The sequence below is a fragment of the Rhodococcus sp. HNM0563 genome, assembly GCF_012726195.1.
GTDB lineage: Bacteria > Actinomycetota > Actinomycetes > Mycobacteriales > Mycobacteriaceae > Rhodococcus.
Map to the genome: position 1 here is coordinate 230,686 of NZ_JAASAF010000006.1, position 57,378 is coordinate 288,063.

At 64.3% G+C, this 57,378-nt stretch carries 53 protein-coding genes, 1 tRNA gene and 1 pseudogene (2 of these 55 cut by a window edge); 30 read left to right on the forward strand and 25 right to left on the reverse strand.

Translation table 11 applies throughout. The annotated features are described in order from the left end of the window. Positions 1-830: the 5' portion of a DUF3662 and FHA domain-containing protein gene (locus HCA61_RS15715; RefSeq protein WP_169689112.1), read on the reverse strand. It extends 523 nt beyond the left edge of the window; the window shows 830 of its 1,353 coding nt (coding positions 1-830); it begins with the start codon at positions 828-830; the stop codon falls past the left edge of the window. Positions 831-1,033: 203 nt separating this feature from the next. Here HCA61_RS15715 and HCA61_RS15720 point away from each other — a divergent pair. Then, positions 1,034-1,116: transfer RNA gene (locus HCA61_RS15720), tRNA-Leu, on the forward strand. A gap of 89 nt (positions 1,117-1,205) precedes the next feature. On the opposite strand, the gene HCA61_RS15725 is transcribed toward HCA61_RS15720, so the two are convergent. From HCA61_RS15725 to HCA61_RS15750, 6 genes are all read right to left on the reverse strand, one after another. Beyond that, entirely contained in the window at positions 1,206-2,090 is an 885-nt protein-coding gene (locus HCA61_RS15725) for a hypothetical protein (protein ID WP_169689113.1), read from the reverse strand. Continuing rightward, entirely contained in the window at positions 2,087-2,836 is a 750-nt protein-coding gene (locus HCA61_RS15730; RefSeq protein WP_169689114.1) for a hypothetical protein, read from the reverse strand. Before HCA61_RS15730 ends, HCA61_RS15725 begins: the two co-directional genes overlap by 4 nt. Beyond that, a complete protein-coding gene (locus HCA61_RS15735) occupies positions 2,833-3,687 on the reverse strand; it encodes a TIGR04255 family protein (RefSeq protein WP_169689115.1) in 855 nt (284 codons plus the stop codon). Before HCA61_RS15735 ends, HCA61_RS15730 begins: the two co-directional genes overlap by 4 nt. A gap of 212 nt (positions 3,688-3,899) precedes the next feature. Beyond that, positions 3,900-5,261 carry a DUF6297 family protein gene (locus tag HCA61_RS15740; protein ID WP_169689116.1) on the reverse strand — a complete coding sequence of 454 codons (1,362 nt, stop codon included), beginning with the start codon at positions 5,259-5,261 and terminating at the stop codon, positions 3,900-3,902. Continuing rightward, the gene (locus HCA61_RS15745) at positions 5,261-5,911 is read right to left on the reverse strand and encodes an ABC transporter ATP-binding protein (protein ID WP_169689117.1); all 651 of its coding nucleotides are present in this window, start codon (positions 5,909-5,911) and stop codon (positions 5,261-5,263) included. Before HCA61_RS15745 ends, HCA61_RS15740 begins: the two co-directional genes overlap by 1 nt. A 1,090-nt stretch (positions 5,912-7,001) precedes the next feature. Next, positions 7,002-7,922, reverse strand: coding sequence for a GntR family transcriptional regulator (locus tag HCA61_RS15750; protein WP_169689118.1), 921 nt, complete (start codon positions 7,920-7,922; stop codon positions 7,002-7,004). Positions 7,923-8,111: 189 nt separating this feature from the next. On the opposite strand from HCA61_RS15750, the gene HCA61_RS15755 reads away from it, so the two are divergent. Then, a complete protein-coding gene (locus tag HCA61_RS15755) occupies positions 8,112-9,344 on the forward strand; it encodes an FAD-dependent monooxygenase (protein ID WP_169689119.1) in 1,233 nt (410 codons plus the stop codon). Between the two features lie 31 nt (positions 9,345-9,375). Here HCA61_RS15755 and HCA61_RS15760 read toward each other — a convergent pair whose 3' ends face one another. After that, positions 9,376-9,747, reverse strand: coding sequence for a hypothetical protein (locus tag HCA61_RS15760; RefSeq protein WP_169689120.1), 372 nt, complete (start codon positions 9,745-9,747; stop codon positions 9,376-9,378). Between the two features lie 113 nt (positions 9,748-9,860). On the opposite strand from HCA61_RS15760, the gene HCA61_RS15765 reads away from it, so the two are divergent. Next, on the forward strand, positions 9,861-10,340 hold the full coding sequence (locus HCA61_RS15765) for a nucleoside deaminase (protein ID WP_247274108.1): 480 nt from the start codon (positions 9,861-9,863) through the stop codon (positions 10,338-10,340). A gap of 14 nt (positions 10,341-10,354) precedes the next feature. Here the strand turns inward: HCA61_RS15765 and HCA61_RS15770 are convergent, their stop codons facing one another. Next, entirely contained in the window at positions 10,355-10,792 is a 438-nt protein-coding gene (locus tag HCA61_RS15770) for a carboxymuconolactone decarboxylase family protein (protein ID WP_169689122.1), read from the reverse strand. Between the two features lie 192 nt (positions 10,793-10,984). Between HCA61_RS15770 and HCA61_RS15775 the strand changes: the two genes are divergently transcribed. Next, on the forward strand, positions 10,985-11,488 hold the full coding sequence (locus tag HCA61_RS15775) for an NAD(P)H-dependent oxidoreductase (RefSeq protein WP_169689342.1): 504 nt from the start codon (positions 10,985-10,987) through the stop codon (positions 11,486-11,488). Between the two features lie 88 nt (positions 11,489-11,576). Here the strand turns inward: HCA61_RS15775 and HCA61_RS15780 are convergent, their stop codons facing one another. Beyond that, positions 11,577-12,107, reverse strand: a complete 531-nt coding sequence (locus HCA61_RS15780) for a putative immunity protein (protein WP_169689123.1) — start codon at positions 12,105-12,107, stop codon at positions 11,577-11,579. Positions 12,108-12,210: 103 nt separating this feature from the next. Between HCA61_RS15780 and HCA61_RS15785 the strand changes: the two genes are divergently transcribed. Together HCA61_RS15785 and HCA61_RS15790 are read left to right on the forward strand one after the other, a co-directional pair. Then, positions 12,211-12,399, forward strand: a complete 189-nt coding sequence (locus HCA61_RS15785) for a ChaB family protein (protein WP_169689124.1) — start codon at positions 12,211-12,213, stop codon at positions 12,397-12,399. Positions 12,400-12,436: 37 nt separating this feature from the next. Then, positions 12,437-12,787, forward strand: coding sequence for a hypothetical protein (locus tag HCA61_RS15790; RefSeq protein ID WP_169689125.1), 351 nt, complete (start codon positions 12,437-12,439; stop codon positions 12,785-12,787). A gap of 11 nt (positions 12,788-12,798) precedes the next feature. Here the strand turns inward: HCA61_RS15790 and HCA61_RS15795 are convergent, their stop codons facing one another. Continuing rightward, positions 12,799-13,902, reverse strand: a complete 1,104-nt coding sequence (locus tag HCA61_RS15795; protein WP_240959604.1) for an alpha/beta hydrolase family protein — start codon at positions 13,900-13,902, stop codon at positions 12,799-12,801. 224 nt (positions 13,903-14,126) lie between these two features. On the opposite strand from HCA61_RS15795, the gene HCA61_RS15800 reads away from it, so the two are divergent. Both HCA61_RS15800 and HCA61_RS15805 read left to right on the forward strand, forming a co-directional pair. Continuing rightward, entirely contained in the window at positions 14,127-14,345 is a 219-nt protein-coding gene (locus tag HCA61_RS15800; protein WP_169689126.1) for a hypothetical protein, read from the forward strand. Between the two features lie 118 nt (positions 14,346-14,463). After that, a complete protein-coding gene (locus tag HCA61_RS15805) occupies positions 14,464-15,105 on the forward strand; it encodes a dihydrofolate reductase family protein (protein ID WP_169689127.1) in 642 nt (213 codons plus the stop codon). Positions 15,106-15,115: 10 nt separating this feature from the next. On the opposite strand, the gene HCA61_RS15810 is transcribed toward HCA61_RS15805, so the two are convergent. After that, entirely contained in the window at positions 15,116-15,763 is a 648-nt protein-coding gene (locus HCA61_RS15810) for a PaaI family thioesterase (protein WP_169689128.1), read from the reverse strand. A gap of 185 nt (positions 15,764-15,948) precedes the next feature. On the opposite strand from HCA61_RS15810, the gene HCA61_RS15815 reads away from it, so the two are divergent. Then, on the forward strand, positions 15,949-17,520 hold the full coding sequence (locus HCA61_RS15815) for an MFS transporter (RefSeq protein WP_169689129.1): 1,572 nt from the start codon (positions 15,949-15,951) through the stop codon (positions 17,518-17,520). 48 nt (positions 17,521-17,568) lie between these two features. Further along, positions 17,569-18,837, forward strand: a complete 1,269-nt coding sequence (locus HCA61_RS15820; RefSeq protein ID WP_169689130.1) for a hypothetical protein — start codon at positions 17,569-17,571, stop codon at positions 18,835-18,837. Positions 18,838-18,871: 34 nt separating this feature from the next. Here the strand turns inward: HCA61_RS15820 and HCA61_RS15825 are convergent, their stop codons facing one another. Beyond that, a complete protein-coding gene (locus HCA61_RS15825) occupies positions 18,872-19,264 on the reverse strand; it encodes a hypothetical protein (protein WP_169689131.1) in 393 nt (130 codons plus the stop codon). A 299-nt stretch (positions 19,265-19,563) separates the two neighbouring features. Here HCA61_RS15825 and HCA61_RS15830 point away from each other — a divergent pair, with 299 nt between their 5' ends. From HCA61_RS15830 to HCA61_RS15840, 3 genes are all read left to right on the forward strand, one after another. Beyond that, positions 19,564-20,136, forward strand: coding sequence for a carboxymuconolactone decarboxylase family protein (locus HCA61_RS15830; RefSeq protein WP_169689132.1), 573 nt, complete (start codon positions 19,564-19,566; stop codon positions 20,134-20,136). After that, entirely contained in the window at positions 20,133-20,996 is an 864-nt protein-coding gene (locus tag HCA61_RS15835; protein ID WP_169689133.1) for an RNA polymerase sigma-70 factor, read from the forward strand. Before HCA61_RS15830 ends, HCA61_RS15835 begins: the two co-directional genes overlap by 4 nt. A gap of 188 nt (positions 20,997-21,184) precedes the next feature. Beyond that, positions 21,185-21,457, forward strand: a complete 273-nt coding sequence (locus HCA61_RS15840) for a GlsB/YeaQ/YmgE family stress response membrane protein (RefSeq protein WP_206040203.1) — start codon at positions 21,185-21,187, stop codon at positions 21,455-21,457. Positions 21,458-21,527: 70 nt separating this feature from the next. Here HCA61_RS15840 and HCA61_RS15845 read toward each other — a convergent pair whose 3' ends face one another. Further along, entirely contained in the window at positions 21,528-22,055 is a 528-nt protein-coding gene (locus tag HCA61_RS15845; protein WP_169689135.1) for a hypothetical protein, read from the reverse strand. 221 nt (positions 22,056-22,276) lie between these two features. Here HCA61_RS15845 and HCA61_RS15850 point away from each other — a divergent pair, with 221 nt between their 5' ends. The 11 genes and pseudogenes from HCA61_RS15850 to HCA61_RS15900 all read left to right on the forward strand — a co-directional run bounded on the left by HCA61_RS15850 (position 22,277) and on the right by HCA61_RS15900 (position 36,842). Further along, positions 22,277-22,759, forward strand: coding sequence for a nuclear transport factor 2 family protein (locus HCA61_RS15850; protein WP_169689136.1), 483 nt, complete (start codon positions 22,277-22,279; stop codon positions 22,757-22,759). Position 22,760: 1 nt separating this feature from the next. Then, positions 22,761-23,597, forward strand: coding sequence for an SDR family NAD(P)-dependent oxidoreductase (locus HCA61_RS15855; RefSeq protein ID WP_169689137.1), 837 nt, complete (start codon positions 22,761-22,763; stop codon positions 23,595-23,597). Positions 23,598-23,664: 67 nt separating this feature from the next. Continuing rightward, the gene (locus HCA61_RS15860) at positions 23,665-24,396 is read left to right on the forward strand and encodes a Clp protease N-terminal domain-containing protein (protein ID WP_169689138.1); all 732 of its coding nucleotides are present in this window, start codon (positions 23,665-23,667) and stop codon (positions 24,394-24,396) included. A gap of 449 nt (positions 24,397-24,845) precedes the next feature. Beyond that, entirely contained in the window at positions 24,846-25,022 is a 177-nt protein-coding gene (locus HCA61_RS15865; protein ID WP_169689139.1) for a putative ATP-grasp target RiPP, read from the forward strand. A 105-nt stretch (positions 25,023-25,127) separates the two neighbouring features. Further along, positions 25,128-26,141: an MvdC/MvdD family ATP grasp protein gene (locus tag HCA61_RS15870; RefSeq protein WP_169689140.1), complete on the forward strand. Its 1,014-nt coding sequence runs from the start codon at positions 25,128-25,130 to the stop codon at positions 26,139-26,141. Next, entirely contained in the window at positions 26,138-27,253 is a 1,116-nt protein-coding gene (locus HCA61_RS15875; RefSeq protein ID WP_169689141.1) for a TIGR04500 family putative peptide maturation system protein, read from the forward strand. Before HCA61_RS15870 ends, HCA61_RS15875 begins: the two co-directional genes overlap by 4 nt. Before the next feature lie 13 nt (positions 27,254-27,266). Continuing rightward, on the forward strand, positions 27,267-29,417 hold the full coding sequence (locus HCA61_RS15880) for a peptidase domain-containing ABC transporter (protein ID WP_169689142.1): 2,151 nt from the start codon (positions 27,267-27,269) through the stop codon (positions 29,415-29,417). 56 nt (positions 29,418-29,473) lie between these two features. Next, positions 29,474-32,332, forward strand: a complete 2,859-nt coding sequence (locus HCA61_RS15885; protein WP_169689143.1) for a BTAD domain-containing putative transcriptional regulator — start codon at positions 29,474-29,476, stop codon at positions 32,330-32,332. A gap of 95 nt (positions 32,333-32,427) precedes the next feature. After that, complete coding sequence (locus HCA61_RS15890; protein ID WP_169689144.1) at positions 32,428-33,909, forward strand: carboxylesterase family protein; 1,482 nt, start codon at positions 32,428-32,430, stop codon at positions 33,907-33,909. A gap of 80 nt (positions 33,910-33,989) precedes the next feature. Continuing rightward, positions 33,990-36,109 (forward strand): annotated as a pseudogene (locus tag HCA61_RS15895) (catalase). A 238-nt stretch (positions 36,110-36,347) separates the two neighbouring features. Next, positions 36,348-36,842: a DUF4383 domain-containing protein gene (locus HCA61_RS15900; protein WP_169689145.1), complete on the forward strand. Its 495-nt coding sequence runs from the start codon at positions 36,348-36,350 to the stop codon at positions 36,840-36,842. Between the two features lie 13 nt (positions 36,843-36,855). Here the strand turns inward: HCA61_RS15900 and HCA61_RS15905 are convergent, their stop codons facing one another. Next, positions 36,856-37,671, reverse strand: a complete 816-nt coding sequence (locus HCA61_RS15905; RefSeq protein WP_169689146.1) for a DUF1206 domain-containing protein — start codon at positions 37,669-37,671, stop codon at positions 36,856-36,858. A 188-nt stretch (positions 37,672-37,859) separates the two neighbouring features. On the opposite strand from HCA61_RS15905, the gene HCA61_RS15910 reads away from it, so the two are divergent. Continuing rightward, positions 37,860-38,126 carry a DUF4235 domain-containing protein gene (locus HCA61_RS15910; RefSeq protein WP_169689147.1) on the forward strand — a complete coding sequence of 89 codons (267 nt, stop codon included), beginning with the start codon at positions 37,860-37,862 and terminating at the stop codon, positions 38,124-38,126. Between the two features lie 43 nt (positions 38,127-38,169). On the opposite strand, the gene HCA61_RS15915 is transcribed toward HCA61_RS15910, so the two are convergent. The 5 genes from HCA61_RS15915 to HCA61_RS15935 all read right to left on the reverse strand — a co-directional run bounded on the left by HCA61_RS15915 (position 38,170) and on the right by HCA61_RS15935 (position 43,077). Next, positions 38,170-38,460, reverse strand: a complete 291-nt coding sequence (locus HCA61_RS15915; protein ID WP_169689148.1) for a YbaB/EbfC family nucleoid-associated protein — start codon at positions 38,458-38,460, stop codon at positions 38,170-38,172. A 16-nt stretch (positions 38,461-38,476) separates the two neighbouring features. Next, entirely contained in the window at positions 38,477-39,241 is a 765-nt protein-coding gene (locus HCA61_RS15920) for a hypothetical protein (protein WP_346777567.1), read from the reverse strand. A gap of 41 nt (positions 39,242-39,282) precedes the next feature. Continuing rightward, a complete protein-coding gene (locus HCA61_RS15925) occupies positions 39,283-41,649 on the reverse strand; it encodes a hypothetical protein (RefSeq protein ID WP_169689149.1) in 2,367 nt (788 codons plus the stop codon). Next, positions 41,650-41,967 carry a type VII secretion target gene (locus HCA61_RS15930; protein ID WP_169689150.1) on the reverse strand — a complete coding sequence of 106 codons (318 nt, stop codon included), beginning with the start codon at positions 41,965-41,967 and terminating at the stop codon, positions 41,650-41,652. Between the two features lie 78 nt (positions 41,968-42,045). Beyond that, the gene (locus HCA61_RS15935) at positions 42,046-43,077 is read right to left on the reverse strand and encodes an FAD-dependent monooxygenase (protein ID WP_169689151.1); all 1,032 of its coding nucleotides are present in this window, start codon (positions 43,075-43,077) and stop codon (positions 42,046-42,048) included. Between the two features lie 67 nt (positions 43,078-43,144). Between HCA61_RS15935 and HCA61_RS15940 the strand changes: the two genes are divergently transcribed. The 5 genes from HCA61_RS15940 to HCA61_RS15960 all read left to right on the forward strand — a co-directional run bounded on the left by HCA61_RS15940 (position 43,145) and on the right by HCA61_RS15960 (position 51,985). Next, positions 43,145-43,726: a TetR/AcrR family transcriptional regulator gene (locus HCA61_RS15940; RefSeq protein ID WP_169689152.1), complete on the forward strand. Its 582-nt coding sequence runs from the start codon at positions 43,145-43,147 to the stop codon at positions 43,724-43,726. Positions 43,727-44,029: 303 nt separating this feature from the next. Continuing rightward, the gene (gene gltB, locus HCA61_RS15945) at positions 44,030-48,625 is read left to right on the forward strand and encodes a glutamate synthase large subunit (RefSeq protein WP_169689153.1); all 4,596 of its coding nucleotides are present in this window, start codon (positions 44,030-44,032) and stop codon (positions 48,623-48,625) included. Continuing rightward, on the forward strand, positions 48,618-50,069 hold the full coding sequence (locus HCA61_RS15950) for a glutamate synthase subunit beta (RefSeq protein ID WP_169689154.1): 1,452 nt from the start codon (positions 48,618-48,620) through the stop codon (positions 50,067-50,069). The genes gltB and HCA61_RS15950 overlap by 8 nt, the downstream gene beginning before the upstream one ends. 113 nt (positions 50,070-50,182) lie before the next feature. Further along, on the forward strand, positions 50,183-50,959 hold the full coding sequence (locus HCA61_RS15955; RefSeq protein WP_169689155.1) for a hypothetical protein: 777 nt from the start codon (positions 50,183-50,185) through the stop codon (positions 50,957-50,959). Between the two features lie 117 nt (positions 50,960-51,076). Further along, positions 51,077-51,985: a cutinase family protein gene (locus HCA61_RS15960; protein WP_240959606.1), complete on the forward strand. Its 909-nt coding sequence runs from the start codon at positions 51,077-51,079 to the stop codon at positions 51,983-51,985. 18 nt (positions 51,986-52,003) lie between these two features. On the opposite strand, the gene HCA61_RS15965 is transcribed toward HCA61_RS15960, so the two are convergent. The 5 genes from HCA61_RS15965 to HCA61_RS15985 all read right to left on the reverse strand — a co-directional run. After that, entirely contained in the window at positions 52,004-52,912 is a 909-nt protein-coding gene (locus tag HCA61_RS15965) for an SDR family NAD(P)-dependent oxidoreductase (protein ID WP_169689156.1), read from the reverse strand. 61 nt (positions 52,913-52,973) lie between these two features. Continuing rightward, positions 52,974-54,569, reverse strand: coding sequence for a molybdopterin-dependent oxidoreductase (locus tag HCA61_RS15970; protein ID WP_169689157.1), 1,596 nt, complete (start codon positions 54,567-54,569; stop codon positions 52,974-52,976). 95 nt (positions 54,570-54,664) lie between these two features. Next, a complete protein-coding gene (locus HCA61_RS15975; RefSeq protein ID WP_054714056.1) occupies positions 54,665-55,039 on the reverse strand; it encodes a hypothetical protein in 375 nt (124 codons plus the stop codon). A gap of 42 nt (positions 55,040-55,081) precedes the next feature. Further along, positions 55,082-55,681, reverse strand: coding sequence for a histidine phosphatase family protein (locus HCA61_RS15980; RefSeq protein ID WP_169689158.1), 600 nt, complete (start codon positions 55,679-55,681; stop codon positions 55,082-55,084). Between the two features lie 86 nt (positions 55,682-55,767). Further along, positions 55,768-57,378, reverse strand: partial view of an ATP-binding protein gene (locus HCA61_RS15985; protein ID WP_169689159.1) — the 3' portion only. Its footprint extends 321 nt past the window's final position; 1,611 of the gene's 1,932 nt are visible here — the last part of the coding sequence; the start codon falls outside the window, past its right edge; it ends in the stop codon at positions 55,768-55,770.

Consider the following 57,378-nt stretch of genomic DNA (forward strand, 5'->3'; position numbering starts at 1 on the left):
TACCCCTGCTGGCCGTAGTCCTGGCTGTAGGCCTGCTGTCCGTATGCCTGCTCGGCCTGCTGCCCGTACGCCTGGTCTTGTGAATAGCCACCCTGGTCCTGCTGGTAGCCCTGGGCGCCGTAGCCCTGCTGGTCGTAGCCCTGCTGGTAGTTCTGCTGGTCGTAGGCCGGCTGCTCGTAGCCTTGAGCGCCGTAGGCGGCCTGCTGGTCGTAACCACCCTGGTCGTCGTACCCGCCGCCCTGAGGGGCGTAACCACCGTTGTAGCCCTGTGCGTAGCGCTGATCCTGGCCGCCGTGCGCGTGACCGTTTCGTGCGTACTGTGCTTCCGCCTCGGCGGGGTCACGGCTTGGTTCGTAGCCGGGGTTCTGCGTCATGGAGCCAACTCCTGGTTCGGGGGTCACTGTTGGACGGTTCTTCGGGGTCCGCTGTGACGGGACGTGCGTCGGTGGACGCCCTGCCTCAGGGTCGACCGAGCCGCGTGTCCGGAACTGCCCGGTGTGCAGTGCCGAAGACGACTCGAATACAACCTGGATTTCACCGTATGTCTGCCATCCCTGTTCGCGAATGAAGTCCTCAAGGTGACGCGCGAACGCCTTCACAGTCAAGTCCCGATCCGCCGCCAAGGCCTCGTGATCGGAGTCGCTGATGGTGATGACGTACTTGTTCGGGGCCAGCGTGTGGCCACGATCAAGCTGCTGGACGCCGTCGGTGGCCTCTTGTTGGAGGGCAGCTTCGACTTCCTGGGGGACGACGCCACCACCGAAGACGCGGGCGAACGCGTCGCCGATTGCTGCTTGCAGCTTTCGCTCGAAGCGTTGGGCGATACCCATGACGACCCCCTTTCCGGTCCAGCGTGTCGTGGGTGCAGATCTCGCTAGTGCATGGTATCCATTTTTGCTCGGATTCGACCGGGCGGATTACTCCGCGTGTTCAACCTGACATGTCGATGGGCGTGGCGGGAGCCCGAAAAGTTGCTCTGACCTCGTGAATCGGTGATTCGGTAGGCGCTGTGTTACTGTTTTCTGCGTTGCTCGGGCGAGTGGCGGAATGGCAGACGCGCTGGCTTCAGGTGCCAGTGTCCTTCGGGACGTGGGGGTTCAAGTCCCCCTTCGCCCACAGTGAGTAGTTCCACGAACTACGACGAATGAGGTCACGAACTCGAAAGAGGTCGTGACCTCATTCTTGTTTGCGGGTTGGTCGTCGACTTACGCGAATCGTCCCCGATCCAGCGTCGGGACGTCGATGGGAACTGTGTTGCGGCGGTACAGCCGCACCGAGCACTTGTCGACGGTGAGGAAATGGATCGGTTCCCAGTTGATTCCAGCGTCCTTCAGTGCCTTCTTGTGGGATTTCCACTCGTCGCGAAGCTGCTTCTTCTCGGTCGGGCTGAACGGGTGGTCGGTCAGTACGAGGAGGCGCACCCGCTTCGGCAACAGCGGCGATCCCTCGACGACCTCTAGACGAAACTGCTCGACGTCATCACACCACGCCTGCGACTTCTTGCACTTCGAGAGGAGCCTCCGTAGCGACTCGAATACCGGCCCTGCCAGTGCGTCGTGAACAGCGGGGCGGGAGAGTTTGCTGACGAGCCGCCGGCCGAGAATCAGCTCCTCCTCGATCGTGGCAAAGCCCTCGACGGGGTCATGTGCAGCGAGTAGGCCTTTGCTGACCGGGACAACCGCGCGCAGGTCCACAGCCCAGGCCGCTCCAACCGCGGGCGGCTGAGTCAGCCAGACGTACTCCGTCACCTGGTGGTCCTTGATTTGCTGGATCTTGTCCGTGGGGAAGGCCGATACGTCTCGCACCGGACACACGCTCACCAATGGGTGCCGCTTCGCGGGGCCACCCGCGATATCGCAAGTCTGCGAGACCACCACCGAGTATCCGGTGTCGCTCAGCAGCGCCGAACGCGCACGCACCCCACCCACTGCTGCGCCGGCGGACCGTTCGCCGGTCACGGGGTCGTCCTGCCACGCGGGAACGATCCAGGTTCCCCGGTCCATTTTGAGGAGATGACCCTGCCGCCACCGCTCGAGTGAGACAAGTGTGTCCGGATCCCACTGCTCCGGCAGGAGACGGTCGATTGTCAACGTGCGAATCCGTCCTCGACGTCTTCGGTAACCAAGGGCCCTCCGGAGCGGATGATCGGAGTGTCGATTTCCTCTGCGATTCCTTCAGCCACCGAAGTGCCGATCTCGCGCTGGGGGAGCGGAGTCCTGTCAACCGCCATGTCTACGAGGTCGTCGAACCTGGCGTCGAGCAGGGCATCGATCCGCTGCGGGTCGCCCCGGAGCCACCGAGCCAGCGGCTGATCGACGGTGTTGTGGAGATCGTCGACCGCATCCGCGAGCTCCCACAGTCGACCCAGGCTGGCGACACGAGGTCGGCTTCCAGCCGGCTTGTCCGCCCACGAATGGAAGGTCCGCTTGCGGATGCCGGTGGCCTTGAACATTTCCTTCTGTGTGAGACCAAGGTCGGTCCGGAGCTGTTCGAACGCATCGACGACGTCCGCGGTTTCGGTGACCTTTCGAGTCTCCGCTCGCACAGTGTCGATGAATGTGTATGGGGTGGTCATCCACAATGCCGAGCCCGGCAGGTCGGTCTTGCCGTCGACGTATTTGATGACGGCGACATGAACTTGTTCCCGGCGTGAGGTATCGAGCGCGCTGGAGAAGTGCGCAGCCACATTTCTCAGCCCAGATGAGGAACTCATCGCCATGAAGGTGCTGGACCAGTAGGTGTCCTCAGCGTGTACCGGGTGCAACCCCAGCCGATCGGACCTCGAGGACGACGACCGGAGTACCCGTGAGCCGGTCGGCTCGTACATGATCGTCATCCTTCGCCTCCCTCTCGAAGCTCCTTCAGGTATGCCTCGGTCACCGATGCCTGGAACAGGGACAGCGCGGTGCGGTTCAGGCGCTCGGCCGACATGACGACCTCCCGTACGTCGAATGTGAAGGAAGAGTGGCGGAACACGTCGGTGTCGAGAAGGTAATGCACGTTCTTGCCGGAATCGTCCTGAATCGGCCCATGGCGCAGCAACGCGCCGTGATGGTCGTCGAGGCGGATCTCCACCTGCTGTTGGGCGCCTCGGACGCTATTGCCGAAGATTGGGTTGAGCACAGGTCCGAGGAGGGTGTCATGGATCCGACCACGCCATGCCTCTGCGGAGTGGATGCCGCGGTCTTGGAAGCGGTCGACGTACCGCAGGCCGATGCGGTGCACCAGCGAAGGTTTGATCAACAGTCGGAGTGACTCGAGCAGAACGGTGAGCGGAGTTTTCAGGCTGGTGCTCCAACGCTCATAGCGGTTGATCTGGAGGATCAGGATGTCGGGCATGAGCGTGATGTGGCCGGAACCGTCCGCTGACACGACCTGCCACCCCTGCGATTCCGACGCCACCTGGGAGGCGCCGTTGGAACCGAAGTCGATCCGCATCTGCTGCTGGCGGGCTTGTTGGATGGTCGGGTAGTCGATCCCGGTGTTGTCGACGAGGTTGTCGCGAAGCGTGGCCGCGGCTTCTGGGGCGATCTCTTCTACGGGAGACGTGAAGCGAATCTCGATCACCGCGGCTTCGAGTGGGGCGTTTCCGAGCAGCGTGGGATCGGCAGGGCGGAGCTCCCCCAAAGGGATGTCCTCGGCAGGCTGAAGTGTGTGCGGATCGATCGTCATATGCGTCCCGTCCATTGAGATGCACCTTAGATGCACCTACCGACGAGTGTAGTCAATATGTCGAGAAGGGCAGCGGGAGCGGTAGGTCAGATGGACGCCTACTGGACCACTGCTCCGGCCGTCGAAGGTGGATCGAACCCAGCCGACCGATTGCACACTCGCATTGCCCCGGGACGGACTGACCGCGCGTACCCGGCAACCGGTCACCTCTCCACATTGATCTGTGTTCAGCTGAGCAGTGCAGTCAGCCAGGCGGCGACGAGCAGTACTTCCGGTCCGCGGAGCCATTGCCGGACCAGATCGACCGGAATCTGGCCGACAGCGGTTTCGAGGATCAGACCGTCGTAGCGGATCGACGGCCGCGTCCGTACCCGGTAGGCCGCACCACAGCCACCTGCCAGACCGATCACCAGCGTCGCCGCGGTACCACCACTCAGGAAAGTGGTCGACACGGCGACCAATGTTGCTGCGACGCTCGGTACTACAGTCAGCGGCAACAGGATCTGCCGGTCAGCGGAACCGAGTAATGCACCGAAGTCACGCTCACGCAAGATATCCCGTAGTCCCGCACTGAAGAGCATCGTGACGACGAACACCGCGGCGAGTTGCAGCACGGCTACCGCTGGTGGGGTCACCGCCATCGGCGCGACGGCCACAATGCCGACGACACTGCACGCCAACAGCAACGATACCGGTCGGCGACGGTGGCGAAGCAGGTCGGATTCGATGAGTGCCCGTGACAGACCACCGCGTATCGGGCGTGTCCGACGCCGTCCGATACGTTGCCAAGCCTTCTGTTCGAGCATCCCGAGTAGCACTGAAGGATCCAATGCGGTGACGGAGGCGGACACGGCCGCCGTGGTGCCTGCTCCGGCCGTCAGGTCCGCTGCTCCGATCCTGCCGCAGCACGCCACCGCGCAGGCCCCGACGGCCACGGCGGTCGCCCCGACTGCTGTGACAAGCCACCAGTTCATCGGCATGGGAACGTTCACCCCGGCGATCGCAGCGACAACGGCGGCGACTGACCCCAGCAGCGCAACCCGGATCAGGTCGGTCACTATGCGCAGCGGGAGTATCCGACACTGAGTAAGAACAGATAGCGCAACCACGCTGCAGCCGACAGCTGCCATGAGAACGGCGAATGGCACCCACGTCGTCAACGCTGCCGCGAAAGCTGCAATACGACCCACAAGCGCGCCGACCACTGCGCCACATCCGAGCGCAAGTGCTACTCGTCGGCGTAGCAGAGCGCCGCGATCGAGGGGCGCCGCTACCAGCCAGAAACCGAACTCGGCACTGGTGCTCACCGGACCGATCGCCCGCACGAAAGCGAGCCCGACCGCCGCAGCGGCCGCGGTAACAGCCCATCCCCACGTCGATGTCCACGGCTGCCCGGTGACCCACACGTTCAGCGGGGTGAGCACGGTCGGTGGCAGCGTGAACAGCCACCACAGCAGGCCGGCACCGACGTACAACCCGAGTGTCCCGAGCACGAACGTCGCGGCACGACCGCCGACCGGCGTGTGCTGTCGTTCGAAGTCACGGATGAGCATGCGGATCGACCGCACCGAAACGGCGCTGCGTGTCATCACCATGAGTCTGCCTCGACGACCTGATCGGCGACTGTATCCACCAGGACGCCGTCGTGCGAGACAATCAATACTGTTCCGCCTGAATGTTTTTCGTCGATGAGGGCAGATGCCAGCCATGTGCGACCGGCCTCGTCGAGATGTTGTTCCGGTTCGTCGAGAACCAACAGTCGTCGGGGCCGGACGAACGCCGACGCCAACGCCAACCGGTGACGCTGACCGCTCGACAAGGTCACCGGGAGTTGGTCTGCTACCGGTAGCAGACCGACGTCTGCAAGGACCTGTGTTGCCGCTTCGAACGGGTCGGGGACCTCGTGACCGGTCGCGACGAGTTGTAGGTGTTCGTGTGCTGTGAGGTGAGCGAAGGTAGGCACCTCGCCGAACACCGCGGCGACATTCCTGCGGAACGCCGGAGAGGTTTCGTCGACTGATGTGCCATCGATTTCGATGGCGCCGTCGTCGAGACGATCGGCTCCGACGACGCACCTGAGCAGAGTCGACTTGCCTGCTCCGTTTGCGCCGACCACGGCACAGCATCGGCCGACGGCAACGTCGAAGCCGACTCCGGCCAGGACCGTCACATCTCCGAACCGACGGTGGGCATTGCGAATGGACACGGCGGGTACGCCGTGCAGATCAGGGGTGTGCATGAAGGGGTCTCCACTCATCCTCGGCAAGGCAAACACAGGGTGAGGAGGGACCGTCGAACAGTGAGATGGATCGTTCTGCGGTCCCCGCTAAGGGGAACCGGGCGCGCGCGGACGGGGCCGACCTGCGGTGTCGGGGTGAGAGTGTCGGCGGAACTCACCGTGTAGACGTTGTTCCTCGCCTGTAGGGCCTCGAATGCTCCTACCGAAGGAAAACAGCGGATCGTCGACACGGACGGCGAGCAACAGTGTGGTGACAGCGACGACCGCAACCAGCAGACTCGCCAGCAACGCCGAGGTGTCTCCGGTGGAGATCGCTGCGACCGGCACGGCCAACGCGACAATCCAGGACAGAACGAAGAAAGCTACCTCCGCCCCGTTCCTCCACCCGTAACACACCCTCGTGAGTCTATTCGGCGCCGAGGCCAGATGCACCTTGCCAGGCCTGATTTCGGTGGCCGTCACCGTCCGGCGCCGTGTCGTCACATGCCTGAACACATGTTCGAGTTGACGCGCGTCACACCACGTGGGACCATCCCTGCACCGACCTGAATACAGGTCGACCCCGGCTGGTGGTGGAACACCGAACCGGGGTCTGGGCACACGACAGATTGGACCTGTCATGCACCGTAGGGTGGAGTCTATCCACACGCCCCCAGGGGGCGCTTCTCATGGTTCGGTCTTCGATACCGACCTTCTTCTTCACACCCCGCCGGGGTCTTCGCTGACGTCCTGACTTCGTGAGCCTCTCGACCTACCCGTCGAGGGGCTCAAGGTGTTTGTGCTACGACGTGTGCGCGGGCCGGTCCGGTAGCCGCGGCACGTCGGGCATTCGTCGCTCGCCTCCCAGAGTCCGACGTCAGCGCTTCGACGCTGCGCGCAGGGGTGTCATTCCCGTGCGTGAAACCGACTGGGCGCCAGTATCTTCGTCTCCGCAGCTGGCGGTGGAGCACCCGCTCGTGAGGGTCGACACGAACGACCGGGTCCAGCGTGAGCCGCACGTCTTCTGCGACGTGGGGCCAGAAGCGTTGGCCGAGATGGTCTATCGGGGTATGGCGACCGGGCAGCTGTGGGGAAGGGGCCGAAGGCAAGCTCAGCGACCCGTAGGGTCTCCGCTACCGCCCTCCACCAGACGGGAGATTCCGTCGAGCATCGTCGCGAGTGCCGTGGTGAACAGGACGTCGAGATCGAAGTCCCCGGTGGCCCCGAGGAACACCTTCGCCGAATACGGGTACGGGCCGGATTCGATGAGCGCAGTGCCGCGGTCGTGATGGCGGCGCATCCAACGGTCCTGGTCCATACCGGTTTCCGCCTGTTCGTACGCCTCCGTCTCGAGGCTGGCGGCCGTGCCGTGTACCAGATTGAACAACGCGATGTGAAGGACGAACACGCGGTCGGGGCTCAGCCCCAGTTCGGAGAGCACCCGCAGGTTCCATTCCGAATAGCGCAGCTGGTTCGGCCCCGCATAGGGCCGTGTCAGGGACGAAGTGCGCGCCAGCCACGGATGTCTCCGGTACACACTCCACAGCGCGGCCATCGACACTTCGAGTTGCTGCCGCCAGGTGCCTTCCGGTACGTCCGGGAGGGTGATGTCCCCGAAGGCTGCGTCCCGCATCAGCAGAAACAGCTCCTCCTTGTTCACGACGTGCCGGTACAGCGACATGGGCGCAAGGTCGAGCTCGGCGGCGATGCGTCGCATCGACACGGCCGCGATGCCCTCGGTATCGGCGATCCGCATGGCGCACCGCACGATCAGTGCTCGCCGCGTGAATTGTAGGACGGCAGGCTCGGTGACGTCGGTGGAGGTCACGGAAACCACGGTGCCGACGCCGGGCACCACTTCGACAAGGCCGCGACTGCGCAGTTCGGCCAATGCCTTGGTAGCGGTGGCCATGGCGACCCCCCACTCGGCGACGATCTTCCTGGTCGACGGAACGAGCTGCCCAGGACGAAGGGAACCCGAGACGATGCGGTCGCGCAGCGCTTCGGCGATCTGTAGGTAGGGCGGGTTCATCGGGCTCCTCCAGCTGTACTAGTGCAGTGCGCACATCTGTCCTGAATGTTCAGGGCCGTACTAGTGCACTGACTCCGAGAATCACTGTTTTCGCTGTTCAGATCACTAGTAGTGCGCATGCGTACATCGTAGATTCACCAGTGGGCCCCAGAACAGTCGAACGGCCCGACAAGACGAGAAGGAGTCGAGATGTCGCACCGCCGTAGCGCCCTCATCAGCGGAGCCGGAATTGCCGGACCCGCCCTCGCCTACTGGCTCAACGAATACGGATGGCAGGTCACGGTGGTCGAAGCCGCGCCCGGCATCCGACCCGGCGGACAGACCGTCGACCTCCGCGGCGCCGGAAGAACCGTCATCGAAAGGATGGGGCTCATGCCGGCAGCCCGCGCGGCATGCGTGGAACAGAAAGGGATCGCCTGGGTCGACGCCTCGGGCAGGCACCGCTCCGAGATGCCCGTCGACGCGTTCGGCGGCGACGGCATCGTGAGCGAGGTCGAAATCCTCCGCGGGGATCTTGCGTCGCTTCTGTACTCGGCCGCAGATGATCACGTCGAGTACCTCTTCGGTACTCGCATCACCGCGCTCGACGACAACGGCGACGAGGTGACGGTCACGCTGTCCGACGGCACCGTTCGCACCGTCGATCTCGTATTCGGCGCCGACGGCCCGCATTCGGCGGTGCGCCGCACAGTATTCGGGCCCGAGAAGGACGTCGTGCATCCCGTCGGTGGCTACACCGCCTGGTTCACTGCGCCGAGCACGTCGATGGACACACAGGGCTGGTACGAGATGTTCCAGGCCCCAGGCGGACTGGTCGCATCGATCCGCCCCGATACCGATCCCACGCGAATGAAGGCATCACTGGCATTCGCATCCGAACCCCTGATGTACGACCGCAACGATATCGACGCTCAACGCAGCCTCATCGCCGAACATTTCGCCGGTACCGGCTGGCACGCACCACAGTTGGCCGAGGCGGCGCGCACCGCCGAGGACTTCTACCTCGACGCGCTCGTCCAGGTGCGGATGGACAGCTGGACGAGCGGACGCGTCGCGCTCGTCGGGGACGCCGGCTACTGCCCCTGCCCGCTCACGGGCATGGGAACCAGCCTGGCACTCGTGGGTGCGTACGTCCTCGCCGGTGAATTGGCAGCAGCCGACGGCGATCACCGCCGCGCCTTCGCGCGTTACGAGCAGGTCCTGCGCCCGTACGTGGAGCAGGGGCAACAGATGCCGGGTGGTGGCATGAAGATGTATGCGCCGAAAAGCGCCTTCGTGATCGGCCTCGGTCAGATGCTCAACCGCGCCATCACCAGTCGCGTCCTCCAGCCGCTGGCGCGGAAGATGTTCTTCTCCCACGCGGAGAACATCGAACTCCCCAACTATTCGACCGCGCGCGAACAGCAGACGTCCGAACAGTAGCGATCCACCCGGTAAGGGGATCGATGACAGGTCACCCGCCCGCGCGCTCGGCGAGGCTCAGCCCGACCAGCAGCACCACCACGATCGTCGTGGCACCGAGGAGCGGCCACACCCACATGCGTGCTCGCCGTCGCGCTGCACGGACGATACCCGCAACAGTGCCGATGCAGGCCACAGCAATTCCTCCCCACGTGACTGCGAATGCGGCGGTGAGATAACCCTCCTGGCAGCCTTCGGGGCCGCACGAATCCATCCCCATCGGAAACAGCATGGAGAAGAAGAACGCAACGGCCGCGAAAACGATGGTCACGATGACGAACAGAACGGTCACGGCGGTATCGATCGTGGCGGGAGCGGAGCTGCGCGGGTCTTCGTCGCCGCGGCTGTGGCTCATCGAAGTCATACGTCCATTGTCGGTGCTGCCGACGCGCTGTCCTGAGTGGTTCTACCCGAGTATCGAAGTGGCGTCTGCCGTGATCCCCGGGCACTATCGAATGCGACGAAGGGATGACCACAGTGGTGAACGACGCGGATCTCGCACACCTGCATCGATGCATCGAACTCGCTGAGGAATCATTGGTCGCAGGCGACGAACCATTCGGCTCCGTACTTGTCGGCGCCGATGGCCGAGTCCTCGCAGAAGATCGCAACCGAATCGCCGACGGTGACCGCACTCGGCATCCCGAATTCGCACTTGCCAGGTGGGCAGTGGAGAACATGACGCCCGACAGTCGCGCGGGCGCAACCGTCTACACCTCGGGAGAACACTGCCCGATGTGCGCAGCTGCGCACGGGTGGGTCGGTCTCGGCAGAATCGTCTACGTCGCATCGTCTCGGCAGCTCACCGAGTGGCTCGAGGAAATGGGCGTTCCACCGGCGCCGGTGCGGCCCCTGGCGATCCACGAGGTCGCGCCCGGCGTCATCGTCGAGGGTCCGGCACCGGAACTGGAGGACGCGATCCGTCGGTTGCATCGCCGATGCCACCTCGGTGAGTGAAAAGTGTGCGGAAATCAGGGCGCCACGGGATAGTGGCTGGTGATCGCCACCCGATTCCACGCGTTCATCACGATCGCGAGCCAGCTCACCGCTGACGCTTGTTCGGCGCTCAACGATCCGTCGTCCCACGCATCCGTCTCCGGAACGGGCAACCGGGTGACCTGCTCGGCGAGGGCGAGCGCGGCCCGCTCCTGAGCTGTGAAGTACTGAGACTCCCACCAGGCCGCGACCACGGCCAGCCGGTCGGTCGTCTCACCCTTGTCCAGTGCGTCGCGCGTGTGCATCCGTAAGCAGAATGCGCAACCGTTGATCTGCGATATTCGGATCTTGACCAGTTCGGCCAAGAGCGGATCCAGACCCGCGTTCTTCACCGCGGTCTCGGCTTGCTCATTGAGACCGACCAGTTGCTGGTACGCAGCCGGATGCAGCTTGCTGAGGTTCACATCGCTCATCTGTCGCCCTCGTGTTCGTGCTGTGCTGAGAATGCGCGGGACTGCGCTGACAAACTAGCCGAATCGCCGGTGTGCCGTGGGCCGAATCGTATTCGAAGCGAATGAAAACGTTCCGGGGAGCACGGTGGAAGTGGAGGATGGCGGGTGCCGTCGTCTCCCGAACAGTGACCTCCGAAGGATTGGAAGGTGAGCATGTCGATCGTCGTCGTTGCGGGTAATCCCAAGCCCGGCTCTCGAACTCTCGATGCCGGAGTTCGGCTTGCGACCGCACTGACCGGCCGGGAACCCGACCATGTGATCGACGTGATCAGCCTCGGTGCAGGTCTTCTCGGGTGGGGTGACGAGGACGTTGCTGCCGCTGTGTCGACTGTTTCCGAGGCCGCTCTGGTCGTGTTCGCCAGTCCGACGTTCAAGGCAACCTACACCGGTGTGCTGAAACTGTTCCTCGATCAATTCGCCACCGGCGACGGATTGCGCGATGTCGTCGCGGTACCGCTCATGCTTGGCGCAGGCCCGGCGCACGCACTCGCGCCAGACCTGCTGCTCAAGCCGGTACTGGTGGAACTGGGTGCGACGACACCGGCGCCAGGGCTGTATCTCCTCGACTCGACCTATACGACGGACAACGCAATCGCCGATTACGCCGAACGTTGGGCGCGGGGGGTGACTGCGGCAGTCCGCACGGAGGCGTCTTGAACGCACTTCGACCACTTGGCCGTGTTTGTCCGTTCTTCCACACCTGGGGATAAGTGTGTGAGCAATGTGCACGACGATCCGCACTCTTTCAGCGCAACGCGGTGTCCAGAACGGCCATGAGTTGTGCAGCACGGCTTCTGCTGGTCGGTGCCGTTGGGTACCGGCACAGAACGTCGATCAACACCGGAGTTGCTCGCATGCGCGCCTTCTCGATCATCTCGTGACCGACGGCCGGGTCGTCGCCGGCCTCGATCTCTGCGATACGTGCCGCATTGGCTGCCGCCCGAAGGATGTGCCCGACCTGGTGGGCTTTCGCGATGGGATGCAGATAGGCCGCGGCGGCGGCGTCGCCTGCGGCTTGTGCGGCCAGTCGCGCGACCTCGGTGGGAGCGTCCGCGGCTGCGCGATGCGCATCCATCGAGGTGATGCGTTGAAGTTTCGTTCGGCGTGCACCGCCGATGAACTCCCAGGCAGCGTCCAAGGCGGCACGAGGTCGAGGATCGTCGGGCCTGACGGCCTCGAACCGGGAGAGCACCTCATGCGCGGACTCGGCGACGTAACGAGCAACCACCCGCAATTCGTCGTGTGTCAGTTCGAAGTCGCCGGTCACCGACGTCATGGCTCGGTCCTCCCTCGTCGAACTCGCCCGATCGGCACCGCGCCGCCGTCAACCGACCCACAATGGGTGACAGCATGTCCGTCGTCGACGAAGGGATGTCCCAGTGGATCGATACGAACTCCCGCAAACGGTTCGCCGATCGTCGAAGGAGGTGCAGGAACTGTACGGTACTGCCTACGAAGCAGCGGTCAAGCGGGTCGGGGAGGGCGAGGACGCCGAGCGTGCAGCCTACGGGGCGGTCAAGGAGAAGTACGACCTCGAGAACGACCATTGGGTGCCGAAGCAGGATTGATATTCGGCAGCTGTAGACGCCGGATACGGTGAGGTGTATGAGCGCTGTTCCGAGCCACTGGATTCCGCACCGTCGCGAGGACGGTGAAGTCATCGGTTGGATCGACCTGGAGTCACAGGAACCGGAGATGATTCCCATCGACCGCCTGGGCCGGCCCCTCGAGCCGGTCTCCGACTGGACGACGGCCGAGGAAGTACTCGAAGACCGTGGCCTTCGATTCCTCATGAATCGGTTCCATTACGACGGACATACAGTGCGGATCAGGCACCTCTACGACGACCGGGTGATCGTCACGACCGCGGTATCCGATGCTGTCGGTGATGTCGGGCAGGAGTTCACGCTGCCATTCCCGGTGGGCACGGACCTCAGTGAGATCCGAACGCGCTGATCGGGCGGTCACTATGCCGGTGGCAGACCCAGCGCATCGGCGAGCAGCGGCCACGACTGATGGAACGCGTCCTGCCAGTACCCCCACGAATGAGTACCTCGAGGCTGCAGGTCGAATGTCGCGGGAATGTCGAGTTCGTTCAAGCGGTTCTTCAGGTTCGTCGTGCACCAGTGCACCGCCGCCTCGATCACACCACCGACCACGACCTGGTTCGCCAGCGCAAGCGCCTGATCCTCGACACTCGCATCCGGTTCTACGACCGTGAACTCATTGCCGAGAGTTTCGTGCGGTCCGGGCAGGCCGGTGGCGTCGGAGATGAACAGCTTGGTTCCGCGCAGGCCCTCGGCGTTGACCACCGGATCGTTCTCCACCCACGCCGGATCGTCGTCCTCGCCCCACATGTTGCGCACATCGCCGCCGCCCCATGTCTCGACGACGAGTTTGACGAACTCCCTGCCGATGGGGTCCGACGTTTGTGCGCACCCGCTGTAACCCGCTGCTGCGGAGTAGAAGCCCGGTTTGGCGATCGCGTATTGCAACACGGCGGTGGCAGTCATCGAGTTCGCCGCGATGGCCTGTATGCCGTTGGTGCCCAGCGCGGCATCGATCAGCGGCGGAAGCTCCTCGAGGAAGAACGTCTGCCACTTGTTGAGACCGAGGTTTGGATCTTCCCGTTTCCAGTCGGTGTAGTACGAGAATGCGCCGCCGATGGGCATGACCACGTTGACATCTTGTGTTTCCAGAAAATCGCCGACGTCGGTGTTGGCCCACCACGTTGCGGCATCGGTACCACCTCCGGCACCGTTGACCAGGTACAGCACGGGCCGGGCCTGGGAGGCGTCCCGTGGTCGCTGGACCCGGACGGGGATGTTCTTGTCCATCGCTGCGGAATAGACCTGCAGTGTCAGATGCTGTCCGTCGATCTCGCTCGAGACGATCCGGGAGTCGTCCGGCGACACCGGGTCTGCGAGCAGTGATTGTGTCGCAACGATGGGGTCGTTCGGCGGTTGCTCCTGTGCGAATGCGATGCCGCTACCGGCAGCGGCCGCCACCATCGTCGCGATTGCTCCGGAGACGACGATGCTCTTGACTCTCCCTTTCGATATCGACCGCATCTCGGTCCTTCCTCTAATGGTTCAGCCGGCGAGAGTTCCGTGCAGCGCGAGTGTGATGAGACCGAGTATCGACATGGTAGCCATGATGCCCCTCCACCCGCACTTCATTCGACATCGTGAAGTGTTGCCCGGCCGTGTCATTGGTTGTAACGCAGTTCTCTCGACCGCGATACGTAGTTGCACTGTCAAGATCAACACAACGTCACAACGTAGAGGGGTACTTCATGCTCAGAAAACTCGCTCTGGTCGGTGCTGTGGCTCTGTCGCTCGGCTTGGGTTCGGTGGGTACTGCTGCTGCGGAACCTGTGTCACCACTTCCGGTCATCGACAACTGGGGGTGTGAAGCGGAACCACTACGGTGCCACGTTCTCAACCCCCTGCTGGCGATTCTCATTGGAATCGCGACCGGCTCGGCCGACGGCGGTGGCCTTACCGGCCCGTAATCGGGTCCAGCGGCGCACCAGGAAGAACCCTGCCTGGTGCGCCGCCGGGGGCGATGACTTTTGCTGACGCGCGCAGTCTCAACTCTGTGCCATCAATGACGAGTGCGTGGAGGATCGAATGAGCCAGCTGCTGAGGGTCCAGAATTTCACCGTGTCGAGCGACGGCATCGCTGCTGGTGAAAACCAGAGTTTCGAGAATCCGTTCGGTCTCGACCACGGCGAGATGTTCGCGTGGGCCGGTGCTACGGCGAGCTGGCCCAATCGCACCGAGCCGGGTGGAAGTCGCGGCCTCGACGACTACTTCGCACGCGACTTCGCGCACAACATCGGCGCCGAGATCATGGGACGTAACAAGTTCGGTCCGCAACGTGGCCCCTGGGCGGATCACGAGTGGCTCGGATGGTGGGGTGACGAACCGCCGTTCCACACGCCGGTGTTCGTGATGACCCACTACGAACGTCCGTCGTTCACGCTCGGAGACACCACGTTCCACTTCGTGAACAGCGACCCGGAAACCGTCCTCGAGCAGGCACGCGAGGCTGCACAAGGCAAAGATGTGCGCCTCGGTGGTGGCGTGACCACGATCAAGGAATTCCTCGATGCCGATCTCGTCGACACCATGCATGTGGTCGTGTCGCCGGTGAAGTACGGACAAGGTCTCCGGCTCTGGGAATCACCCGACGAGTTGCGCGACAGGTTCCACCTGGACGTCGTACCCAGTTCGAGCGGTGTCACTCACCACGTGTTCTGGCGAAAATGATGCGATCGAATCACTCCGCGCGGGGACGCGCGGGATACCCGGCGATGAACAGCCCTTCGGCCGACACACAGACCTCTCCGTCGGCTGTGCTGATCTCTCCGACCGTGTGGATCTTCCGGCCGTCGCGCGACACCTGACGGGCAGCGACCGTCAGCGGCTCGAACAATGGCGCCACGCGGTGGTACCGGACCGTGAGCTGCGCTGTCATGCCACGCTCGCCCGCGTAGTCGTTCGCGTTACCGAGAGCGTGATCGAGAAGGAGCGCAGACATACCGCCGTGCACCTTTGCCGGTGGCCCCTGGTACGGCAGGTCGAGCGTGGTTTCGCCGCGGATCGATCCGTCGTCGTATCCCCGGAACTGCAGCGGCGGTGCGATCGGATTGTCGACGCCGGTGACGGGACTGTGGCGCGTCGGTCCGTTTCCCTCCCACATTTCGACCAATCGCGTGTCGAGGTCGGGGGAGTGCTCGTCGAGCGTGTCCGCGATCTCGTGCAGCGTGTCGCGGATGCGGGCGAGGTGTGGGTTGTCGCGTCCGGTGCGCAACACCGCCGTCATGAGACGTCGCGTTGCATCCGCGACCTCCTCGATCACATGGCCTGTGGGTGGGGCGCAGGTCGCGACACCTTCGTTGATCTCTGCCGAGGCAGTCGATGCCATGGTCACCCCTTCTCCACAATCCCTGCGCTGTACGAGGACCGACGGTAGGTCCTGACCGCAACGGTCGCCGGGCAACTTCCGCTGATCGGGAGCGGAAGCATTCGCGCTGACCGCGACGGTTGTCCGGTGTGCCGAAGTGGCGCGAACCGCACCCTGAAACCGCCCGGTGCGCGCACCATTGTTCTGTGACCACACCCGACCAGGGCCGTCCCACTCGCGCACCATTGGTGCTGGCATCGTTGATCCTCGTCGCGGCGGTCGCGAACCTGAACCTCGCCGTTGCGAATGTCGCACTGCCCGATATCGGGAAAGCCTTCGATGCGACTCAGACCAGTCTCAATCTCATCGCGGTCGGGTACTCGCTCGGATTGGCGGCGTCCGTCCTCTATCTCGGCGCCATCGGCGACCGCTACGGACGCAAGAGCATGCTGCTCCTCGGCATGGCGCTGTCGGTGCCCGCGTCGCTCGTCGCGGGCCTTGCACCGAACGAGGGGATCCTGTTTCTGGCCCGGGTGATCGGGGGAGTGTCGGCTGGGCTCGCCTATCCGACGACGTTGGCGCTGATCACGGCGCTGTGGTCGGGAGCGGGCCGGACCCGAGCAATCGCGTTGTGGTCGTCGATCGGCGGTGGTCTCACCGCGCTCGGGCCGCTCGTCGCCGGGTCGCTGCTGGAAGGCTTCTTCTGGGGATCGGTGTTTCTCGTGACGATCCCGCTGGCACTCGTGGCGCTCGGACTCACGATCGTGTTCGTGCCGAGCCACGTCAACGAGTCGACGGACCCCGTCGACCACCTCGGCGGAATCGTGTCGGTAGTCCTGGTCGGATCACTCGTCGTCGGTATCAACTTTGCTCCGGTGGACGGAATGACCACCGTCGCCGTGTCTGCGCTCGCGATCGCTGCCGCCTCGGGTGTGGGTTTCGTGATCCGTCAACTGCGGGCGCGGAATCCGCTGTTCGATCTGCGGATCGCGCGGCGTCGGACCTTCTGGGTCGCGGCTGTTGCGGGCATCATCGTGTTCGGCACGCTGATGGGGACGATGTACATCAGCCAGCAGTACCTGCAGAACGTCCTCGGGTATTCGACTCTCGCCGCGGGATCGGCTGCGCTTCCCGCGGCGTTGGTGATGGTGCTGGTGGCGCCGCAATCGGCGAAGCTCGTCGAGTCGCACGGGGCTCGGTTCACGCTGCTGCTGGGATACGTCGCAATCGTGCTCGGATTGGTGGTGGCTCTGATGATGTGGGACGCCGATGCCCACTATTGGGTTGTTGCGCTGGGTTTCATGTTCCTCGGCGCAGGCGTCGGCCTGGCAGGCACACCGGCATCCCACTCACTGACGGGCTCGGTGCCGGTGTCGCGCGCGGGCATGGCCTCCGGAACAGCCGATCTCCAGCGCGACCTTGGTGGCGCCATAGTGCAGTCGATACTCGGAGCGCTGCTCACAGCGGGGTATTCGGCATCGTTCGCAGCCACGATTGCCGCGAATCCGCAGGCGTCGTCGGTCAGCGAACCGACGCAGGCCGCACTGGAGAAATCGTTCGCGGGTGCGGCGAACATCGCTGAACGGTATCCGCAGTACGCGCAGCAGATCATCGCCGCAGCCCGAGCAGCATTCCTCGACGGCGACACGCGCGCATATGCGGCAGCAATCGCAATCGTCCTCATCGGTGCGGCACTTGTGTTCTTCGCGTTCCCGAAGCGCGACGCCGAGCGTGTGCTGCTGGCGAGCTACGCCGCCGAGGATGCGCGTGAGGCCTGAGCGGCGTGTCGCCGGTGCCCGAACCGGCAGTTCGGCGAAGGTGGCGGCATGGTCTCTGCCTTGCGATGCGTCCTCATCGTCGTCGGGGGTGTTTCATCAGGTGTCGTACTGGGTGAGCCCAGCGTCGACACCTACATCGACTTCGGCTCGAGCTCGGTGTTCGATTCCGATGTCGCAGCGGCTGCGGCGGGCTCGATCGTGGCGATGCTCGCGGCAACGGTGTGCCGCGGCCGCTCACAGGTGGCAACCACGGTCCTCGCAGGGGCTCTGCTCGTGGCGATCGTCGCGTTGCCCGGAGCATGGAGTTACGACATCTATCCTGCGACGATCGGCGCGGGCCTGATTCTCGGTGGCCTGTCGGCGATGTGCTGGGGACCGCAACTGCTGTGTCGGCAGAGCGTACTTTCTGGCGCTGTGGTCGCCGGTCTGTTGACGGCGTCGCCGATCGCCGAATACCGAATGTTTGCGGCCTCGTCCCCCGGCTGGACGGCGTATGTCGAGGTGAGCGAGCAACCCGCGAATGTCGTGTGGTTGAGCTCGGCGGTCGCCGTCGCTGTCCTCGCGATCGCGACAGTGGTGATCGGTGGTGTCGATACGGGCGACGCACGGGCGTGGGACATGCGTGAGTTGGTGGCCGGTGTCGGAATCCCTTTTATCGCAATCGTCTTGTACTGGTCGTTCGACGGTGCCCTGTACACGCCGACGAGCGATTTCGGGCAGGGGCGATGGGTTCTGGGCGTCCTGATCGTGCCGATCGTGATCATCGCGGCACTGAGCTTGCGGAACCGCTCCGGAAAGCTGCTTCTCGCCGCTACTGCACTGCTCGTCTCGGCTCGTGCAGCAGAGGAATTGACCCCGGGCGCGTGGCCGATCCTGTTGATCCCGTCGATACTGGTGGCTCTCGGTGTGTGGCTCGGCCGCCGGTATCCGGTACCTCTTGTCGGGATCGGAGTGCTGGCGCTCGTCACGGCAACAGCGATCTTCGAGCGGGCACCATGGGACAACATGCATTTCGTGGCGACGATCTTCGCCCTACCGTGTGCTGCCGCATACACGATCGTCGCGTCCCTGCCCTCCACCGCAACTGTGACTGCGACGTCGCTGACACTGCCGGCCGTGATGGCGCTGCCGCTGATGATCCAGTTCGGGTGGACCGCATACACCCCGCTCACCGAAGCGAATCAGGACTTTCCGGAAGATGTGCCGAGCACATGGACGGTGATGACGGTCGCTGCGTCGGTGGCATCGGTGATTGCGTGCGGTGCCGCGATGGCGTGGTTGCAGTACCGGAGGCCGAGCCGGGACAACGCTGCGTAATGGCTCGGCGCCCGGTATTGCAGGTGTCGTGGTGTCAGGGCACGATCACTTCGGTCGACACCGGGATATTCGGACGGTCTGTGCGCAGGGTGAGCTGAACCCGGCCCTGGCCCGGATGCACCTGCACGACCATCGGATAGGTGCTCGAGTGGCGCGCGGGAACGAAATGGCTCACCGAGCCGCTCTGGCCGGTGTCGAGATTTCGCCAATCGATGATGGCAGTGACGTCGCAGGCCAGCAAGGTCGGAGCCCACTCTCCCAAAGGCGAGAACCCTTGCGTGATACGCAGTTCCACGGAATGAGTGGAACCGGGCGCATTCGAGTACTCGTACAACGGCCCGTCGTACGCGGTGCCGGATGCGCTCAATATGCCTGCGCAGATGCCATTTCCCAACGTCAACACCGGCGCTGTCGCAACATTGTTCATAACGCAGGATCGCGGTCCGACATTCGACCATCCGAGCTGACATGGGTCGGCGGCACTGGCCACACCCGGCGCCGCAACGAACATTGCAGTGCCCAGGAGTCCGGCAGCTGCAGCTGAAGTAAATCGGCGTGAGATTCTCATGCCCTCCACATCGGGCACGATACAGAATTCATTACATTGGCGGGCGTATTCGGTGCCCGGCGATGCGCTGGGTCATCGAGCCTCGAATTTCGAACCGGGTGTCACATTCGAGGCGTCGCCGGTGTCTTCATGTTGACACCACTTCGATCGGAGGAACGATGACCACCAGAATCCCACCGGCGGAAATGAACGGACTCTACGGCGGACTCGTCAAGGCCATAGCGCGACGCATGGTCGGCAACGTACCCGACGGTGTGGCCGTGTCGTGGCACAACCGAAAGGTGATGAACTTCAGTCTCAGTGTCGGCCGCAAAGTCAAGAAATGGGACCGGTGCGACGAGAATCTGAAGTCGTTCGCCCAAATGGCGGTGGCGGCGCTCGTCGGATGCGAATTCTGCCTCGATTACGGGTATTTCGAGGCACACAACAAGGGCCTCGACGAGAAGAAGGCGCGTGAGACGCCGAGGTGGCGCGAGTCCGAAGTGTTCACACCACTCGAACGCGACGTGATGGAGTACGCCGAGGCGATGAGCGTTACTCCACCCACCGTCACCGACGAACTGTCGGCCCGCCTTCTCGATGCACTCGGTCCGGCCGCACTGGTCGAGTTGACGGCCCACATCGCGTTCTCGAACTTCGCGACACGCTCCAACATCGCGCTCGGTGTGGGTTCGGAGGAATATGCGGCGAGCTGCGATCTTGCGCCACTCGCCGTAGCGTCGAAGTCATGACCGACGATCCGTTCGTCACCCACCGCAGCCTGCTCTTCACGGTCGCGTACGAGATGCTCGGCTCCGCTGCCGACGCCGAGGACGTCGTCCAGGAAGCGTGGCTGCGGTGGGATGCCGCGGATAGAACGGAGGTACGCGACGCTCGCGCCTATCTGGTCCGGATCGTCACTCGTCTGTCGCTCAACCAGTTACGAACCTCGGCCCGGCGACGCGAGGAGTACATCGGAGAATGGCTGCCCGAGCCGGTACTGACCACCCCCGACATTGCGGAAGATCTCGAACTGGCCGACAGCCTCTCCATCGCGATGCTCACCGTGCTCGAGACACTCGCACCGGCCGAACGCGCGGTCTTCGTATTGCGTGAGGTTTTCGATACTCCGTACGAGGAGATCGCCGCTGCGGTGGAGAAGACTCCGGCATCGGTCCGGCAGATCGCTCACCGTGCCCGCAGACATGTCGCCGCGCGACGGCCCCGGATGGCGGTCGATCCGGGCGCGCAGTCTGTGGTTGTCGAGAAGTTCCTGGCAGCAGTCACGACGGGCGATATCCAGGCGTTGATGGAGGTCCTCGCCCCGGATGTCGTCGCGATTGCGGACGGCGGTGGAGTGGCGCCGGCATCGAAGAAGCCGATCATCGGAGCGCGCCGGCTCGCCTCGCTGCTGGTTCGCTACCCGAAACTTCGGGGTTTCGAGGTGACCGCCACCCGGATCAACGGTATGGCGGGTGCACGCCTGACTGCGAACGGCGCCACAGTCGTGGTGAGTGTGGTGGTTGCCGACGGCAGGATCACCCACATCTACGGGATCGCCAATCCGCACAAACTGGGACGCATGAACGAGACGGTGGAGTTGCGGCGGTGAGACGTCGCCAGGCAACTCACGGACTGTGCGGGCTTCAGCTTCACGAATGCCACGTATCCGAAAATCTGCGCAAACAGGTGTAGTCCGCTCCTCGTTGGGTATACAGGGAGAACGCTGTCGATGTCCGGCACGGAGTGGATCTGTGCCGGACATCGCTTGCCTAGATGCACGAGAAGGGACTTGTAGCGATGCTCGGACTCGGAATTATCGGCTGGATCATCATCGGCGGCCTGGCCGGCTGGATCGGTAGCAAAATCATGGGCACCGACGCCCAACAGGGCATTCTCCTCAACATCGTCGTCGGCATCATCGGTGGCCTGCTCGGCGGCTTCCTGCTGAATCTGCTTGGAGTCGACGTCGAGGGTGGCGGACTGATCTTCAGCTTCCTGACGTGCCTGCTCGGCGCGGTTATTCTGCTGTTCCTTGTCAAGGCAGTTACGGGGCGCGGCGTTCGCCGTTGACCCCTGCTGCCTGAATCTCGCCGTGGCCGACTCGATGTCGGCCACGGCGATGTCGGTCGGTCGCTCGGTCTCAGGGGACGACGTCGATGGTGCCCTGGCATACGGAGTTCTTGGTGTTGATGAACCACCATCCTCCGCCGGTCTGGATGGTCACGGTGAAATCGACAGTGCCCGTCCCCGTAAACGTGTGGTTGATCGGGATACCGGGGTTCGGGCTCCAGGCCGCCTGATCGCTGACGCTGCGCCCGGACTCGCCCGTGTTCCGGTTGGTCCAGTCGACGAGTACCTGTGTCCCGTACCAGTTGGGTCCGATGGCCGAGAGGATGCCACCCGTCGGACGAGGTAGATCGTTGCCGCCGCTGAGCAGAAGTGCAGGCTCCAGTTGGTCACCTCCCGGGGGAAGTGATCCGCCGGACGATGCGCGGACGAACCACGTGAACGACGGCGACCACGGAAGCGGATTCGCGCTCGTGCACGTCATGTCGGTGGACGTCGGTGCAGCGTTCGCAACACCTCCTCCACCGACAACCATGGCTGCACCCATTCCGACCGCGGTGAGCACCGAAGCACCCATACGACGCATATTCTGCTTACTCATGACGACTCCTCCGATATCTCGATCCGCATACGACCTGTCTATCGAGGGCGGGATGTCATTCGTGACCGATACCTCAGCGAATATGTATATGTCACAACTGAAGATGCTCATCACCGAGAGTGGCCTGGTGACGGATCCTGTCCAGCGGGAGCCTTCGTATGCCCGCTCGGCGCACGCGGTTAGTGTCCGGCACATCGGATCCACGCGGAAGGGACAGTGATATGCCGACCGTCGAAGAGCGCCTCGATCGCCTCGAAGCTCTCGAACAGATCAAGATGCTCAAGCATCGGTATTTCCGGGCGTGTGACGCCAAGGATCCCGAAGCCATGCGCGCGTGTTTCATCGCGCGGGGAGCCGACATCTACTACGGTCCCGCGCTCGGTAGCTTCGACGACGCCGACGGGCTGGTCGACATCTACTCCAGAATTGCCCTGCAGCGCGTCGATGACCGGTACGTCATCCTCGACATGCACCACGGCATGCACCCCAGCATCCAGCTCACCGGTCCGACTACCGCCACCGGCGCGTGGACGCTGCGTTTCCGGCAGGTGGATCTGAACGCCCGCACCGAACGGGTCACCGCCCTCGACTACGACGACGACTACGTGGTCGAGAACGGCGAATGGAAAGTCGCCAGATGCCACGTGAAGGTGCTGTGGTCGATCGAACGTCCCCTGACAGACGATGTGAAAGTGGTCCAGTAGCATGCCTGAGCGCAAGATCGCCCTCGTCACCGGAGCGAGCCGCAGTGTCGGTAGAGGGGTCGCGTGTGCGCTCGGTTCGGCCGGGTGGACGGTCTACGTCACGGCCCGCGGACCCGTCGGCGTGGACGGCCCGCTCGACCGGACCGCCGCCATGGTCACCGAACGAGGCGGACGCGGTATCGCTGTACAGTGCGATCACCTGGACGACAAACAGATCCAGGATCTGTTCACGCGAATCGCGGACGAACAAAGCGACCGTCTCGACCTGCTGGTGAACAACGTATGGGCGAGCCCGAAAGGGTTTGCCGGCTTCAGTGAGCCGTTCTGGAAGCGGCCGGTGGACGACTGGGACAGCCTCATCGGTGTGGGTCTGAGAGCTCATTACGTCGCGTCGGTCGAGGCTGCCAAGCTCATGGTGCCTCGTGGAAGTGGCATGATCGTCAACATCTCCTCCTTCGGCACCCGTGGGTACCTGCATTCGGTGCTGTACGGGATGTCGAAGGCGGGTCTGGACAAGATGGTGGCCGACATGGCCGTCGACCTGCGCGGCACCGGCGTGACCGCATTGTCGTTGTGGCCGGGACTGGTGAAGAACGAAGCGATGCTGGCACGCGGCCTCGACAACTTCCAGGGATTCCCACTCGCCAACGCCGAGACCCCGGAGTTCATCGGACGGGTCATCGCTGCGTTGGCTACCGATCCGAAGGTGAACGAACGCAGTGGATCCACTCTGATCACAGCCGAGGCCGCGTTGGATTACGGCGTCGTGGACATCGAAGGAAACCAGCCGGATTCGCATCGGAACATTTTCGGGGGAGGCCCGGTGTTCGGAGGCTGATCGACCGGGTGTACCCAACGTCAATCCATGGTTGACGACCGGGCATGCGTCAACCTATGGTTGACGCATGACGGAACCAGCGCGTAGCAACCATCCGATTCGCCTCGACGACCTCATCGAGGCGATAAAGAAAGTTCATCCCGACGCCCTCGATCAACTCCAGGACGCCATGATCGCCGCCGAACACCTCGGGGAGGTCGCCGACCACCTCATCGGCCATTTCGTCGACCAGGCCCGACGCTCCGGTGCGTCGTGGTCGGAGATCGGCCAGCGCATGGGCGTCTCCAAACAGGCTGCCCAGAAGCGATTCGTGTCCAAGGCCGACAACGATCTCGACCCGAACGAGGGATTCAACCGATTCACACCCCGCGCGAGGAACGTGGTGATGGCCTCGATGAACGAGGCACGCGCCGCAGGCAATGTCGAGATCACGCCCGAACACCTCGTACTCGGGTTGTTCGCGGAACCAGAGGGTCTTGCGGCCCGCGCGATGGCCGCGCAGGGTGTCGCGCAGGGCGAACTACGACGTACCGTTCTTGCTGCGCTTCCGGCGAAGACGACCGGTCAGGTACCCGAGCTCATTCCATACGACGCGCGCGCTCGAAAAGCTCTGGAACTGACGTTCCGGGAGGCGCTTCGACTCGGCCACAACTACGTGGGCACCGAGCACATTCTCCTCGCGCTCCTCGAACTGGAGAACGGAACGGGAGCGTTGTCGTCGGCGGGTGTCGACAAGTCGACGGTCGAAGCGCACGTAGCCGAAGCGCTCGACGCGATTATTGCCGAGCAGGAGAAGTAGCACGAACCCAACCCTGCCCGAAGTTGCTCAGAATCCGCACAGTGCCTTCCGCGAACGTGACCCTGTGCCGGAACGTCCGGCACGCACGCGACGCGAGGAGATCTGACATGCGCACATTCGTCATCGACACAATTCCGGTGGAGGGCGTGGAACTGGACGAATCACGGCTTGCTCGGATTGTCGGCGGCCGGCCCACGAGTCGGGGTGACAGGGAGCGGACCGGCTGCACCCCCGATAGCCCTATCCAAGGGGACGATCCAATCCTGCCTTGAGTCCGGAATACCGGTCACTCGACTCGGCGAGGGACGCACAATTGTGTCCCTCGCCGAGTCGTGTCCAGCAGCAGTGTATCTGCTGCGCTAATTCATTGCTCAGAGTCTGCACAGTGGCCCTCGTGACGATATCCGTGCTGCCGGGAGGTCCGGCACGGAACACACGAGGAGAGCCGAATGAGCAAGTTCGCAATCGACACGATTTCCGCGGCCGGCGCCGAACTGGACGAGTCACACCTGGCCGGTGTCGTGGGCGGCATGCCGAAAATCTGTCAACAACCGACCGTGCTCAAATTGGAATCGGGTAACGCGCCGGATCGGACCCTTCCCGGCGACCCGCGGAGCCGATGCTGAGAACCACGCAGGCGAACTGAACTGTGTCCCCCTTGGGGGATCCGTAGCGGTCTTTGGCCCGGGGCACCACAGTGTGCCCCGGGTTGTCCTGGAGGGTTTCGTCCCATGCCTCATGTTCTCGTCCTTACTCAACCCGGTGATTTGCACGCGGACGCCGTGATCGAACGGCTGATCCAGCGCCAGGCGAGGTACACAATCTTCGATCCGGGTGACTTCCCATCCAACGCAGCAATGTCTGTGTCGTACGACCGGTCCGGACTCATCGGACGCACGCTTCTCGGGTCGGGGCGTCCTCTTGATCTCAATGCTGTCGACAGCATCTGGTGCCGCCGACCCAGCCCGACCACCCCAGCGCCCGAAATCGAGGATCCCATTGCACAAGAATGCGTTCGGGACGAAGGCGGTACGTTCTCCGCGTACATATGGGACAGTCTGGATTGCCTTTCGGTACCTGGAAAAATGCGGTCCATACGACATGCATCATGCAAGCCTGAACAACTGTCTCGTGCGGGTGCGCTCGGTTTGGAGATACCTCCGACACTCGTCACGACGGATCCGGAAGAGTTTCTGGATTTCTGGGATCACCATGACGGACAAATCATCACGAAGCCCTTGGACAATCCCAGTCTTGGCGTGGGCGGACGCAGCTTCGTTCGATTCTCTGAGGTACCTACCACTATGGATCTCGCTTCGGCCGATGCGATCCGTTTCTGCCCGGTGATCACGCAGGCCTACGTACCCAAACTCGTCGAACTGCGGGTGACAGTCGTCGGTGATCGTGCGTTTGCGGTTGAAATCGACAGCCAGCGAAGCAATCATGCTCGCGGCGACTGGCGCAAGTACGACTCCACGCAAGGCCTGTACGCAGTTCACTCGCTGCCGGACGAAATAGCCGAGCGCTGCGTTCGACTCGTGACCGAGTTCGACCTGAACTACGGCGCACTGGATCTGATCTTCACACCCGACGGGCGCTATGTCTTCCTAGAGATCAATCCAGGCGGCCAATGGCTGTGGCTCGAAGAAGCGACAGGTATCCCGATTGCGGACGCGGTAGCAGACCTGCTGGTGTCCTCCGACGAACGGTTTTCACGATCCTCGACGAACGGAGCTTTCCGATGACCCCCACCATGCCGTCGCAAGACCATTGCGTCGACGCGAGTCTACTGTCGGCGCTCCTGGATGTGATCCGCCTGAAGAACAGTCCATTCGGCGACGAGCAAGCGCACTCATCGGAAGCCCTCCGTGTCCTACGTGAGAAGAATCCCGAAGTCCGGATGCGGCTCGTGCGACACGTGGAACCGTTCGACGAATCGTCCCAGAGCGCACTGCTCATCACCGACACGGAGGGAAACGTGACAACGGTGTCGTGGTCGCCGCCCTCGACTGTGCCGTGGCCGCTTCGAGGAGCACGACGAGCCGGTGAATCGACCCTGTTGTCCGTCGACGGGGAGACACTCACGGTCGGCGAAACCATTCTGCATCTCGACGGGATGTGGGATCGTCCGGACCTCCTCACCGGACTCATCGATGCTTGCGTGATACGTATCGAGCTCGAGGAAGCCCCTGTCGAGTTGACCGACGCACAGATGCAGGACGCTCTCGACGCGTTCCGCCGGGCGCGAGGTCTGCTCACTCGTCACGAAACCGAGGCATGGATGGCGCAGAATCATCTGAGCCCAATCATGTTCGAGCGAACAGTCCGGCACGAAGCCGAGCTTGCGAGCCTTCGTCGTCGCGTGGTCGCCGATCGTGCGTCTGCGTGGCTGCGCGAGCATGGAGAGACCCTCGACCGTGCGCGTATCGCGCGCGCTGTCTTCCCGGACCGTGCAGAGGCACGCGAGTTCGCGGCACGGGTTGCCGACGTTCATACCTACGAGGCGGATGACGCGATCCGTTACTTTGCAGGCGAACTGGGGCTTGTCGTAGCCGACGGTCGCGGGAAGGCGGAATTCTGCGACGTCGGGCGCGGCGATCTTGACGGCGAACTCGCAAATCTGATTTTCGCTGCGGAGCCGGGGACGGTGATGGCAGCCGAGGTGAGCTATGGCGAATGGGAGGTTGTGCAGGTCCTCGCCGTGTATCGAACGCGGAACGACGCCGCTGCTCTGCACATCGTCGAGCGTCGACTGTTCGACGAGTGGCTTGCCGAGCGCAGGCGCGCCGCGCGTGTCGAGTGGTTCTGGGGAGAGGCCGAGAAGACCGATCGCGTGACGGCGGGCATGGCGTCATGACAGGGGCAAAGTCGTGACGCGCAGGGTTCGGTTGCGACACCAGTCGGGGATCTCGGACTGCGGTGCAGCATGCCTGGCCATGATTCTCGACTTCTACGGTGCACCGATGCCGGTCAACGACGTGGCGGACAACCTTGCAGTCGGGCGCGACGGGACGACGGCGCTCGCACTGGTTCAGGTTGCCCGCGACTACGGTCTGGACGTGCGCGCGTTCGGCCGGCCCGCCGAGTCGATCGCCGACGGACACACGAGGTTGCCGGCCGTAGTGCATTGGGATCACAACCATTTCGTCGTTGTCGACCGTGCGACGGCGCGATACGTGGTGGTGGTGGATCCGAGTCGGGGACGGCAGCGCCTGTCGCACACTGATTTCGCGGAGCGGTACTCGGGTGTGGTGCTCGAGTTCGGTGCGGGCGACATATCGTCGAGAACGCGGCAGGTACGGCACCGCGATACCCGCTGGCGGCGAGACTTCCTCGGACTCGTGTGGCGGGGCAACCGCGCATCGTTTGCCGGGGTCCTGAGTGCAGCGGTGATTCTGCAGATCGTCGGTGTCATAGTCCCTTTGCTCACCGCAATGTTCATCGACAGGGTCATTCCCGAGTCCGATTTCGGGCTCCTGGGCATCCTTGCGATTGTGGTCGTGGGTATCGCCTTCGTACTCCTTGCTCTGGGGGCACTGCGTACCGTGGTCATCGCTCGGATCCGTCGGCGGGTCGATGCCGTGCTCACCGGTTATTCGGTCGAGCGACTGTTCGCACTGCCGTTCACGTACTTCATGCGACGGGGCACCAACGACGTTGCTCAACGCATCGGCGGTATCAGTACAATTCGTGATCTGTTCACCGAGAGGGTTGTGGCTGCTCTGCTCGACGGTCCACTTGCCCTCACCTATGTCGCAATAGTGATGTGGTGGGCACCGAGCGTCGGGGTCGGACTGCTGGCACTGACAGTGGTGCAGGCGTTGCTGATCGGCGTTGTGCATCGACGAGTTGTCGATCTCTTGCAACGTGAGGCTGCGACGGCGGCCGAAGCGGAGGGCACGCTCATCGAGAGTATTCGCGGTGTCGAGACGGTGAAGGCGTCGGGAACCGAGGCTGTGGTGATTGCCCGGTGGAAGCGATTGTTCGAACATGCTCTCGCCGTGTCGGTCCGCAGTTCGCTCGTGTCGGGACTGGTCGACGCCGCACAGGCGGCTTTGCGTGCGGTTGCGCCCGCGGTGCTCCTGTTCGTCGGGGCGGTTCATGTGGTGAGCGGCAGGCTTTCTCTCGGTCAGCTGATTGCGGTCAACGGGATGGCAGTGGTGGCGCTCGGATGCGTGACGTCGTTGCTCACACTCGTGCAGTATCTGCAGTCCGCTGCGGCATATGCACGGCGCCTTCAGGACATCCTCGAATCGGATGTGGAACAGGAAGGTCTCGACGTAACTACGGCGCCGCAACTTTCGGGAGCGATCCGGCTTCGGGGTGTCGGGTTTCGTTACGGTCCGAGGTCCCCGTGGGTACTCCGCGGCATCGAGTGCGATATTCCGGCGGGCACCACAGTCGCGTTGGTGGGGCGGTCGGGTTCGGGGAAGAGCACGCTCGCGCGCCTACTGCTCGGGTTGTACGTCCCAGAGGAAGGCACCGTTCTCTACGACGGACTCGACGCGCGGTGCTTGGAGGCGCGGTCACTGCGTGCACAGTTCGGCGTGGTGACACAGGACAGCACCCTGTTCACCGGGAGCATCGCTGACAACATTGCTACGGGCAATCCCGATGCGCCGTTCACGGATATCGTGCACGCGGCCTCTCTCGCGCAGATCCACGAGGATGTTGTTGCGCTGCCGATGGGCTACGACACGGTTCTCCGCGAGGGAAGTGGTCTCTCCGGTGGGCAGCAGCAGCGCGTGGCGATAGCTCGTGCACTCTTGACTCGACCTCGGGTGTTGTTGTTCGACGAGGCGACGAGCGCCTTGGATTCCATGACCGAAGCTGCGGTGGTAACCGGACTCAGGCAGCTGCGCCAGACCCGCATCGTCATCGCACATCGCTTGTCGACGGTGCGCACCGCCGACCTGATCTTGGTGCTCGAGGCAGGCAGGGTCGTCGAACGCGGCAGCCACGCACAGCTGCTCGAGCGCCAGGGGATCTATGCAGGGATGTGTGCGGAATCAGGGCGGTAACCTCGAGGTCTGCAGGTCCCCGGAAGTGGGGCCGTGACCGTTCGGGGGGATGTCACGTGGGCTCGGTACCTGCACGGATCACCGTCTGTGTTCTCGGCCCGGTCACGGCGTTCCGTGACGGTGTGTCGGTCGATCTCGGCGGACCACGTCAACGCGCCCTGCTCGCTTCACTTGCGGTCGCGGCGCCGCACGCGGTGAGTGCGGCGCAGCTTCTCGCCGATGTGTGGCACGACGTTCCGGCGCCGACGGCGAACGCACTGCATTTCGCCGTGTCGAAGCTGCGGCGTCATCTCGATCCTCTGCGTGGCCGCGGGCAGCACGGTCCGGTTGTGCGCAGCGGATCGCACTATGCATTGCGGGTCGCTGAACTGGACTCGGCCCGATTCGATGCTCTTGTGAGGGAGGCCCACGGTGTTCGCGCCGGATCGGCGCCGTCTGCTCCCGACGATGCCGCAGTGCTTCTCAACGAGGCGCTCGGGCTGTGGAGGGGCGAACCGTATCAGGACACTGCACACCTCGCCGGTATCGTTCCCGAACGGACACGACTGGACGGGCTGTACCGCGACGCATCGTGTGCACTCGTCGACATCGACCTCTCGCGCGGACGCGCCCAGGAGGCCCTCCGTACCGCGGAGGCTCTCGTAAATCGGTATCCGCTCGACGAGAACGCGTGGGCGTTGCTGGCGCGTGCCATGTATCTGAGCGGTCGTCAGGCCGACTCGCTTGCCGCGATTCGGACGCTGCGGCGGACACTGATGGACGAGCTCGGTGTCGATCCAGGTGCGCTCATCGTGGAACTCGAGCGAAAGATCCTCTCGCACGAGGTCGTGGATGATGCGGTGCCGGTGCCGCCAGCGCCGGCGCCCGAGGCCGCAGTGATCACCGATGAGCCGCCGAAGATGCCTCCGGCCCTGCCTGTTTCTCGCAGTCGGTTGATCGGACGTGCGGGTGACCTGTCGCGGGTGCCGGAACTGCTGGGCAAGCACGCTCTCGTCACCCTCTTCGGCCCGGGCGGAGTCGGGAAGACGCGCCTTGCCCTCGATGTGGCCGCAGGTGTGCGAATCGGCGACGGCACCTGGTTCGTAGACCTTGCCGGAGTCGTCGACGAGTCGTCGATCGTTGTGACCGTGGCGCAGACACTCGGTGTGCCGAGCGTGGACACTCCGGAGCAACTCGCCGAGCTGATCGGCTCACGCACGACCTATCTCATTCTGGACAATTGTGAGCACCTCGTCGACGCAGCGGCACACCTCGTGTCGGTGCTTCTCACGCAGTGCCCGCACGTGCGCATTCTTGCCACCAGTCGGGAATTGTTGGACGTGGACGGCGAATTCGGATACGAGGTGAGGCCTCTCGATCACGATTCTGCTGAAGAACTGTTCGCTGATCGCGCCGCTTCATTCGATTCGAGCTGGACACTGATGGACTCGGATCGCGTATCGGTACACAGGATCTGTGAAGGCCTCGACGGGCTTCCGCTTGCGCTCGAACTCGCCGCTGCACAATTGTGTGTGCTGTCCGAAGAGCAGATCGCCGATGGGTTGACCGATCGGTTCACTCTGCTCACCGAAGGTCCGAGACGTCTCGGAGCACGCCGACGCAGTCTGATGGACACTGTCGGCTGGAGTTATCGGTCACTCGATGACACAGCGGCTTCGGCGTTGCGTGCACTGTCGGTGTTCGCCGGAAGTTTCGACATCCACGGAGCTGCGGCCTTGCTCGGCGAGACCGAGCCGCTTCGCGCGGTCGAGACCGTACGCGCATTGGTGCGGCGATCGTTGCTGTCGGTGGTACCCGGTACCCGGACCCGGCGATATGTGATGCTGCAGACGATAAAACAATTTGCAGCACAACAAATGCTGCCTGACGAGCGCGAGCGCATTGCGTCTGAATATTACGCCTGGGTGGTCCGCAGAGCTACCGCCCTGGCCGCCGAACTGCGTGGGTCCGGTGCGCGAAATGCAGTGTCCGAGCTCTTCGCAGACAGCGCGGAGCATCGAGCAGCGCTGACCGCAGCGGTCGACCGGGGCGACTCCCATTACGTTCTCGAATTGTCGGGTGCGCTGTACTGGTTCTGGTACCGGCAAGGCAATGTGTCGGAAGGGCTGAGGTTCTTGCGATTCGGGATCGACGGTGTCGACCGGCATCCGATTGTGCCGAAAGCGGCGCATCTCGGCAGGGCGCTCATGGGCACGGCACTCCTGACCGATCTCACCGGCGATTCCGAATCCGCCCTGCACCACAGTGAACGGGCGTGGTCGATACTCCATGAGGCCGGCGATGCAGCGGAGATCGCCTACGCAGATTCCCTGCGGGCGTACTACCGAACGGTGTGCGGCGACCACGGTGGGGCCGTAGGCATCGTGCAGCGAAGGCTCGAAGTCGCAGGTTCGCTCGGTGACGACTGGATCGCGGCTTCACTACTGATGGTGCTGGGGATAGCCCAGCGGGGTGGTGGTGACAGTGCGGCACCGGAGACGTTGCGGACATCCGTCGACGTCGGCCGCCGGTGCGGTTATCGATGGGTACCGATCTGTTCGCTGTGGGCGCTGGCCAAGATCGCCGCGGACTCCAACGACCACCGTCGAGGTCTGGCACTCGCACGTGAGATCCTCCCGATTCTCGAAGAGGACGCCGAAGTCACCGGGTGGATCGTCACCATGCACACCGCGGCAGCAGCCCTCGCGCAAGCAGGACGGACAGCAGACGCGGCGCGTGTCCTCGGAGCTGCACGTGCGCACGGTGAACGCGCGGGCGTGCAGGCCGACCTACTCGATCCGTACGGTCCCCAGGAACATGCGGCGATGACAGCGGCGGCACGCACCGGAACCTTCGACGCGTACTGCGCCGAAGGTTCCGGTCTCACCCGTGAGGAAGTGAATGCTCTGATCATGGCTACGTCGCCATCGCGCTGAACGTGCCGTAACAGGGACTTCTGGCGTCGGTTCCCTGCGCGTCGCCGGTTCGGCATGCGATGCTGACGATCACAGCCCGAACATGAGGAGAGCGAATGAATCCCGTCGTCGAGACCACACGTGGCCGGGTACGGGGAAGGGTCGTGGACGGCACTGCAGTGTTCAAAGGTATTCCGTATGCGGCCACGCCTTCCGGCGACCGCCGGTTCGCCGCGCCGGAACCTGCACCTCACTGGACCGACGTGCGAGACGCGACCGAATTCGGTCCGACCGCACCTCAACCGCCCTACGGACCACCGCTCGACAAGCTGCTCGAGGAGGTGATGATTCCGGGTGAGAACCCGCTGAACCTGAATGTGTGGACCCCCGACCTCGAGGCTTCGCTGCCGGTGCTCGTGTGGATCCACGGCGGCGCATTCGTCCACGGCAGCAGTGCGATACCGATCTACGACGGAGCGAACTTTGCACGCGACGGCGTGGTTTTCGTCAGTATCAACTACCGGCTCGGGGCCGAGGGCTTCGCGCTGGTGGACGATGCCCCGGCCAACCGGGGTCTGCTCGATCAACTGGCGGCGCTCGAATGGGTCCGGGACAACATCGCGAAGTTCGGCGGCAATCCCCATTCGGTGACGATTGTCGGTGAGTCGGCGGGTGGGATGAGCGTCGGGGCGCTGCTCGCGATGCCCGCGGCGCAAGGCCTGTTCCACAGGGCGATAGCCCAGAGCGGAGCGGGGCATTCGGCGCTGTCGGCCGACACTGCGCGCACGGTGTCGGGTGCGCTCGCCGAGGCTCTCGACATCGAACCCACTCGCGCGGGCTTCTCGGCTGTCGACCCCGACCGGCTCATCACGGCGCAGGAAGAGCTGACCATGCGTATCCGTGGCGACAAGGACGCCGCGAAATGGGGTGAGATACCCACTCATGCAATGGCATTCGAGCCGTATATCGACGGCACGGTGCTGCCGGAGCTGCCCATCGACCGTCTCGCTGCCGAGGCCCGCTCCGACGTCGATCTCCTGATCGGCCACAACGAGGACGAGATGACCTTGTTCTTCGTGCCCTCAGGAGTCGATTCGATGATCGACGACAACAGTCTTCGCGTACTCGCGGCCCGGTACGGGCTCACCGAACCCGCCGCCCTCGATGCCTATCGGTCGGCCCGGCCGGACTCGACACCGGGGCAGGTGCTCATGCATGTGCTGCGTGACTGGATGTATCGGATTCCGGCCGTGCGCATCGCCGAGGCGCGTGCCGCGCATGACGTCGCCACCTACGTGTATCGGTTCGACTGGAAAACACCCGTACTCGATGGCCGGCTCGGTGCGACGCACGCGCTGGACATCGGCTTCGCGTTCGACAACCTCCATGTCCCGGGCAATAGCGCCCTGGCAGGGCCCACGCCTCCTCAGGGACTCGCGCAACGAATGCATCAGGCGTGGGTGACCTTCGTGACGACCGGTGCGCCCGGGTGGGCAGCGTATGGACAGCAGCGTACCGAGATGGTCTTCGGTGAGATCTGCGAGACCGTCGACGATGCCGAGCCCGACCTGCGTCAGTTGTGGCACGGGCTCCGGTGACGACGTTTGTTCCTCGAGCCGGAGGGTAGTCCGCAGGGTAGTCGTATACAGCCCAGCTCCTCTTGGGTCGGAGTAACCACATGCCCGGCGAGACCCCCAAGATTCCAGGTACACCGTCATCCATTGAACCGAGCGTCGAGGAGCCCACGACGCCGGTGGACCCGCTCGAAGCCAAACCCGACCAGTCCGAACCCGCCGGAGTGACCGCATCCGGCGCTCCGGTCGACGCGGAGCGCAAGCGCGCGCAGCAGGGCCGCTATCTGACCACCGCGCAGGGGGCGCGTCTCACAGATACCGATCATTCCCTCAAGGCAGGGGAACGCGGCCCCACCCTGCTGCAGGACCACCATCTCCGCGAAAAGATCACACAATTCGACCACGAACGCATCCCCGAGCGTGTCGTGCACGCACGCGGCGCCGCGGCACACGGAGTGTTTCGCGGTAACGGTGCCGCGACGAGCCTGACCTGTGCCGGATTCCTCGGCAAGGGTGTGGAAACTCCGGTGTTCGTGCGCTTCTCGACGGTGCTCGGTTCGCGGGGCTCGGCCGACGTGGTGCGCGACACTCGCGGATTCGCAACCAAGTTCTACACCGATGAGGGTGTCTTCGACCTTGTGGGAAACAACATTCCCGTGTTCTTCATCCAGGACGCCATCAAGTTCCCCGACATCATCCATGCGGGTAAGCCCCATCCTGATCGTGAGATCCCGCAGGCCCAGAGCGCCCACGACACGTTCTGGGATTTCGTCACCCTCCACACCGAGGCCGCCGCGCACACGATGTGGAACATGTCCGATCGGGGAATCCCGCGGTCGTACCGGATGATGGAAGGCTTCGGTATCCACACGTTCCGGTTGATCAACGAGTCGGGGGGACCTCGCTCGTCAAGTTCCACTGGAAGCCGCGCCTCGGAGTGCACTCGGTGGTGTGGGAGGAAGCCCAGTTGATCAACGGATTCGACCCCGACTTTCATCGACGTGACCTCGCCGATGCAATCGAGGCGGGCGCGTATCCGGAGTGGGATCTCGGTGTGCAGGTGTTCCCGGATACTCCGGAGCAGATGTTCGAGGGCATCGACCTGCTCGATCCCACCAAGATCGTTCCAGAGGAACTCGCGCCGGTGCAGATCATCGGCACCATGGCGCTCAACGCGAATCCGAGCAACTTCTTCGCCGAGACCGAGCAGGTCGCATTCCACCCAGGGCATCTCGTCCCGGGTATCGACGTCACCGATGACCCGCTTCTGCAGGGGCGTCTGTTCTCCTATCTCGACACGCAGATCACACGGCTCGGCGGCCCGAACTTCGCCCAGATTCCCATCAACCGCACCCACGCCCCGGTCAACGACATGCTCCGCGACGGTTTCCACCAGCATGCGGTGCACACGGGAGTTGCACCGTATCGACCGAACTCGCTCGACGGAGGGTGTCCGTTCACTGCGTCGCTCGAGGATGGGGCCTTCATCGACTTCCCGCACGAGCTTCCGGTTGCGAAGAAGGAACGCGCGGCCGCGCGGTCGTTCGACGATCACTTCTCGCAGGTCCGCTTGTTCTATGTGAGCTTGTCCGAGGTCGAGAAGCAGCATGTGGCCGGTGCCTATACGTTCGAACTCGGAAAGTGCTACGAACAGGCGATCAAGGAACGCGGCCTGCAGGAGCTCGCGAACATCGATCGCGACCTGTGTGCGACGGTGGCTGCCGGACTCGGACTTCCGGCTCCGGAACCGACCGTGCCCCTCGGTGATCCCACGCCGAGCCCGGCATTGTCGCAGGTCGGTTCGACGTGGCCCGTCGACGGGCGTGTCGTGGGAATCGTGGCCGACGATGCCACCGATGTCGGTGAACTGCAGGCAGCGGTCCGAGCGCTCGACGCCGCAGGCGTAGTTCCGCTGGTCATCGCGCCGCACGGTGGAACGTTGGGCGCAGGCGCGGTACCGGTCTCGCGCACCTTCCTGACCGCGAGGTCGATCGAGTTCGACGCCGTGCTCTTCGTGGCGTCGCCCGCAGATGCTCGGGTGAGCGTGCTCGTCGACGAGCTGTTCCGGCATCAGAAGGCGCTCGGAGCGTGGGGGGCCGGAACCGGGGCGCTCGGGAACACCGCGGCACCCGGTGTCGCCACGGCAAGCGATCCCCAGACACTGGTTTCCCAAGTGCTCGAACTTCTCGGGTCGCACCGGGTATGGGAGCGCGACACCGTGTGACAGACCTCACCGGAACCTGGGGTTTCAAGTTCGGGAACCCCAAGTTATTCTTTCGTTACCTCTGGTCGCAGCTGATATTCTCGCTGCGGCCAGTTGTTATTTGCGGGCTCTTCATCTTCGTGGTCGCGGCGGACCCGATCGGCCGATCCTGCACCCCGTTTGGCACCCCGTTTGGCGCCACCGTCGAGTGGGTATCTCCGTTTTCCCGACCGTTTCAGTGCACGATACCGAGGCAGCGATGAGTGTCGACGATCCGATTTTCGCGTCTCGGCGCCGAGTGCAGGGCTACGCGCTCGTCGTCGCCTTCGTCTTCCTGATCATCGGCGTCCTCGGCTTCGTCCCCGGCCTGACGTCCAACTACGGCACGATCCTGCACGTGGGAGCCGATTCGCAGGCGCATCTGCTCGGCTTCTTCCAGGTGTCGGTAGTGCACAATGTCGTGCACCTGACCTTCGGCGGAGCCGGTGTGCTCGCTGCGCGCCGCTTGGTCTGGTCGCGCATTTATCTTGTAGCCGGCGGCTGTATCTACGTGGCGTTGGCGGTGTACGGGATGCTCATCGATCACCACAGTGTCGCCAACGTACTCCCGGTCAACAACGCCGACAATTGGCTCCATATCGCACTCGGTGCGGTGATGGTGTTGCTCGCCGTCGACCCTCGGGGCAGTCAGCGCCCCTTGTTACCCGGGAAGCGTCTGCCGCGCAGGAAACGACTCCGCCCTCGACGCGGGTGACGGGGGCGCGCTTCTACATCTTGGCGTAGCGGGCCATCGCAAAGCAGTACAGACCGTAGATCGCCACACCGGCCCCTGCGCAAGTGAGCAGCACCGCGCCGAACGGCTGCGCCCCCAGCGTCTTCAATGCTCCATCCAGTCCGGTCGCCTGGCTGGGGTCGCTCCGCACCGTGGCGATGACCACGAGGATTCCCACTCCGACGATCGTGATCCCTTTCGCGACGTAACCCACCACGGCGAGGGGCTCGATCCACCTGCCCGCCCCGGTCCGGTCATAGGTAGTCAGGTCGTCGCGGAATCCCCGTGTGACGCCCTTGTACACGTGATAACCCCCGACACCCAAGAGGATCAGCGCAGCGACGATCAACAGCGCTTTGCCCGGCAACGATTGCATCAGCCGGGCACTGAGCGCGGCATTCTGCTCGCCGCTGGACTTTCCGGATCCCAGCGCGAAACCAATTGTCGAGTAAGATAATCCAACGTACACGGCGGCGATTCCCATGGCTTTGACGCGGTCCAGCGGTGAGTTCGACCTCGCGTGTTCACTCTGCCCGCCCCACACCGCCTCGACCACCCGCCACAGTGCCATCGCGACGAATCCCACCGAAAGAACCCATAGCGCGATGCGACCTCCGGGTTTGTCGGCCAGTGTGGCCAGCGCGCCCGACTGATCGATGTTCTCCCTCGAACCGAAAGCGACCGCGACGGCGAGCATGCCGATCAGCAGATGGAGTACTCCACTGACGACATGGCCGAATCGTGCGCCGCGTTCGAATCCTCGGCTGCGTGCGGCTCTTCGGGCACCACGGCCGACTTCGCCTGTCCTCATTTTGTTCCCACGTCCGTGACCTCCGCCTACGAGTCGCATTTGCCCCGTATCGAGGCCAGGGCAGGAGTACCCGGAGAGGCCTCGTCGGAAACCCCCGATCAATGGCCTGTTTGCGGGGGAGACGCGGCGGGTAATTCGGACGGAGATGGCGGCACCGGCCGGTGCCGCAATGGAGGAGGAAGCAACCCATGGCCGACGCACGCGTGATCTTCTACAAACCACTCGCCCTTGCAGCAAGCGTCGGTGGAGGCCTGCTCGCCGGTGCGGTCTTCAATCAGGTATGGAAGCGGATCGGTAGTGGTGAGAAGCCCGAACCGCAGGACTTGTCGCAGAAGACCCGCGACGTGCTCGTTGCGGCGGCAGTCCAGGGGCTGATCTTCGGCATTGTGAAGGCAGGCGTGGACCGGGCTACCGCGAGCGGCTTCAAGAAGGTGACGCACGTGTCGCCGGAATAACCTACTTCTCCCCCTTCGCCCGAGGGCGACGCGGCGACGAGTCTCAGGTCTCGGTGAGGATGCGCCGAACCCTCGGGTCTTCGGCGAGTTCCGCCCTGACGTTCCGAGCCCTCTCATTCGCGTCCGAATAGGCAGACGCGTGCGCGCTCGCGATGTGGTCGGAGAGAGCACGAGGCGACAGGTCGTACGCGTGGGGAGGGATCTCCAGACCCAGAATCCGGCCCGTGGGGGACACGGTCATCTGGATCCCGTGCGACGTTCCGTTGCCTCTGATCACGTCGATCTCGTTCTGGATCCTGCGGACCTTCGACGAGAACTCTTCGGTTCGGGTCACGACGTTCTCCTTTGTGTCACCAGCCGGGGTAGGCGGGCAGGGTTCTGGGTGGGATGGGGGAGCGGATGGTTTCGGAACCCTCGGCCGGGACGTCGGGTTCGATGCTGCGTCCCCAGTCTTGGCAGCGGTGCATTGTTTCGCCGAGGTCGGCGCCGAAGGTGATGGTGTAGCCGGTATCGGAGAAGAGGTCTTCGGTGGGTGCGGACCATTGGTTTTCGGATACCGGCATATCCTGCAATGCAGGATATGGATCTGTTCGATCGATGGGGGGCCATCGTGGTTCGAGTTCGAGCTGTGGGTGCTCTGCACTGTCGACGATGCGAGTGAACTGAACGTAGCTCTCTCGGCCTGAGAGCGTGGTGATCCGATATTCACCGTCGTCCCAACGAATTCCGAGATGAGACGGTTGTGTGCACACTGTGGCGTCGAACCCGGTTTCGGTCTCGGTAACTTGGAGGATGTGGGCGCGTGCGGTACCAGCGAGAGCGTGATAGGGACGTGCGTCGATGCGGCTCGCGTACTCATAGCTGAGAACGTCGGCAAAACCTGGGTAGGTGACATCGAGTCCGCCGTAATGCGCGATGGTCTTCGCTTCTTCTGCTGCGCGGATGAGTCGGCCGCGCCCGTCGAACAGATCGATCTCAGGTTCTGCGGACCACACGTAGGTGGCGTTGAGAACTTGCGTGGGAGGCTGATACTCGCGAGGGATCGTCGGCTCGGGTTCGGTCGTCGGTTGCTCCTGTGTGTCCTGCGAGCAGGAGGAAAACACAAGAATACTCACCGCAATCCAAGAAGCTCGAAGGATCGATCTGTAAGTGGATTTCACTGTGAGTAGTCCCAACGCTCGCCACCGGACGGGACTACGTCGCCCAGTAATACCTCGCGGAAGCCGGACGAACCATCTCTTCGATCTGCGTAGACGATGTCGAGGAGGTCTTGTTGGCCTGCTGCAGATACGCCCAGGTAGTACGCCTGGACATCCTTTGGGACACCGGCGTTGGCCAGGAGGTCGGGTACTTGGTCGGTCAACGCATTTCCAGCAAAGGCATTTTGTTGTTTGAGGCCACCGCTGTCTATCCAATCTGCGGGCAGAGTGTTCCTGTCTACTGTTCCTGATTCAATGAGCGCGCTGAACATGTTGTAATTTGTGGTGCTTCGCGCGCTTGTCTCCGTCAGATACATCGAGGTATCCAGACCCTCTATTCCTGATGCGTGACCCACGTATCGTCCTTCAGCATTGATGATTTCGGAGTCCAGGAGGACCCCGGTCGAATAAGCCATCGGCCCGACCACCATCCCGCCCGGAAGCGCTGTCAGAGCGCCGGTGACAAGCGTCTGCGCCACCGCATACGCGTCCGAACGGTACTGGTTTCGGGTGTCGATCGCAGCCTGCTCGATGGCTCTCTCGTTCTCGTACGCACTGCTCAATCCCACCTCTACGAGACTCTGCAACCGGCCCGAATACGTTCCGTAGCTGTACTTCCCCTCACCACCCACCTGATCCAGCGCAAACCGTCGATCGAAGTCGGTGGCCTGCGCGAGTGCTGCGCCGTTGACGAGCGCACCGGCTGCGGGGTCGGTGTCGAGGAGGGTGAACACCCGGGTTGCGGGGACAGGGCCGAGGTCGCCGAAGCCGTGGGTGGGTGTGGCGTCCTCGTCGGCTCCGACCATGTCGGACACATACGGTGCCAGTGCTTCCGAGAAGGACTGTACTGCAAGGGGGTTGACCTCTCCGATCGTGCGGTCGGAAAGAAGTCCATCCGCCCCGGGCATGTGGAGGAAGCGATCGAAGTTGTTGCTGCCGTCCCATCCCGATTCGGGTGACGACAGCGACTCGGCCAGACCGAAGGCCGCCTGCCCTGCCCGCTCTGCCCGGGCGACGTCGACGGGATCGGTCGGGTCGGGCGGGATTGCGTCGGCGGCGATCCAGTCGGTGAGACCGGCAAGGGTGGCGCCGTCGTCCTCCCACTCGCGGGTGAGCAGGGGCACGAGTACTTCGTCGCGGTCGAATTGTGCCGGGGAACCGTCGACATCGGTACCCGACAACAGGTGGTACGACGCATCAGGATTGCGCGTACCGATGTCGAGGAACGTCCGCGCGGTCTTGTCGTAATAGGAAGGATCGGGTGTGGGAACCACGTGCGGGTCGGCATAGGTAGGCACACCCGCCATGTATCCCGCGACCCGATTCAGCTCGACCCCCATCTGGGCGCCGGGCCGATACTCGGGATTTGCTTCGCCGAGCATCGTCCCGAGTGCGTCGAGACGGTCCAACCGGATAGCGGAACCCGGTTCACGTGGCCCGGGTTCGTAGCCGTAATGGAGGGTGTCGCGGATGTCCTGTGGCACCCGGCCCCAACCGCCACCGTAGTCGGGGTTCGACAATGTGAGCAGACCGTTGCCCACCGCATCGGCCCACCCTGCCGCACCGGGATCGCCGTCGGCCTCCCATTGCTTGAAGGTCGCGAAGAGTTCTGTCAGCTCGTCCTGGCCGAGCCCGTTGTAGAAGGCATCGAGGTATTCGATGCTCACGCCACTGTCGGAGGACAGTGCCCGTCCGATGCGTTCGAGGTCGGAGTCGCGGGCACGGCCGGACCTGACGAGTTCGGCGTCTTCGTGGCCGTCCGGTCCACCCAACGTCCACAGTCCCTGGGTGCGGAAGTCTCCTCCGAACGTCGACAGCCGGATGGTGATCTGGTCGATCGTGTCGGCGGCATCGCGGTCGAGTTGGTCGAAGGAGCTCAGTGCAGATTTCAATTGCGCTTCGAACGTGAGGGCTTCGTCGTCGAGGCATGCCTGCCCGACGACGTCGGCGCGGGCATCGCCCGTGTCGCACCGGGGTGGGACGACAGTGCCGTCGTCGTGGACGGTGAAGCCTGCAGCGGTTGCATTGTCTGCGGTGCGGACGACGGTGTCGCGCGCGGGAATCAGTGCCGCCGATGCGGTACGAAGGGCATCGACCTGCTCGGCCACCGCGTTGGCAATGCCACGGCCGGCGACGCGATCGCTCCACGCTCGCGCGGCTGCGGCTACGGCAGCGTCGCCGTGCCAGGTGCTGAATGCGTGGTCGACGTGACGATCGACCTGATCGGTTGCTTTACCGAATGCGATGTTCGCGGTCTCGGTGGCGTCGGCTGCAGTTGTGAGCGAAGCGGGGTCGAGCGCGCGGATCTGTGAGAGTGTCGACACCTACGACACGGTGCTTTCGAAGCTACTTCCTACCGCCTCGACCTGCCGTCTGAATTCGTCCTCGGTGATCTCGTAGTTCGTCGCTCCGGCGGATGTTGCTTCGGCCATGCGATGCAGGCAGACGGACATGGCGTGGTACGCGGTGCGCAGTGGAGCTTCGGCGCGCGTGAGCGCGCTACCGACCGCCGAGGGCGTCATCGCTCCGGCCGCCCCCGCGAGGGGAGTTTCCGGCTTCAGCTCGCCGATGGTGTCGGCCTCCGCGGTCAAGGCCGCCGCAAAGGCTCTCAGCGCGTCGATGTCGACTTGCAACGATGTCATCCGTAACCACAACTCCTGATCTCGAGGCCGTCCCACCAGGGTTGGACGCAGCAGCCGACCAATCGGTTCCACCGAATCTCAGGCGAAGCGGATGACCGTCCCCATCACGGTGTTGCGCACGCCGGTGAGCCGGGTCGCCGTTGCTACTCGCGCGACCATCCGGGACGCACGTACCAGCAGTTGGGTGCGACGGCGTCGTGCCCGGTCGTAGAGGCCGAGGGCATCGACGACCGGATGTTCGGTCAACAGGGACCCAAGTGTCGCGCCATCGACCATCGCTTCGCATGCGCCTCTGCCGAGATTGGGGGTCATCGCGTGTGCTGCGTCGCCGATCAGTGCGGTGTTGCCGCGTACGTAGGACGGCAGAGCCGGTGACTCGTACAGATCGTGGTGCAGGACCGTTGCGGGGTCGATTCGGTCGAGGACGTCGCGCACTGCGGGATGCCAGTTCCCGAAGCGTGCACGGAGTTCGTCGACCGTGCCCGCTCCAGCCGCAGGTGCGCGCACGGCCGCGAACCAGTTGGTGAGGTCGCCGTCGCGCGGGGTGATCCCGAACAGTGCGCCCGGCCCCCATGTCTCGCTCATCGCCGTGGTGGCTCCGGGTACCCAACCGCGCCAGGCCGCGTAGCCGGAGTGGGCAGGACGATACGACGGCCCGAAGAGTTGTTCACGTACTGCACTGCCGAGGCCGTCGGCGCCCACCACCACGTCGTATCCCCTGAGGTCGGCGAGTGGAGGGGCGGTGGAACCGAACTTGACGGTGCCGGTGGGGAGGGCCCCGAGGAGGAGGCCGAGCAGGGCGGGACGAGACAGCAGGATCGCCGGCGTACGGATGTCGCTGAAGCGTCCGAGGACCTTTCCGTCCCATCTCATGAGCGCGCCGGATTCTTGCAGCACGCCGAGGCGCTGTGCCTGCCCGCCCACGCCTGCGAGTTCGAGTGCCCGGGCGGCTTCGGGCCACAGTCCAAGTGCGGTTCCGGTGCCGGGTGGCGACGCTGCGCGTTCGAAGACGTCCACCTGCCAACCGCGGGCGATCAGGGTGTTTGCGGCGGTAAGTCCGCCGATGCCTCCACCGAGTACGGCGGCCTTTCCTGTGAATGTCGTGGTCATGCACGCAACCTACTACGCCTGTAGTGAGTTGTCACTACAGGCGTAGTAATCGTCGTAGGATCGGGATGTGACCGATAAACGCACCGCTGTGCTCGACGCCGCGATCGAACTGCTCGGATCCGAAGGACTGCGGGCACTCACGCATCGGCGGGTTGACTCGATCGCCGACGTGCCGGCCGGGTCGACATCGAACTACTTCCGCACGCGTCAGGCGTTGGTCGAAGGAGTCCTCGATCGCCTCCTCGAACGCGACCGGGCCGACGTGGCGGCGCTCGCGGGCGCCGCATCGACAGCCCCGCGCGACGAACGTGAACTCGAGGATCTGCTGTGCGGATACGTGCTGTTCTCGACCGACAGCGACACGGTGCGGACCCGGGCGCGCTTCGCGATGTTCGTCGAGGCCATGGCCGTGCCGGACCTGCGCACCGCGGTGGAGATCAGACGCAGCGAGCTGAGGGCGTGGGGCGCGTCGATGCTGGCAGATCTCGGAGTGGACGGCCCGGGTGAATCCGACGCCGGTGCGCGGCTTCTCGTCGACTATCTCGACGGGGTGATCTTGCATCGGCTGACGTCCGGAAGCGACCCGGACCCGAGGGAGGGGATTCGCCGCATCCTCGAAGCTGTGCTGCGTCCGCAGCGTGCGCGGTGACGCCCCCGCTACGGGCCGGTTACCGGCATATTTCCGCTGCTCACGTGCAAAGTAGGGCAGCCTTGCTTGCGTAACCCCCCGTGGCCTGGCATATCGTTTGTTGCGAGGCGGTGGGCCCACGACGTCCCACCGATCGTCAGGTTCGATCCCGCGCTGCCGAAAAAGGCACCCGCACCGTCGCGGATGGGCGGATACTGACGAGGACAAAGGTATCGGCACACCCGGGTCGATACCCATCTACAGCAGTAGATGGCCATCAGTGTTGCTGGTCGTCAGTTGCCATCACCGCAACGAAGGCTAGGTATGACTCACCTTCCCGGGCCTCGAGGGCTCTATCACCCGGCAAACGAGCACGACTCCTGTGGCGTCGCGTTTGTCGTGGACATGCATGGTCGACGCAGCCGCGACATCGTCGAGAAGGCGATCACCGCGCTGGTCAATCTCGAACACCGCGGCGCTGCGGGCGCAGAACAGAACACCGGCGACGGCGCAGGCATTCTCATCCAGGTCCCCGACGCATACTTCCGCGCGGTCGTGGACTTCGATCTGCCTCCCGCCGGCGCCTACGCCACCGGCATGGCATTCCTGCCCAAGGGCGCCGATGCCGCCGGTCAGGCGCAGGAAGCGGTGAACCGGATCGTCGAGGAAGAGGGCCTCGAGGTCCTCGGCTGGCGCGAGGTGCCGATCGACACCTCCGATCTCGGCTCGATGGCCAAGGACGCCATGCCGACATTCCGCCAGATCTTCATCGCCTCGGGCGCACGAGCCCTCACGGGCCTCGACCTCGAGCGACGCGCGTACGTGGTGCGCAAGCGCACCGAACACGAACTCGGCAGCAGTGGAGCCGGCCAGGACGGCCCCGGCAGCGAGACCGTGTACTTCCCGAGCCTGTCGTCGTCGACGTTCGTCTACAAGGGCATGCTTACGACGCCGCAGCTCAAGGGCTTCTTCCTCGATCTGCAGGACGACCGTGTCGAGTCGGCGCTCGGCCTCGTGCACTCACGCTTCTCCACCAACACGTTCCCGTCGTGGCCGCTCGCGCACCCGTTCCGCCGGGTCGCGCACAACGGCGAGATCAACACGGTCATCGGTAACTCGAACTGGATGCGTGCTCGCGAGGCACTCATCGACACCGACGTTTTCGGTGGGCGCGGCAAGCTCGAGAAGATCTTCCCCGTCGTCACCCCGGACGCATCCGATACCGCACGTTTCGATGAGGTGCTCGAGCTGCTGCACCTCGGTGGCCGCAGCCTTCCGCACGCCGTGCTCATGATGATCCCCGAGGCGTGGGAGCGGAACGAGGCGATGGATCCTGCCCGCCGCGCGTTCTACGAGTACCACTCGGCGCTCATGGAGCCGTGGGACGGGCCTGCATCGGTGTGCTTCACCGATGGCACGGTCATCGGTGCGGTCCTCGACCGCAACGGCCTGCGTCCGTCGCGCGCATGGGTCACCGACGACGGCCTGGTCGTCATGGCCTCCGAGGTCGGTGTGCTCGACATCCCCGCCGAGAAGATCATCAGCAAGCGACGCCTCCAGCCGGGGCGTATGTTCCTCGTCGACACCGCAAAGGGGCGGATCGTCGAAGACGAGGAGATCAAGTCGGAGCTCGCCGCCGAGCATCCGTACGAGGAGTGGATCGCCAAGGGCGTGTCACGCCTCGAGGACCTGCCGCCGTCTCGGTACACCTACATGTCGCACGAGCGTGTCGTGCTGCGCCAGCAGGTGTTCGGATACACCCGCGAAGAAGTGGACCTGTTGATCAAGCCGATGGCAGCGACCGGCGGTGAGGCACTCGGTTCGATGGGCACCGACACCCCCATCGCGGTGCTCTCGTCGCGTCCGCGGACGCTGTTCGACTTCTTCTCGCAGCTCTTCGCCCAGGTCACCAACCCGCCGCTGGACGCCATCCGCGAGGAGATCGTCACGAGCCTGGGTGGCATGCTCGGCCCCGAGGGCGATGTGTTGCGGCCCACCGCGGAGTCGTGCAGGCAGATCCTGTTGTCGGCGCCGGTCATCGACAACGACGACCTGCAGAAGCTCATCCACGTCAACGACAAGAAGCAGTACCCGGGATTCAACAGCGTCATCGTGCGTGGTCTGTACCCGGTCGCGGAGGGTGCGCGCGGTCTCCACACCGCGCTGGAGAGCATCCGCGAGCAGGTGTCGCAGGCGATCGACAAGGGTGCTCGCCTGATCGTGTTGTCCGACCGCGAGTCCGACGAGAAGCTTGCGCCGATCCCGTCGCTGCTGCTGACCTCCGCGGTGCACCATCACCTCGTGCGCGAGAAGACCCGCACCAAAGTCGGGCTGCTCGTCGAGGCAGGCGACGCCCGCGAGGTCCACCACATCGCCGCCCTGTGTGGTTTCGGTGCGGCCGTGGTGAATCCCTACATGGCGTTCGAGAGCATCGACGAACTGCTCCAGAACGGCGATCTGCCCGAAGGCATGACCCTCGACAAGGCGATCGCCAACTACATCAAGGCGGCGTCGAAGGGTGTGCTCAAGGTGATGTCCAAGATGGGCATCTCCACGCTCGCGTCCTACACCGGCGCGCAACTGTTCCAGGTCATCGGCCTGTCGCAGGAGCTCGTCGACGAGTACTTCACCGGACTGCAGAGCCAGCTCGGCGGCGTCGGCCTGGAAGAGATCGCGGCGGATGTCGCTGCGCGGCACCGGATGGCGTTCCTCGATCGCCCGTCCGAGCATGCGCACCGCGAGCTCGAGGTGGGTGGCGAATACCAGTGGCGTCGTGAGGGCGAATACCACCTGTTCAACCCCGACACGGTGTTCAAGCTCCAGCACGCCACTCGCACCGGCCAGTACAAGATCTTCAAGGAGTACACCAAGCTGGTCGACGACCAGTCGGAGCGGCTCGCGTCGCTGCGGGGGCTCTTCGAGTTCAAGACCGGGCTGCGACCGGCGGTTCCGATCGAGGAGGTCGAGCCGGCGTCCGAGATCGTCAAGCGGTTCTCCACCGGCGCGATGAGCTACGGCTCGATCTCGGCGGAGGCCCACGAGACCCTCGCGATCGCCATGAACCGCCTCGGCGGACGCTCCAATTCCGGTGAGGGCGGCGAGCATCCGTCGCGTTTCACCCCCGACGCGAACGGTGACTTCCGCCGCTCGGCGATCAAGCAGGTGGCGTCCGGCCGCTTCGGTGTGTCGTCGCACTACCTGTCGAACTGCACCGACATCCAGATCAAGATGGCGCAGGGTGCCAAGCCCGGTGAAGGCGGCCAGCTGCCGCCCCACAAGGTGTACCCGTGGGTGGCCGAGGTGCGTGGTTCGACGCCGGGCGTCGGCCTCATCTCGCCGCCGCCGCACCACGACATCTACTCGATCGAGGATCTCGCGCAGTTGATCCACGATCTGAAGAATGCGAACCCGCAGGCTCGCATCCACGTCAAGCTCGTCTCCGAGCTCGGTGTGGGCACGGTCGCGGCGGGCGTGTCGAAGGCGCACGCCGATGTCGTGCTCATCTCGGGCCACGACGGTGGCACGGGTGCGTCGCCGCTCACGTCGCTCAAGCACGCGGGTGCTCCGTGGGAGATCGGTCTCGCCGAGACTCAGCAGACCCTGATGCTCAACGGTCTGCGCGACCGCATCGTCGTGCAGGTCGACGGTCAGATGAAGACCGGTCGCGACGTCATGGTCGCGGCGCTGCTCGGTGGCGAGGAGTTCGGTTTCGCGACCGCACCGCTCGTCGTGTCGGGCTGCATCATGATGCGCGTGTGCCACCTCGACACGTGCCCGGTGGGTGTTGCGACCCAGAACCCGGTGCTGCGCAAGCGGTTCACGGGCAAGCCGGAGTTCGTCGAGAACTTCATGCTGTACATCGCCGAGGAGGTGCGCGAATACCTTGCCGAGCTCGGCTTCCGCAGCCTCGACGAGGCCATCGGTGCGGTCGAGTGCCTCGACACCGCCAAAGCCGTCGACCACTACCGTGCGTCGAAGCTCGATCTGTCGCCACTGCTCGAGAAGGTGACTTCGCCGATCTTCACCGATCAGGACATGCACTGCACCAAGGAGCAGTACCACGCACTCGACAAGGCTCTCGACAACGAGCTGATCGTCAAGGCGCAGGCCGCTCTGGAGTCGGGCACCCCGGTGTCGATCGACACCACCGTCACCAACGTCAACCGCACGGTGGGCACGATGCTCGGACACGAGCTCACGAAGCGCTACGGCGCGGAGGGACTGCCGGACAACACGATCGACATCACCCTCACCGGTTCGGCAGGTAACAGCTTCGGCGCGTACGTCCCCAAGGGCATCACGTTGAAGCTTCTCGGCGACGCCAACGACTTCGTCGGCAAGGGCCTGTCGGGTGGCCGCATCGTGGTGCGTCCGCCGGAGCACGTGGCGCCCGGATTCGTCGCCGAGGACAACATCGTCGCAGGCAACGTGATCTTGTTCGGCGCCACCGGCGGTGAAGCACTCATCCGCGGTATCGCCGGTGAGCGCTTCGCGGTGCGTAACTCGGGAGCCACCGCTGTCGTCGAGGGCGTCGGCGACCACGGTTGCGAGTACATGACGGGCGGCAAGGTCGTCATCCTCGGCAGGACAGGACGCAACTTCGGCGCAGGTATGTCGGGGGGTGTCGCGTTCGTCTACAACCCGGACAAGGAATTCGAAGACAACCTGAACACCGAGCTGGTAGATCTCGAAGACCTCGAAGGCGAGGACTTCGTCTGGCTCAAGGGTGCCGTCGAGCGACATCGTGACGAGACGGGCTCCGAGGTTGCAGCCCGTATCCTGGCCGACTGGTCACAGCAGGTCGGCCACTTCGCGAAGGTGATGCCTCGCGATTACAAGAAGGTTCTCATGGCTATCAAGGACGCCACCATTCGTGGTGCGAACGTTGACGAAGCGATCATGGAGGCGGCTCGTGGCTGATCCGAACGGCTTCCTGAAGCACGGTTCTCGCGAAACACCGGTCCGTCGTCCAGTTCCCCTTCGGCTGCTCGACTGGAAGGAGGTCTACGAGCCGTTCCCGCTCGAGTCCCTCCAGATCCAGGCGAGCCGCTGCATGGACTGCGGAATCCCTTTCTGCCACAACGGTTGTCCCCTCGGAAATCTGATCCCCGAGTGGAACGACCTCGCCTACAAGGGCAAGTGGGACGACGGCATCGAGCGACTCCACGCCACGAACAACTTCCCGGAGTTCACGGGCAGGCTGTGCCCTGCCCCGTGCGAGGCATCGTGCGTGCTGGGCATCAACCAGGACCCGGTCACCATCAAACAGGTCGAGGTGGAACTCGTCGAGAAGGCATTCGACGAAGGCAAGGTCACCCCGATCCCGCCGTCGAAGCTCACCGGACGCAAGGTCGCGGTCGTGGGATCGGGTCCGGCCGGACTTGCTGCAGCGCAGCAGCTCACCCGCGCAGGCCACAGCGTCACGGTGTTCGAGCGTGCCGACCGCATCGGTGGTCTGCTCCGCTACGGCATCCCCGAGTTCAAGATGGAGAAGCGGTTCATCGACCGTCGTCTCGCGCAGATGGAGGCCGAAGGCACCGTCTTCCGCACCGGCGTGAATGTGGGCGTGGACATCACCGCCGAGCAGCTGCGTGAGCAGTTCGACGCGGTCGTCCTCGCCGGCGGCGCCACTGTTGCACGCGACCTGCCCATCCCGGGCCGCGAACTCGACGGGATCCACCAGGCGATGGAGTTCCTGCCCATCGCGAACCGGGTCCAGCTCGGCGACCTGCCTGCACCCACCATCACGGCGACGGGCAAGAAGGTCGTCATCATCGGTGGCGGCGACACCGGCGCCGACTGCCTGGGTACCTCACACCGGCAGGGTGCGGAGAGCGTTCACCAGTTCGAGATCATGCCGCGCCCGCCCGAGGAGCGCGCCGACTCGACCCCGTGGCCGACCTACCCGCTCATGTATCGGGTGTCGTCCGCGCACGAGGAAGGCGGCGAGCGGGTCTTCTCGGTCAACACTGAACAGTTCGTCGGTACGGACGGCAAGGTCACCGCGCTGAAGGCACACGAAGTGCAGATGGTGGACGGCAAGTTCGAGAAGGTCGAAGGCAGCGACTTCGAGCTCGAGGCAGACCTCGTGCTGCTCGCGATGGGCTTCACCGGTGCCGAGAAGCCCGGACTGCTCACCGATCTGGGTGTGGACTTCGACCAGCGCGGCAACGTCGCCCGCTCGTCGGAGTGGAACACCAACGTCGACGGTGTGTTCGTCGCCGGCGACATGGGCCGCGGTCAGTCGCTGATCGTGTGGGCCATCGCGGAAGGCCGCTCGTGCGCGGCCGCGGTCGATCAGTATCTCGAGGGAGTAACGGCGCTTCCCGCTCCGATCACCACGCGCACCGTGCCGCAGCGCTGATGTAGAGCAGTACTGATGTAGAGCAGTGCTGTACTGGGCCGCCCACCGGACACCGGTGGGCGGCCCGGTGTGTTCCGCTGCCGCACGGTGCCGGAGCGGTTATCGTTCTGCGCATGACTGCATCCGGGAGTGTCACGAAGCGGGCGCTGACGGTTGTCGCGGTCGGCGCGGGCGCTACCGCGATAGCCGTATCGACAGCGCACACGGCGGTGGCCGACCCGATGAGCGACTGCGTTCGCAACGCCGGGGGCATCGTCACCGTCGACGGGGCATCGCCGGTAGCACCGGTTTTCGGGTTCGACGGCCTCATGCTGCTGGGCCTCGATGGCGGTAGCGGAAATTCCTGCATCACCAATGTCGGACCGGGCACGGTGAATGTGACACATCCGGAAGGACGCGAACCGGGACGCACCCACGTGACCGACGCCCCGCTCGAGATGCGCGTCGACGGGGGCGTCGGCAACGTCGCGGTCACGAATCTCGGTACCGGTGGCGTGACCGTCGACCGCCACGCTGTTGGGCCGAGGCCGGAGCCGGCAGCGAGCGAGCCCGAGTTGTTGCCGCAGATGGAACTCGATGCGGGCAGCGACGGTGTGTTCGTCACCAATATCGGGACGGGTTCGGTCGAGGTGATCGATTGGGACCACGCGAGGGGCCCGCTGCCCGCGGAGATTCCGGCCCCGCCGGGCATGGTGGTCACCGACCCGATCACCGGCAACGTCTACGTCACCAACTTCTTCGGACCCGCGGTGACCGTGGTCGATCGTGCCGGAGGACCGGTCTCGAGGGTTGTCGAGAAGCCCGATCCGGTCACTGCACTCGACTACGGCACCAGCAACGTGTTCGTCACCAACATCGGGGGCGGCGCCGTCACCGTCGTGCGCGAATAGGTTCTGTTCCGCCGAAAAAATACCGACTCGAATCACGCCGAGTTCACCGATGTGTCATATTCGTGATGGAAACTTGGGCGTGGCGTGACGTGATGACATAGGGGCGGGGGATCTTCCATGGGGTTCGGCAGGGCATCGGCAATGATGGCGGCAGCAGCCGCAGTCGCAGGTGCGATCGTGGCAGCGCCTGCAGCACAAGCTGATCCGGGCGGCTGCCCGACATTGAACGTGATCGCTGTCCCCGGGACGTGGGAGACGTCGAGCACCCCCGACCCCGAACGTGGTAACGGCATGCTGGCCCAGGTCACGGCCGGGCTTCCCGCCGGAGCCCGGGTCGACTATGTGCAGTACCCGGCCACTGCCTTCCCGTGGGAGGGCGACATGTACGGCATCTCCCGGAACCGGGCGGTCGACAACGCCAGGGATCTGATCGCCGGTACCGCGGCGCACTGCCCCGGCACCGATTTCGCGCTCGTCGGGTACAGCCAGGGCGCCGACGCCGCGGGCGATCTTGCCGCCGAGATCGGCACCGGACTCAGTGTGATCCCGCCACACCGGCTCACCGCGGTCGGCCTGATTTCCGATCCGCGTCGCTCCGAAACCGATTCGCTCGTCGGACCTCCCGTGCCCGGCAACGGCGCAGGTGGCTCCCGCGTCGGTGGGTTCGGATTGGTGAGCCCCAACGTCCGCACTATCTGCGCCGTCGGAGACCTGTACTGCTCGACCTCCCGCGAGGACTACGTGACGCGCCTCGCCGGGTTCATGGCGATCACGGCGGGAACCGGCCCCGATCAATTCGAGCACTATCGCGACGAGGCCACCATTCTCTACAACGACATCATGGCCGCGGGCGGGGTACCGATGTTGCAGCTGCAGATCAGCCCCGAAGCGAACTTCGAACGGGAGGCACAGATCCGCGAGTTCTACGGGTCTCAGATCCACCAGGACTACTCGAACTATGCGGTCGACGACCGCGGTACGACGGCAACGATCTGGCTCAACGACTGGCTCGCGTCGAAGGTATGAGGCCGCGGGGGCGCGCGATCAATCGAGATCGAAACGCGAGCCCACTCTCACTACCCGTGGAGCCAAGCGGCTCAGCCACTTCCTGGCCTTCGCACCCGGAGCGACGGTGACGATGGGCCGATTGTGGCGCACCGCGGAGACGATCGCATCGGCGACGCGCTCGGGTTCGACGTGCAATCTGCGGTGGAGCGACAGCGCACGCTCGCGGCGCGCGGCGCGCTTCTCCCGGCTCGGAGCGACGTATTCGGAGTTCCGGGTCAGATTCGTGTTCACCAGATCCGGGCACACCACGGTCACACCGATACCGTGTTCGATCAGCTCGGCGCGTAGACATTCCGAAAGCATGAAAACTGCGGCTTTGCTCGTCGAGTAGGCGGTCAGGTTCCGCTGCGTCATGAACGCTGCTGCCGACGACACGTTCACGATGTGTCCCCCGGTACCCCGTTCGACCATCTGTGTGGTGAACGAGCGGCACCCGTACACCGCGCCCCAGAAGTTGGTGTTCATGACATCTTCGAAGACCGACTGCGGTGTGTCGACGAAGGCGCCGATGACTCCGAAGCCCGCGTTGTTGACGAGCACGTCGGGAATTCCGTGCCGTGACCGGACAGTCTTCGCGAACTCACGGACCTGCGCCTCGTCTGCGACATCGAGCTCGTAGGCATGTGCGCCGCCGCCGAAGACGGCGGTCGAACCACCTGCGGAGTCGGGATTGTCGATCAGATGCACTGTTTCGAGCGCACCGTCGAGATCTTTGTCCGCCACCACAACGATCGCGCCCGCGGCCGAGAAGGCGCGAGCGGAAGCGCGACCGATTCCGCTTGCACCGCCGGTGACCACGACCAGCGTGCCCGTCAGGTCGTGGAGGCGGGCGCGGATAGCGGTTCCGGCTCGCCATCGTCGGATCTGCGCGTACCGAGAGGGCATGTCTTCCATCCAACACGACGAAACGGCATGTGTCCGGCTCACCGTGCCCACACCACAGTGCTCACACGACGGTGATCGAGCGGGTGTGCCATCCGCTGGCGCCATCGGGGATCGGCTCGACGCGCAGTTCGGTCTGGACCTCGCCACCTCGATCGGTCGCCCGTACCTGAAGAGTGTGCGTGCCGGGCACGGCCTGCCACCTCCAATGCCATTGACGCCAGGTGTCGACGGAGTATTCCTCGGCTAGGGTCGCGTCGCCCCACGGGCCTCCGTCTACCCGTACTTCGACCCGGGCGATACCGCGGTGCTGGGCCCATGCCGTACCCGCGACCAGGACCTCACCTGCGGTGACACGTGCGAACGGCGCCGGAACATCGATCCGGGACGCTGTCTTGATCGGTGCCTGCTCGGCCCAACCGCGACGCGTCCAATACGCCTGTGCCCGGTCGAACCGTGTCACCTCCCAGTCCACGACCCACTTTGTGGCCGAGACGAATCCGTACAGTCCGGGGACCACCTGCCGGACCGGGTAGCCGTGCTCGAACGGTAGCGGCTCACCGTTCATCGTCACCGCGAGCAGTGCGTCCCGGCCGTCACGCACGAGTGCTGTCGGCGTGCCCACGGTGAATCCGTCGGCACTGGTCGACAACAACATGTCGGCGTCAGGCGAGATGCCCACCTCGTCGAGTAGGTCCTTGATCGGGTAGCCGATCCACGTGGCGGTGCCTGCGAGAGACCCGCCGACCTCGTTGGACACGCAGGTCAGAGTGATGGTCCGTTCGACGGGTGTGCGAGCCGTGAGATCGTCCCAGCTCAAGGTGATCTCCCGGTCGACCATGCCGTGGATCCGCAGTGCCCAGTCGTCGGTGGTGAGCATCGGCACCTGTAGAGCGGTATCGATGCGGTAGAAGGTGTTGTTGCCGGTGATGAACGGTGTCGCGCCGGGGACTGCGATCTCGGAGCCGGGTGCGACCGCCGGCGCACGATCGGCCGTCTTCACGAGTGGTGCAACGAAGGCCATGCGGTTGCGGACTGCACCGGCGATCGAGCCCGCGAGGTGACGGCCTGCCATACCGGCGGACACTGCGACCGCAGCAGCGGCGCCTGCCAGCACGAGAAATCGTCGGCGGGGAATCCCTGAGCCTGCGTGTGTTGCATGGTCGATCCCGAGTGCGCACCGAGTGAGAATGGTCAAGGTTGCGAGGCCTGCGGCAACACCCACGATCGTCGGAACGGCGTCGACGACGGTCGCACCGGGCCGGGTCGTGGCTGCATACACCCCGACGAGGCCGAGGCCAACGAGAACGAGACTGCCGTAGGGGCGCCCGGGCCGCTCGACGACCCCGGCGAGCGCGGCGAACACCGCGATCAGGATGCTCATCCCGATGAACAGCGCCGCCTTGTCGTTGGTGCCGAAGGCGGTGATCGCGATTTCACGCGCCCACGAAGGACTTCGGTCGACGGTCGTGGATCCGACTGCGAAGAACGGGGACGCGGACGATCCGAACGGCACCGCTACGAGTTCGCCCACTCCCAGGGTGACCGCGGCGGCCAGTATGCCGGCGAGCGCCCGCGCTGCGAGCACGGGCCGCGCATGCGGTCTGCGGTTCCCCGTATCCGGGTCGCCCGCGTGCGTGCTCTCCTCGTTCGTCGTCATGCACCCGTCCTTCCGTCATGTCGGGGAGGACTTCGGTACCGAACATGAAGCGGATGGGTGAGCCGGTGTGGCAGTGGACGACGCGGCTTCCGATATCAGCCGAGATACACGAAGTGCGACGGACCTCCACCCGGCTCCGCGGAACCGGTGACCGCGGGGAAGTTGAACGGGAGTGCGGTGAGCTTGTGCGGATTTCCGTTCTGGTCGGCCTGCCAGCACTCGAGGAGCACGCCGTGGAATTGCGTACATTCGATTCGCGTCGACTCACCGAACGGTGAGGTGAGACGGTTTTTCGCGACCAGCGGATTCCAGAATTCGCCGTCGCTCGGAACGAGGAAGTCGGGCTGTACGACGACGGTCACCGCGCCGTTGTCGGACGGCCACTCGTCGGCAGCTGCGGTGCCTGCGGTGCCGAGCACCGCAGCGCCGGCCAGAGCAACTATGGACACTGTTCGGCTGAAGGTGCGCATGGTCCCTCAGCGTAGGAGCTGCGCTCGGCCGGTGTACCGGTTTCACACGCGCAATGTGTCGCGCACATGCCCGGTCTCGTTGATCGACGCAACCCGCCGCCGGCCCGCACGGGAGACGAGAAGGCGCGTGACCGATGCGTATTCGATCGGGAATGCCAGCGGCAGCTCGAGCCCGAGGAGGTCTTGCAGCACGATGTTGATGACACCGCCGTGCGCGACGACCACCGCGGTCTCCTCATGCGCACACGAGGAAACGACCTGCTCGACCGACTGGAGCACCCGAGTGCGGAAAAGTTCCGCATCGACGAAATCGGGAAGGTGGCCAGCGAGGATACGCTGATAGGCGTCGGATCCGAGTTCTTTCGCGGTTTCGAACGGAATGTAGTGATCGAGCTCGTAGTCGTACTCCGCGAGGCCCGCGATCTGCTCGACCGGCAGCGTCAGCCGGTCGGCGAGCGGCTGGGCTGTTTGGAGGGCTCGCAGCTGCGGGCTCGAGAACAACCGCGCGATCCGGTAGGGCGCGAGTGCTTCCACCAGCCGTCCGGCCTGGACCAGACCCTGTTCGGTCAGGGACGGATCAGCGCGCCCCAGGTTCACGCGGGCGTATTCCGGTTGGGCATGGCGGATCAGAAGAAGTTGCACGGAAACACCATGTCACGCGACTGGGCCTGGGCATGCTCGACCCCGGTTTCACGTGAAACTCGCCCGCTCAGTGGGGGCTACGAGCGTCATTGACCGGCCGGTATGCGCTCCTGCGGGGCCTCATCCCACTGGGGCAACCTTCTTGGCCGTTCGATGAGGGCGGTGGGAGTGGCGTCGTGTACATCAGCGAGCAGCGTCGCCGGAAAGTAGACGGATGATGTCACCCCTGGATTTGTCTGGGAATCGAAGGTCGGGCGAAGACGGACCGAAAGTCCGTTACGCGCGGCCAGCCGCCCCACCACGAACAGGCCCATCTGGCGAGGCGCATTGACATCGACCCCGTCGCCGTCGGTGAGACGGGAATTGATCTTGTCGAGCGCATCGCGTGGGATACCGATCCCGACGTCGGCGATATCGAGGAGGAGCCCGCCCCCCACGGCCGGCGAGAACTCGACCCGGACCGAGCTGTTCGGGGGCGACGCGCGCAGCGCATTGTCGACGAGCTCGGCGATCAGGTGCACGACGTCGTCGACGGCTGATCCGAGCAGATATCCGTGCGGAGTGCTCCCGATCCGGACACGCTGATAGCTCTCCACCTGGGACACTGCGCCATGCAACACGTCCGACAGCGGTGTCGGTGAGGTGCGGGTGATCGGCCGAGTGCCCGCCAGCACGAGCAGAGATTCGCCCGTGCGACGCATTCTCGTGGCAAGGTGATCGAGCGAGAACAGACTCTGGAGCCGTGCCGGGTCCTTCTCCTGGTATTCGAGGGAGTCGATGAGCGAGAGCTGCTGTTCCACCAGAGTCTTGTTGCGTCGCGCCAGCGTTTCGAACATGACGTTCACCTGCTTACGGAGGTGGGCTTGCTCGCCGGCCAGTCTGAGTGCCTCGGTGTTCATCGAGTCCACAGCTCTCGCGAGTTCACCGATCTCCTCGTCGGTGTCGATGCCGATCGGGGCAAGGCGGACGCTCTCGACTTCGGCCCCGTCCTTGACGGCTGCGATGGCTGCCGGCAGTTCGGTATTCGCCGCCGCGAGCGTGCTGTCGCGGAGGCGGCGCATAGGAACCGAGAGGGACCGGGCAACGAGTAGGGCGATGACGAGGGCAAGCACGAGGATTGCGCCCACTACGACCGCGTCACGGATCGCGGCGGTGCGCGCGTCGGATGCGAGCCGATCGAGCGTGACGGTGATCTCCCGGGTGGCGCTTTCGATGGCGGCGCTGTAGGGCTCGGAGGCCGCGATCATCGCGTAACCCAGTTGCTCACCGAATTCGGGAGTGGGCTCCAGGGTTCGGACGAGGGCACGCCGGCCCTCGATGTCGGCGAGCATGCCGTCGATCTGCCCGGTGTCGAGGCGGGAACCGAGAAGCAGACGGAGCGTCGCTTCCTCGTTGTTCATTGCGCTCTGGGCGACCACCTGTGCGGCCTCAGGGTTGGTGCCCAGAAAGCGGAACGATTCCATCTGCGCGAGCAGGTTGCTCTGGGCATCCCAGACGTTGAGCAAGTTGGTGGCATCCACCAGCGCCTTGTTGTCCTCGAGGAGGTCGAACACGACGCGGATGATGTTCCGGCAGCGCGTCAGGAAGTCGGTGGTGGTGCGGCGCAGTTCGTCGGGGGCGATCTGCGCATTGACCGCGGCGAGGTAAAGCGTCTCACCATCCGCCAGCACCAAGTCGATATCCTGCGCGATATTCGG

What these genes read in the sequence shown, in the direction of transcription:
- HCA61_RS15965 (WP_169689156.1), bottom strand. Translation starts at nt 52,912, where the DNA reads ATGCCCTCTCGGTACGCGCAGATCCGACGATGGCGAGCCGGAACCGCT.
- HCA61_RS15935 (WP_169689151.1), bottom strand. Translation starts at nt 43,077, where the DNA reads ATGACCACGACATTCACAGGAAAGGCCGCCGTACTCGGTGGAGGCATC.
- HCA61_RS15730 (WP_169689114.1), bottom strand. Translation starts at nt 2,836, where the DNA reads ATGACGATCATGTACGAGCCGACCGGCTCACGGGTACTCCGGTCGTCG.
- HCA61_RS15860 (WP_169689138.1), top strand. Translation starts at nt 23,665, where the DNA reads ATGACGGAACCAGCGCGTAGCAACCATCCGATTCGCCTCGACGACCTC.
- HCA61_RS15740 (WP_169689116.1), bottom strand. Translation starts at nt 5,261, where the DNA reads ATGACACGCAGCGCCGTTTCGGTGCGGTCGATCCGCATGCTCATCCGT.
- HCA61_RS15900 (WP_169689145.1), top strand. Translation starts at nt 36,348, where the DNA reads ATGAGTGTCGACGATCCGATTTTCGCGTCTCGGCGCCGAGTGCAGGGC.
- HCA61_RS15745 (WP_169689117.1), bottom strand. Translation starts at nt 5,911, where the DNA reads ATGCACACCCCTGATCTGCACGGCGTACCCGCCGTGTCCATTCGCAAT.
- HCA61_RS15735 (WP_169689115.1), bottom strand. Translation starts at nt 3,687, where the DNA reads ATGGACGGGACGCATATGACGATCGATCCGCACACACTTCAGCCTGCC.
- HCA61_RS15845 (WP_169689135.1), bottom strand. Translation starts at nt 22,055, where the DNA reads ATGAGTAAGCAGAATATGCGTCGTATGGGTGCTTCGGTGCTCACCGCG.
- HCA61_RS15835 (WP_169689133.1), top strand. Translation starts at nt 20,133, where the DNA reads ATGACCGACGATCCGTTCGTCACCCACCGCAGCCTGCTCTTCACGGTC.
- HCA61_RS15825 (WP_169689131.1), bottom strand. Translation starts at nt 19,264, where the DNA reads ATGAACAATGTTGCGACAGCGCCGGTGTTGACGTTGGGAAATGGCATC.
- HCA61_RS15855 (WP_169689137.1), top strand. Translation starts at nt 22,761, where the DNA reads ATGCCTGAGCGCAAGATCGCCCTCGTCACCGGAGCGAGCCGCAGTGTC.
- HCA61_RS15975 (WP_054714056.1), bottom strand. Translation starts at nt 55,039, where the DNA reads ATGCGCACCTTCAGCCGAACAGTGTCCATAGTTGCTCTGGCCGGCGCT.
- HCA61_RS15930 (WP_169689150.1), bottom strand. Translation starts at nt 41,967, where the DNA reads ATGACATCGTTGCAAGTCGACATCGACGCGCTGAGAGCCTTTGCGGCG.
- HCA61_RS15865 (WP_169689139.1), top strand. Translation starts at nt 24,846, where the DNA reads ATGAGCAAGTTCGCAATCGACACGATTTCCGCGGCCGGCGCCGAACTG.
- HCA61_RS15870 (WP_169689140.1), top strand. Translation starts at nt 25,128, where the DNA reads ATGCCTCATGTTCTCGTCCTTACTCAACCCGGTGATTTGCACGCGGAC.
- gltB (WP_169689153.1), top strand. Translation starts at nt 44,030, where the DNA reads ATGACTCACCTTCCCGGGCCTCGAGGGCTCTATCACCCGGCAAACGAG.
- HCA61_RS15820 (WP_169689130.1), top strand. Translation starts at nt 17,569, where the DNA reads ATGGTCTCTGCCTTGCGATGCGTCCTCATCGTCGTCGGGGGTGTTTCA.
- HCA61_RS15800 (WP_169689126.1), top strand. Translation starts at nt 14,127, where the DNA reads ATGCTCAGAAAACTCGCTCTGGTCGGTGCTGTGGCTCTGTCGCTCGGC.
- HCA61_RS15790 (WP_169689125.1), top strand. Translation starts at nt 12,437, where the DNA reads ATGAGCGCTGTTCCGAGCCACTGGATTCCGCACCGTCGCGAGGACGGT.
- HCA61_RS15805 (WP_169689127.1), top strand. Translation starts at nt 14,464, where the DNA reads ATGAGCCAGCTGCTGAGGGTCCAGAATTTCACCGTGTCGAGCGACGGC.
- HCA61_RS15850 (WP_169689136.1), top strand. Translation starts at nt 22,277, where the DNA reads ATGCCGACCGTCGAAGAGCGCCTCGATCGCCTCGAAGCTCTCGAACAG.
- HCA61_RS15810 (WP_169689128.1), bottom strand. Translation starts at nt 15,763, where the DNA reads ATGGCATCGACTGCCTCGGCAGAGATCAACGAAGGTGTCGCGACCTGC.
- HCA61_RS15830 (WP_169689132.1), top strand. Translation starts at nt 19,564, where the DNA reads ATGACCACCAGAATCCCACCGGCGGAAATGAACGGACTCTACGGCGGA.
- HCA61_RS15875 (WP_169689141.1), top strand. Translation starts at nt 26,138, where the DNA reads ATGACCCCCACCATGCCGTCGCAAGACCATTGCGTCGACGCGAGTCTA.
- HCA61_RS15750 (WP_169689118.1), bottom strand. Translation starts at nt 7,922, where the DNA reads ATGAACCCGCCCTACCTACAGATCGCCGAAGCGCTGCGCGACCGCATC.
- HCA61_RS15770 (WP_169689122.1), bottom strand. Translation starts at nt 10,792, where the DNA reads ATGAGCGATGTGAACCTCAGCAAGCTGCATCCGGCTGCGTACCAGCAA.
- HCA61_RS15970 (WP_169689157.1), bottom strand. Translation starts at nt 54,569, where the DNA reads ATGACGACGAACGAGGAGAGCACGCACGCGGGCGACCCGGATACGGGG.
- HCA61_RS15760 (WP_169689120.1), bottom strand. Translation starts at nt 9,747, where the DNA reads ATGACTTCGATGAGCCACAGCCGCGGCGACGAAGACCCGCGCAGCTCC.
- HCA61_RS15960 (WP_240959606.1), top strand. Translation starts at nt 51,077, where the DNA reads ATGGGGTTCGGCAGGGCATCGGCAATGATGGCGGCAGCAGCCGCAGTC.
- HCA61_RS15890 (WP_169689144.1), top strand. Translation starts at nt 32,428, where the DNA reads ATGAATCCCGTCGTCGAGACCACACGTGGCCGGGTACGGGGAAGGGTC.
- HCA61_RS15910 (WP_169689147.1), top strand. Translation starts at nt 37,860, where the DNA reads ATGGCCGACGCACGCGTGATCTTCTACAAACCACTCGCCCTTGCAGCA.
- HCA61_RS15905 (WP_169689146.1), bottom strand. Translation starts at nt 37,671, where the DNA reads ATGAGGACAGGCGAAGTCGGCCGTGGTGCCCGAAGAGCCGCACGCAGC.
- HCA61_RS15955 (WP_169689155.1), top strand. Translation starts at nt 50,183, where the DNA reads ATGACTGCATCCGGGAGTGTCACGAAGCGGGCGCTGACGGTTGTCGCG.
- HCA61_RS15780 (WP_169689123.1), bottom strand. Translation starts at nt 12,107, where the DNA reads ATGACGTCGGTGACCGGCGACTTCGAACTGACACACGACGAATTGCGG.
- HCA61_RS15795 (WP_240959604.1), bottom strand. Translation starts at nt 13,902, where the DNA reads ATGCGGTCGATATCGAAAGGGAGAGTCAAGAGCATCGTCGTCTCCGGA.
- HCA61_RS15840 (WP_206040203.1), top strand. Translation starts at nt 21,185, where the DNA reads ATGCTCGGACTCGGAATTATCGGCTGGATCATCATCGGCGGCCTGGCC.
- HCA61_RS15755 (WP_169689119.1), top strand. Translation starts at nt 8,112, where the DNA reads ATGTCGCACCGCCGTAGCGCCCTCATCAGCGGAGCCGGAATTGCCGGA.
- HCA61_RS15775 (WP_169689342.1), top strand. Translation starts at nt 10,985, where the DNA reads ATGTCGATCGTCGTCGTTGCGGGTAATCCCAAGCCCGGCTCTCGAACT.